The sequence below is a fragment of the Pseudomonas sp. XP2 genome (genome assembly GCF_053557975.1).
The window spans coordinates 478,854-532,520 of sequence record NZ_JBNRIK010000001.1 but is presented as its reverse complement, the minus strand read 5'-3'; the positions used below and the strand labels follow the sequence as shown (position 1 = coordinate 532,520).

Annotated in this window: 62 protein-coding genes (2 of these 62 running past the window's edge); 31 read left to right on the top strand and 31 right to left on the bottom strand. The window is 59.0% G+C overall.

The window, feature by feature from the left end; all coding sequences use genetic code 11:
- The 14 genes from ACK1VC_RS02425 to ACK1VC_RS02360 form a co-directional block, all read right to left on the bottom strand.
- Nucleotides 1-63: the 5' end (the start) of an antiterminator Q family protein gene (locus ACK1VC_RS02425; protein WP_064314520.1), read on the bottom strand. It extends 327 nt beyond the left edge of the window; only the first 63 of its 390 coding nucleotides appear in the window; it begins with the start codon at nt 61-63; the stop codon falls past the left edge of the window.
- Complete coding sequence (locus ACK1VC_RS02420) at nt 60-347, bottom strand: hypothetical protein (protein ID WP_110678119.1); 288 nt, start codon at nt 345-347, stop codon at nt 60-62. Before ACK1VC_RS02420 ends, ACK1VC_RS02425 begins: the two co-directional genes overlap by 4 nt.
- Nucleotides 344-856 (bottom strand): hypothetical protein, encoded by a 513-nt coding sequence (locus tag ACK1VC_RS02415; RefSeq protein ID WP_182408840.1) that lies wholly within the window; start codon nt 854-856, stop codon nt 344-346. Before ACK1VC_RS02415 ends, ACK1VC_RS02420 begins: the two co-directional genes overlap by 4 nt.
- Complete coding sequence (locus ACK1VC_RS02410) at nt 843-2,252, bottom strand: replicative DNA helicase (RefSeq protein WP_306579610.1); 1,410 nt, start codon at nt 2,250-2,252, stop codon at nt 843-845. Before ACK1VC_RS02410 ends, ACK1VC_RS02415 begins: the two co-directional genes overlap by 14 nt.
- Nucleotides 2,249-3,022: an ATP-binding protein gene (locus tag ACK1VC_RS02405; RefSeq protein ID WP_306579609.1), complete on the bottom strand. Its 774-nt coding sequence runs from the start codon at nt 3,020-3,022 to the stop codon at nt 2,249-2,251. Before ACK1VC_RS02405 ends, ACK1VC_RS02410 begins: the two co-directional genes overlap by 4 nt.
- Nucleotides 3,019-3,813: a YdaU family protein gene (locus tag ACK1VC_RS02400; RefSeq protein ID WP_182369810.1), complete on the bottom strand. Its 795-nt coding sequence runs from the start codon at nt 3,811-3,813 to the stop codon at nt 3,019-3,021. The genes ACK1VC_RS02405 and ACK1VC_RS02400 overlap by 4 nt, the downstream gene beginning before the upstream one ends.
- Nucleotides 3,814-3,816: 3 nt before the next feature.
- Nucleotides 3,817-4,047, bottom strand: coding sequence for a hypothetical protein (locus ACK1VC_RS02395; RefSeq protein ID WP_182369809.1), 231 nt, complete (start codon nt 4,045-4,047; stop codon nt 3,817-3,819).
- Nucleotides 4,044-4,418, bottom strand: coding sequence for a hypothetical protein (locus tag ACK1VC_RS02390; protein ID WP_182369808.1), 375 nt, complete (start codon nt 4,416-4,418; stop codon nt 4,044-4,046). Before ACK1VC_RS02390 ends, ACK1VC_RS02395 begins: the two co-directional genes overlap by 4 nt.
- Nucleotides 4,415-5,161 (bottom strand): phage antirepressor, encoded by a 747-nt coding sequence (locus ACK1VC_RS02385; protein WP_232877353.1) that lies wholly within the window; start codon nt 5,159-5,161, stop codon nt 4,415-4,417. The genes ACK1VC_RS02390 and ACK1VC_RS02385 overlap by 4 nt, the downstream gene beginning before the upstream one ends.
- Complete coding sequence (locus tag ACK1VC_RS02380; protein ID WP_232877354.1) at nt 5,158-5,448, bottom strand: hypothetical protein; 291 nt, start codon at nt 5,446-5,448, stop codon at nt 5,158-5,160. Before ACK1VC_RS02380 ends, ACK1VC_RS02385 begins: the two co-directional genes overlap by 4 nt.
- Nucleotides 5,445-5,714, bottom strand: coding sequence for a hypothetical protein (locus ACK1VC_RS02375; RefSeq protein ID WP_232877355.1), 270 nt, complete (start codon nt 5,712-5,714; stop codon nt 5,445-5,447). Before ACK1VC_RS02375 ends, ACK1VC_RS02380 begins: the two co-directional genes overlap by 4 nt.
- Nucleotides 5,707-6,042: a hypothetical protein gene (locus ACK1VC_RS02370; RefSeq protein WP_232877356.1), complete on the bottom strand. Its 336-nt coding sequence runs from the start codon at nt 6,040-6,042 to the stop codon at nt 5,707-5,709. Before ACK1VC_RS02370 ends, ACK1VC_RS02375 begins: the two co-directional genes overlap by 8 nt.
- 206 nt (nt 6,043-6,248) lie before the next feature.
- Nucleotides 6,249-6,863, bottom strand: coding sequence for a KilA-N domain-containing protein (locus ACK1VC_RS02365; RefSeq protein WP_182408848.1), 615 nt, complete (start codon nt 6,861-6,863; stop codon nt 6,249-6,251).
- Nucleotides 6,860-7,156 carry a Cro/CI family transcriptional regulator gene (locus ACK1VC_RS02360; RefSeq protein ID WP_306579607.1) on the bottom strand — a complete coding sequence of 99 codons (297 nt, stop codon included), beginning with the start codon at nt 7,154-7,156 and terminating at the stop codon, nt 6,860-6,862. Before ACK1VC_RS02360 ends, ACK1VC_RS02365 begins: the two co-directional genes overlap by 4 nt.
- Nucleotides 7,157-7,261: 105 nt before the next feature.
- Between ACK1VC_RS02360 and ACK1VC_RS02355 the strand changes: the two genes are divergently transcribed.
- The 12 genes from ACK1VC_RS02355 (at nt 7,262) to ACK1VC_RS02300 (ending at nt 15,641) form a co-directional block, all read left to right on the top strand.
- Nucleotides 7,262-8,008: a LexA family transcriptional regulator gene (locus ACK1VC_RS02355; protein ID WP_232877370.1), complete on the top strand. Its 747-nt coding sequence runs from the start codon at nt 7,262-7,264 to the stop codon at nt 8,006-8,008.
- Nucleotides 8,009-8,148: 140 nt separating this feature from the next.
- Complete coding sequence (locus ACK1VC_RS02350; RefSeq protein WP_232861949.1) at nt 8,149-8,538, top strand: response regulator transcription factor; 390 nt, start codon at nt 8,149-8,151, stop codon at nt 8,536-8,538.
- An 824-nt stretch (nt 8,539-9,362) separates the two neighbouring features.
- Entirely contained in the window at nt 9,363-9,929 is a 567-nt protein-coding gene (locus ACK1VC_RS02345; RefSeq protein WP_232861951.1) for a hypothetical protein, read from the top strand.
- Nucleotides 9,929-10,408: a hypothetical protein gene (locus ACK1VC_RS02340; protein ID WP_306579606.1), complete on the top strand. Its 480-nt coding sequence runs from the start codon at nt 9,929-9,931 to the stop codon at nt 10,406-10,408. The genes ACK1VC_RS02345 and ACK1VC_RS02340 overlap by 1 nt, the downstream gene beginning before the upstream one ends.
- Nucleotides 10,409-10,493: 85 nt before the next feature.
- Nucleotides 10,494-10,889: a carbon storage regulator gene (locus ACK1VC_RS02335; protein WP_449117823.1), complete on the top strand. Its 396-nt coding sequence runs from the start codon at nt 10,494-10,496 to the stop codon at nt 10,887-10,889.
- Nucleotides 10,886-11,089 carry a hypothetical protein gene (locus ACK1VC_RS02330; RefSeq protein ID WP_151325803.1) on the top strand — a complete coding sequence of 68 codons (204 nt, stop codon included), beginning with the start codon at nt 10,886-10,888 and terminating at the stop codon, nt 11,087-11,089. The genes ACK1VC_RS02335 and ACK1VC_RS02330 overlap by 4 nt, the downstream gene beginning before the upstream one ends.
- Complete coding sequence (locus ACK1VC_RS02325; protein WP_449117822.1) at nt 11,079-11,867, top strand: hypothetical protein; 789 nt, start codon at nt 11,079-11,081, stop codon at nt 11,865-11,867. The genes ACK1VC_RS02330 and ACK1VC_RS02325 overlap by 11 nt, the downstream gene beginning before the upstream one ends.
- On the top strand, nt 11,864-12,640 hold the full coding sequence (locus ACK1VC_RS02320; RefSeq protein ID WP_449117821.1) for a hypothetical protein: 777 nt from the start codon (nt 11,864-11,866) through the stop codon (nt 12,638-12,640). Before ACK1VC_RS02325 ends, ACK1VC_RS02320 begins: the two co-directional genes overlap by 4 nt.
- A 159-nt stretch (nt 12,641-12,799) precedes the next feature.
- Nucleotides 12,800-13,993 carry a tyrosine-type recombinase/integrase gene (locus ACK1VC_RS02315; protein WP_449117820.1) on the top strand — a complete coding sequence of 398 codons (1,194 nt, stop codon included), beginning with the start codon at nt 12,800-12,802 and terminating at the stop codon, nt 13,991-13,993.
- Nucleotides 13,968-14,609, top strand: coding sequence for a hypothetical protein (locus tag ACK1VC_RS02310; protein ID WP_441212021.1), 642 nt, complete (start codon nt 13,968-13,970; stop codon nt 14,607-14,609). The genes ACK1VC_RS02315 and ACK1VC_RS02310 overlap by 26 nt, the downstream gene beginning before the upstream one ends.
- Before the next feature lie 437 nt (nt 14,610-15,046).
- On the top strand, nt 15,047-15,289 hold the full coding sequence (locus ACK1VC_RS02305; RefSeq protein WP_191086995.1) for a hypothetical protein: 243 nt from the start codon (nt 15,047-15,049) through the stop codon (nt 15,287-15,289).
- An 88-nt stretch (nt 15,290-15,377) separates the two neighbouring features.
- Nucleotides 15,378-15,641 carry a DUF3077 domain-containing protein gene (locus tag ACK1VC_RS02300; protein WP_016489250.1) on the top strand — a complete coding sequence of 88 codons (264 nt, stop codon included), beginning with the start codon at nt 15,378-15,380 and terminating at the stop codon, nt 15,639-15,641.
- A 38-nt stretch (nt 15,642-15,679) separates the two neighbouring features.
- Here ACK1VC_RS02300 and ACK1VC_RS02295 read toward each other — a convergent pair whose 3' ends face one another.
- The gene (locus tag ACK1VC_RS02295) at nt 15,680-16,777 is read right to left on the bottom strand and encodes an endonuclease NucS domain-containing protein (protein ID WP_191086996.1); all 1,098 of its coding nucleotides are present in this window, start codon (nt 16,775-16,777) and stop codon (nt 15,680-15,682) included.
- 137 nt (nt 16,778-16,914) lie between these two features.
- On the opposite strand from ACK1VC_RS02295, the gene ACK1VC_RS02290 reads away from it, so the two are divergent.
- From ACK1VC_RS02290 to ACK1VC_RS02275, 4 genes are all read left to right on the top strand, one after another.
- On the top strand, nt 16,915-17,172 hold the full coding sequence (locus tag ACK1VC_RS02290; RefSeq protein ID WP_191086997.1) for a hypothetical protein: 258 nt from the start codon (nt 16,915-16,917) through the stop codon (nt 17,170-17,172).
- 283 nt (nt 17,173-17,455) lie between these two features.
- Complete coding sequence (locus ACK1VC_RS02285) at nt 17,456-18,436, top strand: integrase domain-containing protein (RefSeq protein ID WP_191087906.1); 981 nt, start codon at nt 17,456-17,458, stop codon at nt 18,434-18,436.
- Nucleotides 18,433-18,711, top strand: a complete 279-nt coding sequence (locus ACK1VC_RS02280; RefSeq protein WP_191086998.1) for a hypothetical protein — start codon at nt 18,433-18,435, stop codon at nt 18,709-18,711. The genes ACK1VC_RS02285 and ACK1VC_RS02280 overlap by 4 nt, the downstream gene beginning before the upstream one ends.
- A gap of 251 nt (nt 18,712-18,962) precedes the next feature.
- The gene (locus ACK1VC_RS02275) at nt 18,963-20,930 is read left to right on the top strand and encodes an ATP-binding protein (RefSeq protein WP_191086999.1); all 1,968 of its coding nucleotides are present in this window, start codon (nt 18,963-18,965) and stop codon (nt 20,928-20,930) included.
- 153 nt (nt 20,931-21,083) lie between these two features.
- Here ACK1VC_RS02275 and ACK1VC_RS02270 read toward each other — a convergent pair whose 3' ends face one another.
- The 4 genes from ACK1VC_RS02270 to ACK1VC_RS02255 are packed head-to-tail and all read right to left on the bottom strand — an operon-like array spanning nt 21,084 to nt 28,033.
- The gene (locus ACK1VC_RS02270) at nt 21,084-22,037 is read right to left on the bottom strand and encodes a PD-(D/E)XK motif protein (RefSeq protein ID WP_191087000.1); all 954 of its coding nucleotides are present in this window, start codon (nt 22,035-22,037) and stop codon (nt 21,084-21,086) included.
- On the bottom strand, nt 22,030-24,354 hold the full coding sequence (locus ACK1VC_RS02265; protein WP_191087001.1) for a Z1 domain-containing protein: 2,325 nt from the start codon (nt 24,352-24,354) through the stop codon (nt 22,030-22,032). The genes ACK1VC_RS02270 and ACK1VC_RS02265 overlap by 8 nt, the downstream gene beginning before the upstream one ends.
- Nucleotides 24,354-26,372 carry an ATP-binding protein gene (locus tag ACK1VC_RS02260; protein ID WP_224372383.1) on the bottom strand — a complete coding sequence of 673 codons (2,019 nt, stop codon included), beginning with the start codon at nt 26,370-26,372 and terminating at the stop codon, nt 24,354-24,356. The genes ACK1VC_RS02265 and ACK1VC_RS02260 overlap by 1 nt, the downstream gene beginning before the upstream one ends.
- On the bottom strand, nt 26,369-28,033 hold the full coding sequence (locus tag ACK1VC_RS02255; RefSeq protein ID WP_191087002.1) for a DNA cytosine methyltransferase: 1,665 nt from the start codon (nt 28,031-28,033) through the stop codon (nt 26,369-26,371). The genes ACK1VC_RS02260 and ACK1VC_RS02255 overlap by 4 nt, the downstream gene beginning before the upstream one ends.
- A gap of 430 nt (nt 28,034-28,463) precedes the next feature.
- On the opposite strand from ACK1VC_RS02255, the gene ACK1VC_RS02250 reads away from it, so the two are divergent.
- Complete coding sequence (locus ACK1VC_RS02250; RefSeq protein ID WP_191087003.1) at nt 28,464-28,943, top strand: very short patch repair endonuclease; 480 nt, start codon at nt 28,464-28,466, stop codon at nt 28,941-28,943.
- 339 nt (nt 28,944-29,282) lie between these two features.
- Here ACK1VC_RS02250 and ACK1VC_RS02245 read toward each other — a convergent pair whose 3' ends face one another.
- From ACK1VC_RS02245 to ACK1VC_RS02215, 7 genes are all read right to left on the bottom strand, one after another.
- The gene (locus tag ACK1VC_RS02245; RefSeq protein ID WP_224372385.1) at nt 29,283-30,356 is read right to left on the bottom strand and encodes an Ldh family oxidoreductase; all 1,074 of its coding nucleotides are present in this window, start codon (nt 30,354-30,356) and stop codon (nt 29,283-29,285) included.
- A 91-nt stretch (nt 30,357-30,447) separates the two neighbouring features.
- Nucleotides 30,448-31,281 (bottom strand): substrate-binding periplasmic protein, encoded by an 834-nt coding sequence (locus ACK1VC_RS02240; protein ID WP_016489254.1) that lies wholly within the window; start codon nt 31,279-31,281, stop codon nt 30,448-30,450.
- A gap of 58 nt (nt 31,282-31,339) precedes the next feature.
- Nucleotides 31,340-31,999 carry an amino acid ABC transporter permease gene (locus ACK1VC_RS02235; protein ID WP_191087004.1) on the bottom strand — a complete coding sequence of 220 codons (660 nt, stop codon included), beginning with the start codon at nt 31,997-31,999 and terminating at the stop codon, nt 31,340-31,342.
- Nucleotides 31,996-32,637, bottom strand: a complete 642-nt coding sequence (locus tag ACK1VC_RS02230) for an amino acid ABC transporter permease (protein ID WP_016489256.1) — start codon at nt 32,635-32,637, stop codon at nt 31,996-31,998. Before ACK1VC_RS02230 ends, ACK1VC_RS02235 begins: the two co-directional genes overlap by 4 nt.
- A complete protein-coding gene (locus ACK1VC_RS02225) occupies nt 32,637-33,446 on the bottom strand; it encodes an amino acid ABC transporter ATP-binding protein (protein ID WP_016489257.1) in 810 nt (269 codons plus the stop codon). The genes ACK1VC_RS02230 and ACK1VC_RS02225 overlap by 1 nt, the downstream gene beginning before the upstream one ends.
- A gap of 13 nt (nt 33,447-33,459) precedes the next feature.
- Complete coding sequence (locus ACK1VC_RS02220) at nt 33,460-34,767, bottom strand: M24 family metallopeptidase (RefSeq protein ID WP_138737610.1); 1,308 nt, start codon at nt 34,765-34,767, stop codon at nt 33,460-33,462.
- Nucleotides 34,768-34,867: 100 nt separating this feature from the next.
- Nucleotides 34,868-36,904 (bottom strand): NADH:flavin oxidoreductase, encoded by a 2,037-nt coding sequence (locus ACK1VC_RS02215; RefSeq protein ID WP_191087005.1) that lies wholly within the window; start codon nt 36,902-36,904, stop codon nt 34,868-34,870.
- A 122-nt stretch (nt 36,905-37,026) separates the two neighbouring features.
- Here ACK1VC_RS02215 and ACK1VC_RS02210 point away from each other — a divergent pair, with 122 nt between their 5' ends.
- Nucleotides 37,027-37,674 carry a TetR/AcrR family transcriptional regulator gene (locus ACK1VC_RS02210; RefSeq protein ID WP_016489260.1) on the top strand — a complete coding sequence of 216 codons (648 nt, stop codon included), beginning with the start codon at nt 37,027-37,029 and terminating at the stop codon, nt 37,672-37,674.
- A 96-nt stretch (nt 37,675-37,770) separates the two neighbouring features.
- Here the strand turns inward: ACK1VC_RS02210 and ACK1VC_RS02205 are convergent, their stop codons facing one another.
- On the bottom strand, nt 37,771-40,164 hold the full coding sequence (locus ACK1VC_RS02205) for a TonB-dependent siderophore receptor (protein ID WP_060518503.1): 2,394 nt from the start codon (nt 40,162-40,164) through the stop codon (nt 37,771-37,773).
- 174 nt (nt 40,165-40,338) lie between these two features.
- On the opposite strand from ACK1VC_RS02205, the gene ACK1VC_RS02200 reads away from it, so the two are divergent.
- The 10 genes from ACK1VC_RS02200 to ACK1VC_RS02155 all read left to right on the top strand — a co-directional run bounded on the left by ACK1VC_RS02200 (nt 40,339) and on the right by ACK1VC_RS02155 (nt 49,313).
- Nucleotides 40,339-41,109: a nuclease-related domain-containing protein gene (locus tag ACK1VC_RS02200; RefSeq protein ID WP_060518504.1), complete on the top strand. Its 771-nt coding sequence runs from the start codon at nt 40,339-40,341 to the stop codon at nt 41,107-41,109.
- A gap of 260 nt (nt 41,110-41,369) precedes the next feature.
- Nucleotides 41,370-41,888: a type IVB secretion system protein IcmW gene (locus ACK1VC_RS02195; protein ID WP_060518507.1), complete on the top strand. Its 519-nt coding sequence runs from the start codon at nt 41,370-41,372 to the stop codon at nt 41,886-41,888.
- A complete protein-coding gene (locus ACK1VC_RS02190; protein ID WP_016489264.1) occupies nt 41,881-42,726 on the top strand; it encodes a hypothetical protein in 846 nt (281 codons plus the stop codon). Before ACK1VC_RS02195 ends, ACK1VC_RS02190 begins: the two co-directional genes overlap by 8 nt.
- A 12-nt stretch (nt 42,727-42,738) precedes the next feature.
- Nucleotides 42,739-43,494, top strand: coding sequence for a hypothetical protein (locus ACK1VC_RS02185; RefSeq protein ID WP_016489265.1), 756 nt, complete (start codon nt 42,739-42,741; stop codon nt 43,492-43,494).
- A 1-nt stretch (nt 43,495) separates the two neighbouring features.
- Complete coding sequence (locus ACK1VC_RS02180) at nt 43,496-44,632, top strand: hypothetical protein (protein ID WP_016489266.1); 1,137 nt, start codon at nt 43,496-43,498, stop codon at nt 44,630-44,632.
- 7 nt (nt 44,633-44,639) lie between these two features.
- Nucleotides 44,640-45,815 (top strand): hypothetical protein, encoded by a 1,176-nt coding sequence (locus tag ACK1VC_RS02175; RefSeq protein WP_016489267.1) that lies wholly within the window; start codon nt 44,640-44,642, stop codon nt 45,813-45,815.
- Nucleotides 45,816-45,828: 13 nt separating this feature from the next.
- The gene (locus tag ACK1VC_RS02170) at nt 45,829-46,962 is read left to right on the top strand and encodes a M23 family metallopeptidase (RefSeq protein ID WP_023047580.1); all 1,134 of its coding nucleotides are present in this window, start codon (nt 45,829-45,831) and stop codon (nt 46,960-46,962) included.
- Between the two features lie 27 nt (nt 46,963-46,989).
- A complete protein-coding gene (locus tag ACK1VC_RS02165; RefSeq protein WP_016489269.1) occupies nt 46,990-48,339 on the top strand; it encodes a hypothetical protein in 1,350 nt (449 codons plus the stop codon).
- An 88-nt stretch (nt 48,340-48,427) separates the two neighbouring features.
- Nucleotides 48,428-48,853 carry a hypothetical protein gene (locus ACK1VC_RS02160; protein ID WP_016489270.1) on the top strand — a complete coding sequence of 142 codons (426 nt, stop codon included), beginning with the start codon at nt 48,428-48,430 and terminating at the stop codon, nt 48,851-48,853.
- 28 nt (nt 48,854-48,881) lie between these two features.
- The gene (locus ACK1VC_RS02155; RefSeq protein WP_224372387.1) at nt 48,882-49,313 is read left to right on the top strand and encodes a hypothetical protein; all 432 of its coding nucleotides are present in this window, start codon (nt 48,882-48,884) and stop codon (nt 49,311-49,313) included.
- 44 nt (nt 49,314-49,357) lie between these two features.
- Here the strand turns inward: ACK1VC_RS02155 and ACK1VC_RS02150 are convergent, their stop codons facing one another.
- Together ACK1VC_RS02150 and ACK1VC_RS02145 are read right to left on the bottom strand one after the other, a co-directional pair.
- The gene (locus tag ACK1VC_RS02150) at nt 49,358-50,140 is read right to left on the bottom strand and encodes a hypothetical protein (RefSeq protein ID WP_191087006.1); all 783 of its coding nucleotides are present in this window, start codon (nt 50,138-50,140) and stop codon (nt 49,358-49,360) included.
- Nucleotides 50,141-50,242: 102 nt separating this feature from the next.
- Nucleotides 50,243-50,854: a hypothetical protein gene (locus ACK1VC_RS02145; protein ID WP_016489273.1), complete on the bottom strand. Its 612-nt coding sequence runs from the start codon at nt 50,852-50,854 to the stop codon at nt 50,243-50,245.
- Between the two features lie 113 nt (nt 50,855-50,967).
- On the opposite strand from ACK1VC_RS02145, the gene ACK1VC_RS02140 reads away from it, so the two are divergent.
- Entirely contained in the window at nt 50,968-51,315 is a 348-nt protein-coding gene (locus ACK1VC_RS02140) for a hypothetical protein (protein ID WP_016489274.1), read from the top strand.
- A 22-nt stretch (nt 51,316-51,337) separates the two neighbouring features.
- Here ACK1VC_RS02140 and ACK1VC_RS02135 read toward each other — a convergent pair whose 3' ends face one another.
- Nucleotides 51,338-51,991: an OmpA family protein gene (locus ACK1VC_RS02135; protein ID WP_016489275.1), complete on the bottom strand. Its 654-nt coding sequence runs from the start codon at nt 51,989-51,991 to the stop codon at nt 51,338-51,340.
- Nucleotides 51,988-52,479: a hypothetical protein gene (locus ACK1VC_RS02130; RefSeq protein ID WP_016489276.1), complete on the bottom strand. Its 492-nt coding sequence runs from the start codon at nt 52,477-52,479 to the stop codon at nt 51,988-51,990. The genes ACK1VC_RS02135 and ACK1VC_RS02130 overlap by 4 nt, the downstream gene beginning before the upstream one ends.
- Nucleotides 52,480-52,785: 306 nt before the next feature.
- Between ACK1VC_RS02130 and ACK1VC_RS02125 the strand changes: the two genes are divergently transcribed.
- Together ACK1VC_RS02125 and ACK1VC_RS02120 are read left to right on the top strand one after the other, a co-directional pair.
- Nucleotides 52,786-53,319, top strand: a complete 534-nt coding sequence (locus ACK1VC_RS02125) for a hypothetical protein (protein WP_016489277.1) — start codon at nt 52,786-52,788, stop codon at nt 53,317-53,319.
- 34 nt (nt 53,320-53,353) lie between these two features.
- Nucleotides 53,354-53,667 carry the 5' end (the start) of a DUF6685 family protein gene (locus tag ACK1VC_RS02120; RefSeq protein WP_191087007.1) on the top strand. 940 nt of this gene lie beyond the right edge of the window, so only the first 314 of its 1,254 coding nucleotides appear in the window; its start codon is at nt 53,354-53,356; the stop codon falls past the right edge of the window.

Here is a 53,667-nt window from a genome sequence, read left to right as displayed (position 1 = left end):
CCACTGCTCGAGCATGTACTCGGTATCGCCCAGCGCCTTGTCCGCGTAGGTTCGTTTCTTCATGCAGCCCTCCGGGGCGTTGGGTCGGTATCCAGGCCGAACAGCTCGCACAGGAGCTTGTGGGCGTGTTTGTTCTTGGCGTTGCCCTCGATGATCCAGTCCTTCGCGAACTCTTCGAACCCCTTGTTGGCTCGGGCAGCGTGCCAGTCAGTCACGATATCCATCAAGGCTGCCGAGGCCAGGCGGCCGTTGGGTAGGTCCAGCAGCATGCGGTTTCCGACTGAGAGGAACTTGCGCTCAACGGCGGTCAGGCTTTTGCGCGGCAGCGCCGCAGTTACGTTGCTCATCGAGCGACTCCTTGGGCCACACGGGCCTCGGCAATTCGCACATAGCCCAAGAACTGGTCGGCGGGCAGCGACTCCTTGATCACATCGAGGATGACCCGGTCCATGTTCTGCTGGGCGTGCGCCTTGGCCTCCTTGCGCAACTGGCCGCATCGGTACAGCAGGCGGGTGCGGTCATGGTTGATGTGCTTGAGCGCAGCCTTTGCTCGGTTGTACCAGCTGCGGTCGTATGGACGCCCCTGAACAGCGCCCTCTTGCGCCTGGCTCAGCGCCAGCTCCAGCCGAATTGCGTCACTCACCAGCTGCTCGTGCAGGGCTTCGCAGGCCTCAAGGGTTTCCGGCAGCTCGCGGGGCCCCACAAGCCGTGGATGCGCTTCTGCGAGTTTCGGGGCATTGCCAGTGGCAACAGGCTGGTCGGCGCCGGCTCGCTTGGTCACAGTCACCGAGACAACCGGGTTTGCAGGATTGCGGGCTGGCGGCTTGTGGCCTGGCCACAGATCAGAAAGTTTCATGGTGCTTGCTCCCCTTACGGTGTTTGGAGAAATTCACGACGCGGCCCATCTCGACCTCGTCGTCAGGCGGGAGGCGGTTGCCGGCGAAGTTGACGAAGCGGGCGTACTGCCCTTGGCGCTGGACTAGGCACGAGCCCTGCGGGGCCTGGCGCCCCTTGTCGAGGATCAGCTCGGTGACACCCTGCTCACCCGCTTCCGACTCTGGGTCGTGGTGGACCAGGATCACGGCGTCGGCGTCCTGTTCGATCTGGCCGGAGTCGCGCAGGTCGCTGGCTTGTGGCTTCTTGCCGGGGCGGCTCGCCGGGTTTCGGTTGAGCTGCGCCAGCACCAGCACCGGAACGCTCAGTTCCTTGGCCAAGTTCTTCAGGGCAATGGATATCTTGGCCACAGCGTCGGTACGGCTCTGGTTCTTGCCTTCGGTGCCCACCAGGCCCAGGTAGTCGATCATCAGGATGTCGAGGCCCTGCTCGCGTTGAAGCCGCCTGGCATCTGACCGGATAGCGCTCATGGTCAAGCCGGGCGTGTCGTTCAGGTACAGCTGAGCAGACTCGATCTTGCTGCCGGCCGTCCCAATGCGCTGCCATTCGTCCTCATCCAGGCTCTTGACCTCCTCCATCCGGCGCAGGTCGATCCCGCCCTGGGAAGCGATGGTGCGGACGGTCAACTCCTTCTCGTCCATCTCCAGGCTGAAGATCAGACCCACGCCAGCGCCACGGATAGCGATGTGGTTGACGATCTGCAGGCCGAGCATGGTCTTGCCGCTGCCTGGGCGGCCGGCGATCACCACCATGCTCTTGGGGCGAAGGAAGCCGATCAGCTTGTCCAGGTCGACCAGGCCGGTCGAGAGCTTCGGTGGAGCGCGGTCATCCAGCACTTCCTGCATCCCATCGAACACCTTGGGCAACACCTCGGCCATGCGCTTGTACCCGGCCTTGCCCGAGCCCTGCAGGTCACGCAAGTCAGCGATGGACTGCTGGGCCTGCGCGATGATCTCGTCCGGCACCAGGCCGCTTGCTACGGCAGCCTTCGCGGAATGGCCGATATCGACCACCTGGCGAATCACCGCCCACTGCTTGACCTGCTTTGCGTAGGCCATCGCGTTGGCCACCGAGGGCACGTTGCGGCAGAGGTCCACTGCGAATGCCAGGGTGCCCTGCCCGCTCGGCAGAGTGCGCTGCACATCACCGACCGTCACCGCATCAACCGGCAGCCCACGCTCCAGACAATCACGAATCACGTCGAACAGGGCCGCGTGGTCGTCGTAGAGGAAATCGGCACTGGTCATCTGGCTCACGATGTCATCCACAAGCGCGGCGTTGCCATCGAGAGACGCTAGCATGATCGCCCCCAGCACACCGTGCTCGGCCTCGGGGTAGCCCATTACCAGTTCGCTCATGCTTCACCTCGCGCCGAAGCCCAGGTGAACAGGACAGCAGGCCCGCCAGCATCAGTCAGTCGGTCGACAGCACGGTCTCCCAGGCACTTGCGCAGGCCAGCTAGGCCCAGGTTGGAGATCACGATGGTCGGCATCAGCTGCCGGTACCGTGAGTCGACCACCTCGAACAGCACCTGCCGCTCGAAGTCGCTGCCGTGCTGAACGCCGACCTCGTCGATCACCAGCAGGTCCGGCGCCAGCAAGGAGGAATACACATCGCGCTCGGTCTGCTCGGACTTTTTGTCGAAGGTCATCTTGATGTCGCGGATGATCTCGATGGCCATGGTGTAGCGTGCTGACGCTCCGTAGCTGCGGATCACCTGCTGGGCAATTGCGCAGCACAGGTGTGTCTTCCCGGTGCCCACGCTTCCCAGCAGCAGCATCGAGCGACCCAGCTCCCAGTTGCGCTCGAAGCCATTCACGTACTCGGTGCACTCGTTCAGGGCCACGGCCTGCCCTTCGGTTTCGGCGCGGTAGGTGTCCAGGGTGGCACCGCGGAAGCGCAGTGGGATTTCAGCGGCCATCAGGCTGACATTCATCGTCCAGTCGCGCCGCAAAGCTTGCGCCGGCTTGCGGACTGCTTCGTCGGCAGAATGCAGCGCGTCGAACTGGCAGCGAGTACATCCCTGCCAGAAGTGGTCACCGGAAAACGACTCGATCAGTTCGTCAGTGAAGTCGCCGTGCACACGGCACTGGCCAGGTTTGAACTCGAGAGTTTTTGGAGTGGTCATGATCTTGCTACCCGGTAAGTCCCGTTTGGCTGGCGAACCAGGCCTTCGGTGTGGTCAATCTTGTCGAGGTCGGTGTGGTGCGATTGGCCCTGCGCAGGGCTGGCGCGCGGATTAACACTGACCCGTTGGTTGCGCACCCAGTTACGCCAGGTCGCATCCCAGTTGAGCTTTGTGGCGTCCTTACCGGTCTTGGAGATCCAGAAGTCTTTGAACGAGTCGGCCATCGCCTTGACCATTCGGTCATCAAGCTCCGGCCTTTCCGCTTTCGCCCATGCAGCCAGTTCTGGAGATAGAACCCAGTCATCAGGCAGGCGAGTACCGCGCTTTCGGCCATCCTGCTTTGGCTCAACCTGGCCAGGCGGCGCGCCAGCGGCGCACTGCTCTTGATCTTCTGGTTCTTGGTTAATGGTTAGTGGTTCTTGGTTAAGGTTATGGTCGGGTTCGTCTTGGGAACCACTTGGGTTTTCAACGGGTTTCTTTGGCCTCCCGCCACGGCTCCCGTTCTCACGATTTGCAGTCGCTTTCGCGTGGTACTTCGCGATCTCTTCGTCACACCGATGATGGTGATACCCGTCAGATTCCAACGTGAAAAACTCCCCCAAAATCACCCCGACCGATTCTTCGTGGCCCGCTAATCGCAACCGACGAATAACCGACTTGGTTTCTTGTGGGATCGGCTTTTCGCTCTCGTAGTAGTGGTCGAGAAGGCGCCGGTAGACGCCCTCCTCTTCCACGGAGAGGTGCGCGGTATCCCGCGTCCAATCCTTGATGTTGAACTTGTAGTAATGCATGGCTCAGAGGTCCAACTCAGTACAGACACGACGGACAAACTGGTCGTAGCTCTCGGCCATCTGGAATCCCTGAAGCTCCAGCGCCTCGCGATACGCCTTCGCGCTGCCGTACAGCACCCAGCGCTCGCGCTCTGGTAGATTTCGGAATGCGGCATAGCTTGGCCAAGGGCCGCTGATGATCGCTGCGCCCACGCTTTGTGGGAGCGCCTGGGCGGGGTTCGGGGTCGTGGTCATTGCAGGGTCTCCCCGCTCAGCGTGGCGCGCTTCACAACTGCCGGGGCCGGACGCTTCAGTTGGTCGCCGGTGTTGTCCATCAGGTTTCGCACAGCCGTGTCGAGACGCCGCTTGACGTTGTACCGATGCTGCTTGGCCTGGCTCATACGCTCATAGCTTTGGGCGGTCGCGCGGATGACGCCGTCGTAGGCAGGATCGGAATAGTCGATGCCGTGACGGTTCGGGTACGGCTCGCCATGAACCCGGAAGTAGCGAAACACCTCGCCCTTGTAGTCTTCTCGCAGGCAGGTGACCGCGTAATGGGCGTGGCGGTGCTCAACAGCCAGCTCGGCAATGCGCTCGATTAGTTGCTGCTTAGTTGGTTTCTTCATGGCTGCTGCCTCGGATGAATCTTGAACCGTCCCTGGGGGATTTCGGGGTGGGTAGCGCGCTCCGCGGTCTCGTAGGCGCACTCGGTCACGAACCGGTCGAACCTCTGGGTGACGGCTGGCCTGGGCCAGATAGCGAAGGGCTGCCCGCCTTCATCAGCGTGGCGACTGCGGACAAAGGCGTACGGCAGCGGAGCACAGGAAACCTCCCGCATCACAGCATTCACCACCCAGGCCGGCAGGCCGTGACGGCGATTGATGCGGTCGCGGATCGTGGTGATGGTCTCGAAGCCACTGGGCACCGAATCGAGGTAGCGGATTTGCTCAAGCCTGGCGGTGCGATCCTCGACACGCTCCAGCGCCAGCTGCTGCTCGGCCTGCTGGCGCTCGATTGCCACAAGCTGGTTCGCGCTAGCTGCGATCAACTCGGCCTGGGTCATAGGTCGGCGGGCCTGGCCTTCCAGTTCGTTCAGTCGAGCCAGGACGCGCCGACGCACCCCCTTCGACTCACGCATAGCAACCAACTTGCATTGGTCGGCGGTGAGGCGAAGTTCTTCGGACTGGGTATTGTTCAAATTTTGCACTACAAAAGTTTTGTAGTGCTCGCCTTCAAGCTCATCCTTACAGCGCTCGACAAAAACGTTTCGCCTTACAGTGGGCTCACCGAACTCGGCTCGAGCGTCATTGACCAGCGCCAGCAGTTCGATGGTGTCCATGGCGTCGGAGGCGGTGGTGACCAGGTTCATGCCGCACCTCCCGCGCCACGTTTTGCAGGGGCAGGTTTTTGTGGCGCGGAGCATGCCGAATCGATGCGCTCCTCCAGGGTCTCCCGCTGGCCATCCAAGGCGTTGTGCCAGTCATCGGCGTTGTAAATTGCCAGGTTCGCCATGTTGGCGCCGTGCTTATCACCTGCGGTCTTGAGGCGATCCTCAAGCAAATGTAAAACGCTGCGCAGCCAGTCGATCTGGCACACGGCGCACTGAACCTGGAAGGTAGCGTCCTGGGCGATGGTTTCAAGTTCGTCCATGCTCATGCGGCACCTCTCTGCTCCGGAGCGACACCGGCATGGGCGGCATAACAAAGCGCGAGCGCTGCGTCGGCGGCGAAGTAAATCAAGGTGGCTTGGTTGGAAACGGTCGGTTCAGTCATTAGGTCGCGCAGACCAGCAAGAACCGCTTCCAGGCGATCAGTGGCAGCATCCAAGGACTCGTGAAGTGGAACGCCCGCCACCGCCTCAAAGACCTCGCTGGCGCCACTGGAAGCGAAAGGATGTGCAATCGTTGTGGGCTGATTAGTCATTGCTCACCCCGCCGGCAGCTGCGTGGGCAACGCTCTTCTCTACCGACCAGATCAGCGCGTGGACTGTCTCGCCCAGAAACGCGAGAGTCGCCGCGCCATCGCAATACGCCGACTCGCCCAAGTTCAGGCTGTCGTGCAGGTGGTGGCAAAGCTGGCTCAAACCCGAGGAAAGCGTGCGAGCTGCCCGCAGTGCGTCTTCGGCGTTCGTACCAGGCGCAACGGCGAGCAGTTGAATGCCCCGATTATCAATCGGTGTATCGAGGAAGCCCGTCTCGGCGGTAAGGATGGGTTGCGCCGGTGATGGCGCGGTGGTATTTTTTGGGTGCATGAAGTCGTCCTCCACAGACGAAGATTCAAAAGGTCCCTGCCAGGGGACTGGTTAAGAAGCCCGGCCAACGAAGCCGGGTTTTCTGCTTTTTGGGCTAGGCCAAATGCAGAAATTGGTGGGGCCGCGCGGTTAAGGCGGCTTTGCGGTGTCTGTGCTAATCATTCAAATTCCCCCTGCCTTCAAAGCTCTCACAGAAAAAGTCGGAATCAAGGCCTGGAGGCCGATCTGGCTTGAAAAGAATTTTGCCCTTGCCTTCCAAGCTCATGTATTTCTTGCCCATGACAGCTTTCTCGGGGGTGGTGACCAGGGTCATCAAAGCCGAAGGTCATTTGCAGGAGCTGGCGCCCACGCTCTACCTCGGCCAGCAGCGTTGGCTTTTCGCGGCGCCAACTGTTGAGTTCGCGACCGGCCGCGCTCGCGCTAGACTCGCGCACGTCAAACCGTTTGCAGGCGCGGTTGAAGTTATCGATCGCCAATGGGGCGCCGTGCAGAAGCTCTTCGATACGCGTGTCGCACCAAACCGCAAACTTTGCGCTCAGCCACCGGGCGAATGCGACCGCCAGTTTCGGGTGAATCCACGTTCCGCCACCGTTACCACGGCGAGTTTTCAAATACCCGGAATTCCGGGTATCTGAAATATTCGATTCGGCCCCTGTCAGGAACTCGTCCAGTGCCTGGACGTATTCCAACGTCTCTGCGTTGTCGAGCCAGTGATCGATGCGCTTGCCGAAGCGCTCGGCAATCTTGGTTGCATGAAGCCAGCCATCCGTCGTGAAGCGCACCGGCTGCCCTTGATAGGTGAAGGGAATCACGTTGTTCACTGCGCACCTCCGGTACTGGATGGATTCACAGAGGGTTTGCCCGACTCAACGGCAGCAGCCAGCTGGCGTATCGTTTGATCCAAGGTAGGGGCACAGCCAGCCTCCCGATCATGCCGGGCAGGAAACGACCGCACCTCTACGGCAGCGAAAGAGCCGTCGGTCTGTTGTGAAACGAAGACCATACGCCCAATGCGAATGGCTTTACTCAACGCACCCTGGGTCATGCCCAGCAGTGACGCGGCATGCGGCTGCCCATATCCTTTAGCAAAATCTTTCAAGGGGACCATGATCATGGTCTGCCTCCAGCTAGTACTTTGCAGTGATAGTACCTTTGGCATTTATTGCTTGCAATACCTTTGGCATTTGATGGGCATTACTAACGGGAATATTATGTGACCATGAAAAAGCCATTACCTGCTGATCGCGCTGAAGAATGCCAAAGACTCAAGGCGATCTTCGACGGCAAAAAAAAAGAGCTGAAGCTCACTCAAGAGAAGCTTGCGCACCGCTTGGGTATCAACCAGAGCTCTGTTAGCCATTATTTGAACGGCGTGAACCCACTGAACGCCCCAGTAGCCGCAGCCTTCGCCAAAAGTCTTGGGGTACCTGTTAGGGATTTCAGCCCCCGCCTTGCGGACGTGATTGAGTCCTTTGCGGATGACTTCAAGGAAACCTGGTCTCGCAGCGCCAAGGTATTGGATGCCGTACCTCACGAACAGTACGTGCTCATTCCTCAGCTTTTGGACGATAACTCATTTGTTCCTGGGGTAAACGATGAGCACGTAGGGCTTACTGAGGGAATGTTGTTCCGCCGCGGCTGGCTTAGAGACATGGGCCTTCATTACCCTCACCTCAGAATCTTGTACGTTACAGACGACAGCATGGCTCCACATATCGCTCGCGAGGACGTGGTCATGATCGACACATTCAAGAAGATACTTGAGGATGGAAAGATTTTTTTAATCAGGCGTCCTGATGGGAAGACCAGCATCCGCAGGGTCTTCCAAATGATTGCCGGCGGCTGGGCACTGAGGTGTGACAACCTGGATAAACAGAGGTATCCAGATGAGACGCTTAGCAGTGAGGCTGCCGATAGGCTTCCTGTCGTAGGCCAGATAGCCTGGCGCGGAGGAAGCTCCAGATGACTATGCCAATAGGGCCACACTGAAACCGCTTTCGAGCGGTTTTTTTTCGCGCCACCAAATAAATATTACCAAAAGCATTTACACAATAAATTGCCTTTGGTAATTTTATCTCCATCGACTCGTCGCATGGAGCACCTCGCATGACCACTCAGACCATCACCGTCAGCGGCTGGACCGGTTTTCTCGGCATGGGGCTTGCTCCGCGTGAGCTTGAGGCGACGCTGCATGCAGCCAGCGACCTGACCCAGAAAGAGATTGCACGCCTGATGGGGATCAGCCCCAAGACCGTTGAAAAGCGCATCGAGGACGCCCGATTCAAGCTCGGTGCCAAAACCATGCGTGGTCTGGTCCTTGAGGCGTTCAAGCGCCAAATAATTACCCCATCGGTCATGGCCCTGATAGCGCTGCTGACCACTCATGCAGTGATCGGTGAAGACCACATGCTTCGCGTCCGGCGCAGCGGTAACGGCGGTGAGCGCCGGGTCGAGCTTCGTGTTGCGGCGCGGCGGGTCGAGCAGCAGGTGGCGTAGCAGCGGCGAGGGTTTTCCGATTTCAGATCGGAGAACCCTGTCCGGTGCAAGAGCACTGTATGGCCGGGTTAGGCGTGGCGCGGCCCGGCGAGGCAAGGATAGGCCAGGCGAGGGCTGTAATCAGCGGCGAGTCCGTTCACAGAGCGGGCTTTCCGGTGGCTTCAGTCACCAAGAGGCACGGCATTGCGGGGCAGGCATGGGTGTGGTTTGGCTGGGTATGGCGTGGCAGGGGCTGACAACAGCGTAATGCCGATTGGCAACAGTCGGTATTGCGGTGTGAAAACACCACACGGCCAGGTTTGGCGAGGCACGTCCTGGCAAGGCACGCCGAGGCGAGGCAAGGGCTACAACGTAGCGGCCAGCATCTTCGCAGAGGGTGCTTTCCGGTACCGAGTACCACGAGGCAGTGCGAGGCGAGGCTTGGCGCGGTCGGGCAGAGCGCGGTGCGGCAAGGGCTGATTCAGCGTTCAGCCACTTCTTGGAGGTGGTTGAGCGGTGCGGAAGCGCCACATGGCCAGGCGATGCCAGGTACGGCGTGGTGAGGCGAGGCTGGGTCGGGCAAGGGCTGCTTGTCAGCGTAATGGCCTTTCATTGAGAGGTCATTGCGGTGCGAAAGCGCTATCCGGTAAGGCACTGCTCGGTGCGGCTGGGCACGGCAGGTTAGGGCGGGGTCGGGCAAGGGCGGTAATCCGCACGGGGTCACCAGCGTATCTGGTGACAACTTGAAAGCATCTTCAATAAGGATGTTTTCAAGTTCATCAACGCAAGCAAAGTGCATCGCACAGGGCGAACTCGCACACGCAGCGAAACTAAGAGGAACCACCATGCAAGTTTTGAAAGTTAAAATCATTGGCACCCGTCCGCTTTTGGTCCATAGCGACGTGTTTGCTGACCCGTTGAATAAGTTGACCAAAGCGCACAAGCAATTGACCGCGAAGCGCAAAAAGTCTGACGAAGACCATGAGCTTATTGCTCGAAGCGAATGGCGCGGTGGACTTTATTTTGATGAATCCATCGGCCCCTTCTTGCCCGGTATCAATATTGAGTCCGCACTTGTGGCGGGCGGCAAACTTTCGAAAATGGGAACCCAGCTCAAGCGCTCCGTCGAGATCATGGATACCCGCTGCCCGATCATCTACGAAGGCCCACGCACTGTCGAGGGCCTGTGGGATGAGCAGTTCTACGATGCTCGCTCGGTCAAGGTCGGCACCGCCCGAATCACCCGGTACCGCCCCCTCTTCCGCTCCTGGGCCGTGGTCTGCGAGATCGCCTACGACCAGGAATCCATCGACCGTGACCAGGTGCTGAAATGCCTGGAGGACGCCGGCCAGTACTGTGGTGTCGGTGACTACCGCCCGAAATTCGGCCGCTTCGCCGTGGAGGTGCTGTGATGCCTGTCGTCCCGCTTAAGCCGAACAGCTGGAGCCTGGACAAGGCCGTCGCGCAGTTCCTTGCTGACAAGTTCGAGGATGGCCAGCTCATCAGCCACGCCTGGCTTGAGTGGGCGTTGAACTTGCCGAAGCCCAGTACCGCGAAAGAAATGGTGAACTGCCAATTCGTAATACTGGATCGTGTCGAGCAGTTCAAAGAAGCCCTGCTGACTCAGCATCAAATCTACATCGTTAGCGTGCGCGGCAAAGGCTACCGGATCGTCCCGCCAAGCGATCAAGCATTCATCGCTGTCGACAACGCCATGCAAGGAGTTCGTCGGGAGTTCAGCAAGTGCGAGAAGGTCATGAAGAATACTCGACTTGGCGAACTTGATGCCGACCAGATTAAGCGTCATACCGATGCGCAGCTGAAAGTATCTGCGATCGCCGGAATGGTCGGAAAAGGAAAGCGCGAAGTATTCAGCCTGTTCAAGGTGTAACTTCCGCTCTGTAACATCCGAAACTTTATTCGAACGCCAAGTTACTCGGCGGGTACTCTCTCGCCTGAAATAAGGAGATTCACCAATGCTCATGCTAAGTCGCAACATCGGCAAAGCCGTCATCATCGGCGGCAACATCCGGGTCAGCGTGGCCCAGGTTAACGGTTGCCAGGTCCGCCTGGGGATTGAGGCGCCGCGTGGCGTGATCGTTGACCGCGAGGAGATCCACCAGCGCCGGGTTGCCGAAGGCACCGCCAAGGATGCGCCGGGGTTCAACATCGACGACCACGTCAAGCTGGTGGCCGATGCTCGCCGATACCGCTGGTTGCGTGACCGAGAGCGAATCGAAGATCCCGACGAAGACCTGCTGGTGGTGCGCGGCGATAACTGGTTCTCTGCCGAAGAACTGGATCAGGAGATCGACACCGCCCTGCGCCTGGAGGCCATGCAGCAGCAGGTGGTGCAGGAGGATCAGCCATGACCCACATGATGACCCAGGGCACCCGCCTGCACCTGCAAGACGACCTTGGCCAACTAGGCGAACGCCTGATCCGCTTTGGCGAGGCCCTACAGGACCCGAACACCACTGTTGGCAAGCTGGCCGACCTGGCCAAGTCGTGCGGCATCAAGCTGCACATGCGTGCCGTTGCTGAATCTGGAGAGGCACCCAATGCTCACTAATAACCTGGCGCATCGCGCCCTCTTCACCCTGCCCCCGATCCGGCCAAGCGTAGAGACGACGCCAGCAGTTCAGGTGCTGCCCGAGCAGAAGGTCATCACTGGCGACAAGGAGGTGGATGCAGTTCTGTGGCTGCGCGAGGTGATCAAGACCGGCCAAGCCGGGCCGATCGCAACTGCCCTGGACGCTGCCAAGAAGATCAAGACACCGCTCAAGGAGATCGAGCAGCGGTATGTCGACTATGTGAATCGCAACAGTGGGGGCAATCCATTCGCGGTGATGTTCTCGTTCGGATTTGCCGACCTTGAGGGACTGGCCAAGGGTTCGCTGGAGAAGGCTGCTCTGGTATCTGAGGCCCGGGCCCGCTTCGAAGGTGAGACGATCTTTGAAGATACGCCCGCCGAGCAGTTCTGCGAGAAGGCCTTGAAGCGCTGCAAGGGCTTCAAGAGCTACTTCGACAACGACAAGGCTCAGGTGGCCAAGCGATTCCGCAAACACGCAGAGCTGATGCCCCACACGCTCGACGACTGCCTGCATGAGATTGCGTACTGGGGCCGGCTGTATGTCCTGCGTCACGCTGCCGGCGAATGGGGTGATGGGATGCATGAGGCTATCGCGCGCGAATGGTTTGTCCAGGGGCTGCTGTCGGAGATCAAGCCACGCGACAAGGCCGAGGCTCTGCGCGTCCTGGATTACGCCGCACAGGCCGAGAGCATTGAGCATGACGGCATGGTGGCCATTGCACGAAACCTCATCGCCTCGGGAGGACTGCCGGCATGACCAAGCGCCGCTCAATCAACCCTGCCGCCCTCCCCACCGTGGGCCAGCCCCTGGCAGGCGGCTTCTTCGCAGGCCGGATCTTCTTCGACGGCGCCGAACATGCGGTCATCGATGCGGGCCGGGACTTTGAAATCGCCGCCCACTGGTGGCAGGAAGAGGGGCCGCGCCCGCGCATCCGTGGCGCCACGTCGCGCTTCGACGGCATGGCCAACACCCAAGCCATGGCCGCCGAGGGCAGCGTTATCGCTCGCAAGGTGCTGGGCATGAATATCCGTGGGACCTGGGGCTGGCACATCCCTTCCATCGAGGAGCTGCAGGTACTGCGCTGCAATCTCTTGCAGCTTCCAGAATGGGGTCACGACGGGTCGTACACAGTCAGGGGCGCGCCCCAGGCGTTCAGTCTGAGCGAGTACTGGACCAGCAGTCAGAAATCGAACGCCGCGACCGCCTGGTGCTTGCACATGCTGCCCTGGGGCGTGCCCGACACGAACTGGGTGAGCAAGTGCAAGGGCATCAGGCCGGTGCGAACGCTGCTGATCAGCCAAGAGACGTACGTGCACGCACCATCAGCCGATACGCCGACCACCGAGGCAGGTCTGCGCGGGCTGGCCAGCCAGCATGCCGTGGCCACTGTAATCGAGCGCTTCGTGAACGAGGACACCGGCAAGTTCTACGGGCGCACGGACGCATTGGTAGCTGAGCTGGCGGCGCTGGCAACGGCTGTTGTGACAGGTCAGCGTGACAACCAAAACCTGGCGCGTCAGGTGGAGTAGATCAATGCGCTACATGACCGTCAGAAAGTTCGCCAGCGAGTCTGGCTACACCGAGGACGCGATCCGCTCAAAGATCCGCGACGGGATCTGGCGGCTGGGTGAGATTTGGCTAAAAGCGCCGGATGGCCGGACGCTGATTGACATGGAAGGATATGAATCATGGGTAGAGGCGGGAGCGGTGTCAGGGCAGTCTCAGACTCGAGCATCGAGATCACGTTCATGTACCGGGGTGTTAGGTGCCGCGAGCGCGTCGCGCTCAAGCCCACCGCCACTAATTTGAAGAAGGCCCAGCAGCACAAGGCGGCGATCGAGCACGCCATCGCCCAGGGGACGTTTGACTATTCTGTCACGTTCCCAGGCTCCCCCCGGGCCGCAAAGTTTGCACCAGAGACCAGCCAGGAAACCGTGGGTGGGTTTCTCACCAGGTGGCTGGCCGCCAAGCAGAAGCACATATCGAGCAGCACCTTCGAGGGCTACCGGAAGATTGTCGAGCTTCGACTGGTGCCCGCGCTCGGTCATCACCTGGTGGTGGACTTTAAACGAAAGCTGGTGCGCGACTGGCTGGATGGCCTGCAGGTTGGCAACAAGACACTGAGCAACATCCAGAGCTGCCTCCGGTCTGCACTCAATGATGCCGTCGATGAAGAATTGCTGGACATCAACCCTCTGGCCGGCTGGACCTACGCCAGGAAGGAAGCGCCGCCGAAGGATGACGACGTGGACCCGTTCACGCCCGAAGAGCAGCAGGCGATTCTCGCTGCACTGAATGGCCAGGCAAGAAACATGGTGCAGTTCGCGCTATGGACCGGGCTTCGGACAAGCGAGCTAGTCGCCCTGGATTGGGGTGACGTGGACTGGGTACGGGGGGAAGTGATGATCAGCCGTGCAATGACCCAGGCTGCAGGTGGAGAGGCCGAGGTGACCAAGACGGCTGCCGGCCGGCGGTCAGTGAAGTTGCTGCGCCCTGCTCTCGAAGCGCTGACGGCGCAGAAGGCCCACACGTTCCTGGCTGATGGAGAGGTATTCCAGAACCCACGCACACTTGAGCGCTGGGCAGGGGATCAACCCATCCGTAAGACCATGTGGATGCCTGCGATGAAGAAGGCCGGCGTGCGGTACCGGCGTCCGTACCAGACTAGGCACACCTACGCTTCGATGATGCTTTCGGCAGGAGAACACCCGATGTGGGTGGCGAAGCAAATGGGGCATACTGATTGGACCATGATTGCCCGCGTCTATGGTCGATGGATGCCATCGGCAGATGTGGATGCAGGTTTCAAAGCCGAGAAATTTTGGTCATCAGTTAAAGCGAACGAAGGGATTAAGCATGTTGGAGCAAAGCCTGGAGACTAAGGATATTTTCTATGCCATCTCCAATTTTTATCCGGAACTAAACGTATCCATTAGGTTTATTAGTAAACAATCATTCAGTAAGACACCAGAAGAAAACTTGCTAGAAGCTGGAATCGAATTTGATTCGATACTGCGCTTCAAAGACCAATCTATCCAGTCCCTGGAGGACAACGGATATACAATGGTCAATGCCGGAGGGTTTGCCACCAACTATGCGAGGAACGGCACAGTAGGAACCGCCGTCTTTCTCGGCCAAGAACCAGCTGGTGTTACAGAAGCTGAAGCTCCTAATATTTACTGGGCTTTGCAAACTATTCTGCTTCATCACGAGCTGATGCATGCCAAAGACCTGTATTTACAAAAAAACTTTGACAGCTCAGATATGAGCGTAAACTTAGTTAAAGCTGAAATCTACGCAGATGTGGCGACTTTGCGATTTTTTGAAAAGCATAAGAAATCCGGCGGAGACACCTACAGAAACCTATATGCAGCAGGGATCGTGGGGCGAGAAGGCACTGGAATCTATAAGCAGATTTTCAAAGGAATCACCAAGAGCTTTCCCGAGGCTCAGTTGCGAGCCTGGGCGTCCATGAGCGTGATACCGCCCATCAAATGACAGCTTTATGGCAGCCTTAACGCTGAGGCATGCGTAAATACTAGGATAGACGGGGGTTCAAATCCCCCCGGCTCCACCAAATCCAAAGAAGAAGACGCCCTCGGGCGTCTTTTTTTGTGTCTGAATTTTGGGATTTGCGGGCGAAAAATCGGATTTCCCCCCTTTCTTGTAGGGCGTTTCCCAAAGATACTCCCAGCGCCTGTTTTCCGTTGCGGTCATTTTTTCAGGGTTTTAGTCTCGGTGGGTCGTTGCTCATCAACGACCGGCTTTGACAGGCCGCAACGATACACAGCGCGCATAACCGTTCATGGCGGTTGTGCATGGGGCACGCTCGCGTGCGCCGGTTTCTGTGTTCGCCGGTCTGTCAACCCATGCACAGCTGCCACCATTCCGTTTGACAGCGGGTTGGCGGTGGCCCCTATCGAGAACACAGCACAATGTTAAAGATTGTTCCTGACCCACCTCACCACCTCCACTCCCTGGAAGACACGATCATGATGGCCTCGGACTACGCACTCTGTGCAGAAGCCGTAGCCCAGCAGGCGATGCTGATGCAGCCCAGGTCGCCCGCATCGGTTTTGATCATGGCGGCGATGCACGAGCTCGATACCCTGCGCCGATTACTCGAATCAGCGCTGGTGCAAATACAGCAGCCAGCGAACCCGCAACCCATGCACTGATTCGCAGACCGAGCGAAAAACTTGTGGGAGCCCGGCTTGCCGGCGATAGGGCCAGCCCAGGCAACCACCAGACCAGGGAGATTGATCAATGACCACCGAAGACACGAACTGCACAGTCGGCAAAACCATCTTCTTTCAAGGCGAAAACCAGACCCACCCACTGTTCCGCATCGAACCCGGCATCCCGTGCCAGAACGCCCGCGAACAGGCCTCGGAACTGATGGGCTACGCACGGGACCTGACCATTGATGGCCTGATGGAAGACAAGCCCAAACTGATCTGGGCAGCGCACTACCTCTGTGCGTTGGGCAAAGCGCTGTTGGATGATGCCGAACTCGGCATGATGCGCTAAGGCCTGCGCCTCCATCTACGCGGCCGCCACCACACGACCTAGGTAGCGGCCATATCATCGAAATGCGGGAAGCGCTCCTTCAAACGCTCAATCGTGGATCTCCATTTAGGTGTTTTTGGCCGGCACACCGTATTCTGATTGCCGAACATCCCAATTTCTCGGACTGCCTGACTGATCGGTACGGTTTGCAACCATTGCACCGGAACGAAATACTCGCACTGCTCTGGGTCGTCGATGAATGCTGCGTGGTAGCTAGCACGGGTTGCGACCTCCAGAACTGGCCGCTCCTGGCCGTCTTTCATCACTGTAAATTCATTTGCAGGTGATGCACCACCGAGAACTCGGCCAACCCCCACATACCCCTGCTGCGGAATATTTATCCACACACGGTCCCCAGCAGCCAGCTGCTGGAGAGTCTTGCTATACCAAGAGCCCCCGCCACCGGAGATAAAGCCGAACTCCACAGCGTCCGCCCATGAGCGAGAGATAGAGTCACCGAATGAGCAGTAAAACTCACCATTCCAAGGCTCGCTCTGCCCCTCACTGGTCGAGGCGGCATTAACTTGGGTTTTAACAGGATCGAGCAGCCACGATCGACTCAGCAACTGTTGCCCACCAGACTGAAAAACCTGAAAGCAGAGCACGTTGATCGGAATACCTCGCTTGCTCAGGTATTGCACGATTCGCTCGCTACTCGCATCCAGTTCGGTAGCGACAATGATTAACTGATGGCTAGCATTCAGCTCATCATCATCCAGAACGCGACCAAAGCGCGTTTGGAAGTCCACATAAAGACTGCGCCCTGGACAGAACCGCTGATAAATCCCGGCAATCTCATTTTCCGTGAGGTTGTCCACCCAGGCTGCGTAATCAAGTGTTTGAGCAACCACCTCACGAGGCGTCCGGTCTCGTTTGAGCTCGATCAGCACAAGGCTGCCGTCAGGGGCAATGGCCAATAGGTCGATTCGCCCGCCCATGCCGGTGGCCTCTTGCCGTCCTATCAGCATCCATTCCTCAGAAAGGATGCTTGGGGAATTGACGATCATGTCTTCTAGAAGCTGCTCACTTGGTAACTTGCTTTGATACAGCTTGCTTGGTGTTGAACCAACGGTCCAAACGTCGGTTTTGATGGGCACGGGCTATTCCTTTGGCGTTTCAGATCTGCGGCAGTGAAGCATGAATTGGTTGGGGTGTGATAGCCGTATGCATGTTGCCCGTGCGGGATGGGCCACCTCAGAACTTGTGTGCCTACCGATCACGACAATTCGAACCCGTGGCCCAAACTACCAAGGCCAAAGTTGCGGTGATTTTCGGCCAGGTTTTATTCACAGGCGAAGAACTGCCCGCGCAAGCGCCGTCGCTGACAGCATCCCAGGTGACGGGAACCTTCACTTCTAAGACTGCTGCAGCCCTGATCGCACACGGCTTTGCGGCGTTCCCCCTCGTGACAATCGGCGTGACAAACGCCGATGTCACCAGCAACAGCCATGCAGATGATGGTGCTGCAGACCAAGGAATGGGCTGCACCTGACTGACAGTCAGGCATGCCCCGGTCATCGCATTGCTGCGTGGACCAGGCTCAGGATCTTCAGGTGCTGTTATAGTCAGCCAGCACTGCCTCCACCCGCCCACCAGTAACGGTGCTCAGGAGGCCAGATCATGAGATGCCCTTGCTCCCGGACGTAAGGAGCCGCCAGTCCTGCGTAGTGGACGCTCCCCACAGGTCGCAGGGGCCTTGATCCCTGATAACACTCAACATTCTTAGCGGGATGACGTGGGGCGAGGATCGGAGAACGGCAGATGAAGTGATCGACATGGCACTGGTGGGTAGACGCGATGGCCGCAATTTCGGTTACGGCAGGCAATTGAGCTACGCAGGGGCACAAGCGCTGAAAGATATGTTCGGCGGAGGCCACTACGGCACGGTCAAGGCACACTGTGATCGGTGGCGGGCATTCGTCAGATGGTGCCGCTCCGAACAAGGGCCCGGTATCAATGATGCGCGGCAGATTGATCGGAAGGTATTGGTGGACTATGCGGCGTACCTGCGCGATGCGGTTGAGTGCGGTAGCCTCGCGATCAGCACCGCACAAAACCGCCTATCCAGCGTTAACAGGACAATGGCGGCGCTGCGCGGTGATCAGTGTGTGAAATTGCCCAGCCCTAGCAAGGCGTTGGGTATGCAACGCACTGGGGTTCGACATTCGGTACCGCAGGGCCAAGACCGCGAACAGGTTAACCAGATCGTCACTGCGCTGTGCAGCCAACATCAGCTACGAGCCGCTGCAATCCTTCTGTTGGCGCGAGCCACCGGCATGCGCTTGCGTGAGTCGATCCTAGCCGACTTGCCACGGCTGAGCCGTGAAGCTAACGGCCTAGGCAGGATCAACATCCAGGATGGCACCAAAGGCGGCCGCGCCGGTGCATCTGCCCCCCGTTGGATTACGGTGGATGAGCATATACGTGACGCACTCAGGTTTGCACAGAAGGTGTCATCTCCGGGTAGCCGCAACCTAATTGCGCCACACGAAAGCTATCTGAATGTTCTGCAAGAAGTCATTCGCCCTGCGCGGACCGTCCTGCATGCACACAATCTCAAAGGCTTCCATGAGCTAAGAGCGGGGTACGCATGTGAGCGCTATGAGCAAATCACCCAGCTCTGCGCACCTATCAACGGCGGCCAATGTTTCCAGGTAGATAGGCACCTAGATCGTGAGGCCCGAAGGCAAATCAGCTATGAGCTGGGGCACGGTCGGATCGATGTGGTCGGGGCCTACATTGGAGGGCGCGTATGAGCAAGCCATTCGATATGGAGGTGTTCTTGGTTGCGATGTTGACGGGGTCGCATGCAACGCGCCAACGTCATTTGAAGCAAGCGAATATCATCCAGGCTGACATCGCAAAGCGCTGGCAGCGAGAAACACCTTGGGCTTGGCAAAGAAAACATTTGGCTTGGTTCCTCGAAAATCGCATGTCCCAACGCAGCGATGCTACGCGAAACTACTACTACTTGCTGACCGTCCGGCTACTCGCTCGTCGTCTAGACAAGTCATGGGTTTTCAACCCCTGACTGAAACTGTCTGCTGTCGCCACCTGGGCTGCCGTTCATGGAGGACATCATGCGACCATAGATAGGTGAGGACGCACCTAAGAAACCAGCTGCATCTCACAATTAGTTCTATAGACGGAGCGAATCCTGATTAATTTTTTTAATAATTGAAGGTCAAGCCCGCTGGTAACGTCCTGCTAATGAAACTTTCAGGGCTCTCAAGCTGGGCTAAGAGACAGAATCCAATCATTTGCTGACCTAAAGGGACTGCTATGAAGCTAGAATCATGGGATCCGCTGACCAGCGGTCAAGATGTGGATGCAGAGATCCTATTTGCTGCGAAGAAGCGTGAAATCAAGAATATTTTAAAGTCCTACGTTGGTATGTATGACTCTTTCTCCGAGCTTATTCAAAATGCGATGGATGCCGTGGACCGCCGCGCAACTGAGCTTGAGGAGCCAGGCTACATCCCCAAGCTTTGGCTGACCATAAATCTTGAGGAAAATTCTTTTTCCATAACTGACAACGGCATTGGATTCAACGAAAAAGAATTTAAATCATTCCTTGCTCCAAATATTTCATTTAAAAATGGCGGGCAAACAAGGGGCAATAAAGGAGTTGGAGCTACCTACATAGGCTATGGCTTCGACTACCTACAGTTTGGCACAAAAGTTTCCGGCCATACATTCCATGGAGAGCTTTTGAAGGGTCGGGACTGGGTAGAAGACTTTCACGGCACGGTTACGCGTCCAATGGTTACATCCGCGGAGATTACTGACCCAGCGTTCGCAGAGGTAACAAGGGGATCTACGTTCAAAATAAAATTTGGAGGATCCAGCACTCGGCCGAAAGATCTATCCTGGTACTCAGCCACTACTGCCGAACAATGGTTGTACCTACTGCTTATTAAGACCCCACTCGGCGCAATAACATTTGCATCAGAAAGCTCAAAGATTAAATTCCAGCTCACAGTCAAAAACAAGCAGGGCGAAGTCTCAGCTCTATCCGAGCAAAGCTGCAGTTATATATATCCACATACAAAATTAAGCGCCAGCGTCAACCTAAAAGATGTACTGGAAGTTCAGAAAAAACTTCAAGCCCAGGGAAAAGACTCATCCAACCTTCCTATGAAATATCTGAAGGCGAATGGAATTTATGAATTCTTTAGCCCTGACAATTTGCTTTCCCTGTTATCACCCAGCGATAAGTTTAACTCTCTAATCGATCAATATCAGATTTCAGCATACGGCTACTTTGCTTATTCTACGTCTATATGGGATCAATTCAATGACGAGCTTGCAAAGCTAAGAAAACAGTACAGAGTCTTAAAAGGTGGCCTACAGCTTGCTAACAATCAGATGATACAGGGTGAATTGATCACAATCCCACTGACCTCTAACATTGGCCACCAGAACCAGTGCCATGTCATTGTTCACTTTGTAGATGCAGATCCAGATTTAGGACGGAAAGGTTTTCAACCTGAACTGAAAGAGGCTGCAGAACATATTTCAGTTGAGATAGTGAAACGTTTCCAGAAATGGCGTCGCCTCCTAAGAATAGATACAGGTGCCAAGAACGATATAACCAGGGAAGGGTCACTTCATGACTGGGTACGGGCGCAAGAAGCCCATGAAATAGAACGACCATTGAGCCTCACAAACAAGAATTTCTTTGCACCCACAAATGAAATCGCAATAACATCCGAGCCTGTATCAGAGCAAGACGTGATTGTACTATTCAATCAGCTAGTTGCTGGCGGAGTTATTCGAGGGATAAAATTATTGGCCACCAGCCAGACCCAGCAGTACGATGGAGTTTTTAAGTTTATTATTAGAGACCCTTTATCCAACCATGAGTATGACAAAGAAAACAACCCACTGGGAGTTCAACAGCTTCAGTACAACAAAGAGTACACGAGCCCTCCAAAAATCCTTGAGTACAAATTCAATATTGATGCGCTAATTCGCGAATTTGAGTCCGAATACAAAAGCGAAAAAGAAATCCATCTGGCCATCGCCTGGGAGTTAGGCTCGGAATGTCACCGCAATTATGATGTCGTTTCGTTATTAGACCTGGACAACTTGCACCTGCGAGACTACCATGGAATTACTCACATTTTAAACTCCTCAACAACTAAATTCTATGTCATCGCTCTAAAAGAGCTAATAGACTATCTGAACTCGGTAGACGGAGTTCAGGAATATCACCGTAAGACTTACAGCGGCGAGCTGTTCGACTAATCTGCCACCTTGAATAGCTTGGGATCGCTGCCAGAATACTAGCTCCGCATGGCTGTCAGCATCCCAAGCTGAAACAAGGATTAGGTTCCATTCATTCCCCACCACATGCTTGGTTGCGGCAAGGGTGACAGTTGCCTGCTGCCCTCGCGCCCATCAGGCGGTTAGAAGAACCTCCTGAACTTCCAATACGTCGAGGGACGGCAGGCTGCCGACGTTGATGCTGTACTTAATGCCGGTCACACCGAGTGGCGGCACGTAGTCATCGGGGAGCCTGGGGAAGTTTCCGGCAACTTCAAAGACATGGACATCGCGGAATGTGAACCGGAGAAGAGCACCTGTCTGTCGTAAGCCCTCGTGCCAGCCGAGTTGTGCCAAGCGTGAGTCGAATACATCTAGAGCATGCCCATCGGACACCAGCTTCTTCCGAATTTCATCGACGCGGTCTGCAAGCGTTTCATCGCCACCCAGACTACGCTCCAGCATAACGCTGACAAACAGGAGGCGCTTGCTGGTGGGCGCTTTCAGCTGATCGAGACGGGATATTTCGTGCTTCGGTTCTGATCGCGTGGTGGTTTTTACTTCAACGTGAACTCCCTGGCCGATGAAATCATGGCGTTCGCCTTCAGGCCCGCTCCAAAGGTGACTGACGCGCGGCCCGATGGTCGGGAGCAGCACATTGGACAGCACCCAGAGCTCGCCGAAAAGGCCGATCTGCTCTGCCGCACTCAGGTCAAGTGCAAGCGGGCGCAAAGCCGCACGCATATCGTCGATGATACGTTCAACCGAAATAGCAGGATCGCGGCCTTCAATGCAAATAGCGTGGATGACCTTATTGGCTACCAGCGTAAGTAGCTCTTCGTGGTGGCTGCGTGCGGACACGTCCAACCAAATCTGTCCGCCCTCCAGGATGCGGACCTGAAGGCTCTGCAGATCCGGCGGTAGTTTTTGCGGGGCGATCTCGATGGCCAGCATCAGGTGCAGACGTCCGTCGTCTGACACTCCTATCAGGGCTGCGTCCAGGTCTTTAGCGGCCTGCTCGTAAATATTCTCGTGTGGAAGGCGCTGCTCTCGCAGACTTGCCCAGCGGTCCTGCGTGATCTCAAACATTGCGTACCCCGCGGTTCACAACAAACCGTTGTTCACCGTCCGTAGTGCGTGGCAGCGACAGTGCTAGGCCCAGCACCGTCTGCGTTGGCGCGCGGAGCGGTTCGGGATCGAGGGGGTAGAGCAGGAGCAGGCCCTGCTGTACGGGTCGGTCCTCGCGCATTGCTCGTGCATTGAAGCCTGAACCAACGCGGTAGTTCTCCGGTCCGCCATACAGGTCGGCACCTTCATGGCGTGGATCGATAAGGATGCCGATCGACTCGTTGGCCTGCAACGAACGCCGAACAAGGCCGAAAGGCCTTCCACCCAAGAGCACCTGTCGTTCTCGATCCGGGTTGGCTACGAACACGGTCCAGTTCGTGAGCTCTCCCTTTTCAGCTCGCTCCAGGATCCAGTCGGCAATCTCCGCGCCCTGAAATGCAATGCTGTTCGGGTGCCCTTCATAACGCCTCAGGAACAGTGCGATATGCTCGGCCGGTACATCGTGTGCTATGGCGCCGCCGTGTGCATCCTGTGTCGGGGGATGCTGTCGCAGCAGGGCGGACGCTAGGTCCACGTTCCGCTCCAGCAGTTCCCGATCCTGCATGGGAAACAGGATCGTCTGCGGGTTCTCGCCAGACCATGATCGCGCATCGTCCATCTGCATCCTGCTCTTGTTCTTACTCGTGAGCAGGAGCTTTGAATGGGCGCGCATCCGGATTGCCATTTGGTCCGGTCTGCGGCCAGCCTTGTTGAGTGCTGTAATGGAGTCCCGCAGGGACTCCTCGACCAGCGCCAGCTCCACGAACCACTGAGCGATGCCTTCGGTGGTCCAGATACGGATCAGATCTTCATAGCCGGCTCTGAAACCATACCAGCGGGCCATCTGCAGCAAAGCATCTGCCAGCGTTGTAGTACGCAGGAAGTATGCAATTGTCAGTCCCTCAAGCGTCAATCCGCGCGACAGCCTATTGCCACCTACCGCAACGAGCTGCCGTCCAGGCTTGGCTTCGTAATCAAGTTCGTCGCCCGTCGTGCTATTGAGCACAACGACCACTAACCGGGCCAAGTTCGTCACTGCCTCTTCCAGTAGAACTTCTACGCTGCAAGGCAGATCTACCTGCCCCAGCCCTGCGAGCGTTGATCGAAACATCTGTTTGAGCACACCGGGCTCGGCGTTCTCATGCCGGAACCAGTTACGAATCTGTTCCTCGATCGCCTCCCCAACGCTCAACTGGTCCTGCTGGAGCCGTGATACGTGCACCAGCATAGTATTCGGCTTACCCATCTGGCCGCGCTGCAGTCTGATGGCGCCAGCAAGCGCGAAGGTCAGGAGGGCATCGGCAAGCGACTGTGGAAGATCGAGCGGTCCGCGAGCAACAATTGCTTCGCTCCTTTTGCGTTGCTTGGGCTTCAAAGCTTTCACATCCGCAGCGTCTACAGGGCGCATTACATCGCGCCCCTGCGAGCTGACGCCGAAGAGCTCTTCCGTTCCCGTGTAGCCGTCCGGCCTCGGAAGCTGCACGACGAAGTCCTTGGGGAACAGGTCTTCGCCGACTTGGCTATCACTAGCGTCTGGGTCCATGAGGATGTTGGCGAACGGTGTAGCCGTGTAGGCGATATATGTGGCCCGCGGAATCTTTCTGAGAATATCGCGAATCAGGGCGTTGGTCAGTGACGGGGCCGTGTTGTCATCAGGTTCGGTGTCGGTGTCGGTGTCGATACTGGGGTCGCGCCGATTTCCGCGTGTATTGATGGAGGCCTGATCGGCTTCGTCATCGATAAGAAGAACCGGTACATCAGCGAGCCGGCCTTCGAGTTTCCCGAACCATTGGTTGAGCCGTTTAAGGATGGGCGTGATCTTCTTCGCAACGATCAGAACGGTACCGGTCGATGCGAATCCGTCGGCCACCTCCGGCTCACGAAAGTCTGATGCCTCATCGGTCAGCGAGATCCAATCTACACCGGTTCCGGTCAGCTCCAGATCCAGGCGTTTCTGCGTCTGGTTTCGCAGTGAATCGTGAATGCCTGAAAGAACGATGATCAGGCGGTAGCCGACATCGGCTGCGCGCGCTGCGACGGCCGTGAAGTTGGCGGTCTTGCCGGACTGAACGTAGCCGACGACCAGACCGCGGCACTGAAACTCTGGACGATCTACCGGTGTGGTCTTCGAGATGATCCGCAGTGACTCTTCTGCGACCGACGCAATCTGGTGCGGCTTCCATTTGGGCTGGGCGCGCAGATAGGCTTCATGCCGAGACCAATTGGTCCAGGTGATTGCATCGGTCCACAAGGCCAGCCTGGGCTTCAGTGTAAGGGGAAGCGGAAGCCGGACTTTCATCAGACCTTGTCCGTCAACTGGTCCGGAACCCCGGCCGATTCTAATGCGCGAAGGAATTCAGACAGAGCCGTCTTGACCTCGGCATCCTTGTCGATGAGCTGCACGAGCGCCACCAGCGTCGGCATCAGCGGGGTGACCTCAACTTCCTCCCCCTTGAACCCGGTCTTGCGTTGCCATGGCTTGTCGCCGCTGCTGACAAGGCGGATTGAAGCTCTGTCCTTCTTTGTAGTCGGGGCCGGAGCAGGTGCGGCCACGGGAGTGCCTCCCGCTGTTGTCGTTGGAGGCAAGAAGCCGCCTGGCGCTGGTGTGCCGGCCGGCAACACAGTCTTGCCGCCACCTTTCGGAGTCGGCGCAGTTTTTTCCTTCTTGTTGTAACGGGAGCGGGCTGCTGAACGAGGGGCCTTCAGCAGGTCTCCAAGGGGCTTGGTGATCGCAAAAGGCAGGCGAATAAGCTGCTTGCTGATATCTACCTGCAGCTGCTCATCTGCCAGCCTGTCGAAGTCGACTGCGACACGAATCAGTTTGGTGTGCTCATCCTTGGCGAATAGATCTTCCCAGCCGCCCCATTTGATGAGGCGGTCAAGTCGATAGAAGTAAAGGCCCTGAGCATCGTTTGCGCGGCCATTCAGAGAGTGGCGCTCTCGTTCGACGCGCTGTTCCAGCGGAGACAGATCCTTGATGTATTCCTCAAACTCTGCCTCATTTGGAGCGACGTACGCACGAACATAGAGGACAGGCGTCTTGTTCGGAGAAGCGCTGGGAAGCTCGATGCGATGCTGGTCGTACTCTCTCGTCAGCGGGTGCCCCATAGGGTTGTTGCCAAGCAGAACGTCATCGTTCAGACGAATGACTACCTTCTCGCGCCCGCGCGCTTTGCCTTCAAGATACCGGTGGAAGACCAACTCGAGGTGCGACTTGATGGCAGCGAGCTCTTGCGCGTAGGGAGAGTCGACTCTACCTCTCGCAGGCTCCATCGAGGGGCGCATCTGCGTAAGCAGCACGGCCGTGCCCGAGTCGCCGATGTCCACTGCCGGAGCGTGCTCGGGAGCTACCGGGTCGCTCAGAAGCTCCCAGCGGCGTGTCTTGGCAAGATGGTCCTTGTCCCAGGTGAGTGTCGTGCTGTCGCTTCCGATAGCTTTCGATACGACCGTCAGTCGATCGGCTTGGGACCAGGCCGCCCCCTTCAGCCCATAGCCGAACTTGCCCAGATCGCCGTCGTCATACTCACGCTGGTGCCCGATCTTCATGGCGTCGCGCAGACCCGATGGAGTCATGCCCGTGCCGTCGTCGCGAATGCACATCCACCGGCCGCCCGTATTGGGATTCGGGAAGGTGATGTCGATTTCCCGAGCGCCATGCGACAGGCTATTGTCCACCAGATCGGCCACGGCGCTGGGCAGGCTGTGACCGGCACGTGCCAGGATTTTGAAGAGACCGAGCGGGTCAGGTGCGGCGTCATCATCGTTGCGGATGTTGTCGTTTTCATTTTGTGACGTCTCGGACACTGTTTCTGCCTCCTTGAATAGCTCCGGGAAGTGATCCGAGAGCACTGCCTGGCAGTGCTGGCCTTCCTCGCCGTACAACGCAATCATTGCGGATTTGCCAAGCTGGGCGCTCTCTCCATGGCTCAGGATAGAAGAGCAGGCTGGGTGGTCTGCCGGGATGACAACCCAGGATGCATTGGCTGGGGTGCTCGAGGCATCAACTACCATCGCGAACAGGACGCCTGGGTCAACGAAACTGTAGAAGGCGCTTTTCGGGCAATCGCCTTCGAATCTCCAATTTTTGTGCTGCCTCTTGAGCCATGAATCGATCTCAACCACGGTGCCTTCGTCATCAAGACGTCGGCAGGTGATTGGAATGATGTCCGGGCTCTCTGCTGAAGGAAAAACCTTGCCTACGACGTCCCAGTCGAAATTTATGGAACGCTGTTTGGCGCGTTCCTTCCCCTGGCGGCGGTACTCATGAAACATGCCGAGTTCAGAATGAGTAAGCAGTCGGAGAATGGTGAACTTCACTTCCTACCCTCTGTCGTCTTGATCTGTGATTGCTCCAAATCGAACAATGCCACGCGCATATCCTGTGTCTCCGGTGCCCCCAGGCACTCCCTCATTCCACGAGCGATTGCATAGGCAAACAGTGGTGGTACGGCGTTGCCAATCTGCTTGAATGCCGGGTTCATCGAACCTTTGAAAACAAAGCCGTCCGGGAATGACTGGAGCCGCGCAGCCTCACGGACGGTGATGGTGCGTGCCTGTTCCGAGTCGAAGTGGATGTGGGAATAAGAGTCCTTGCCGAGGTGCGCCATCAGCGTACGTACCGGGGCATCGGCGCGTAGCTTCCACCACTTGTTCGGAAACTTTCCCGGGTCATACGGGATGCGCCAGGACATGATGTATGCGCTGACGTCTGCGTTTCTAGGATCGGTGGGCAGACCGAGTCTCCTGCGGTCAGCAAGCCAGTCTGCAATTTTCTGCTCTACATAGGCATGCACCTGCGGGTACTCCCAGCCAGGCTGAATCTCGGCGAAGATCTTGTAGTCGCGCGGCAGATACCGGAAAACATGGCCAGTCGTAGACTTGGTCGTAAATCCGTGCCACTCCCGCATCAGGCGCGAATAGGCAGTCGACGGATTTTTCGCTGTGTACTCGACAGGTTCTGATGGGTCTTTCGCCCCGCGACGAATGGCACCCGAGCGAAGCATTTCTTCGGCGTACAGGTGCGGCAGATCTGCCAGCGCATCAGAAGCCGATGTGGCCGCGGGAGAGTCGGGAGCTGGATCGGGAATCCAGCGATGGTGCGCCGAGCCTTCGGCTTTGATAACCCGCCTCGCAGCATTCTTGGAGCTGGTGTAGCCGGATGGAAGAACCACATGGTGCGTTGGCACCGGGAATCTTGGCTTGATGCCGGTCGAACGATGGAAGCCGACCAGAATCATGCGTTCCCGCATCTGCGGAACGCCGTACCAGACGGAATTCAGCAGTGTGTAGGCTACGTCGTAGCCTTCTTCGGCAAGGCTTTTGGAAACGAGCTCGGCAACATTGGTGCCGCCATGATTGAGAATGTCTGGCACGTTCTCCATCAGAAGCGCAACAGGCTTTGTCGCCCGGATGAATGCGACGTAGCGCTCCCACAGGCTGACCCGTCCATCGACCAGGAAGGCTTGGTCTGCGGTCACCTCTTCGCGCAAGCGGGCCTGCTCGCGGAGCTTAGCCCGGCCTACACGGGCGAACGCCTGACAGGGTGGCCCGCCGACGAGGACATCGATCTGACGGTCCGTGGCGCCCTGCAGCCCGAGCTCGCCGAAGACGGTGTCTGCGGTTTCGGTTACCGCGTCGCGCGGGACGTGGTGCGCTTCCTTGTCACCCCCGACCGAGCGCGAGCCGAAGTTGGCTCCGTGCGACTTCGCAGCCCACGGGTCCATTTCGATCGATGCGACCGGTGTAAATCCGGCGGTCAGGAAGCCAAGGGATATGCCGCCACAGCCTGCGAACATGTCCATGTAGCGGATTTCGCCGCCTTCCTGAATACGCTGCAGCTTGCTGCGGATCAACTCGTCGTCCGGGGTCGAGGCGCGGGAATTCTCGCCAGTCGAGGGGGACAGGTCTGCAGCCGGGGTAATGGGCTTTTCGTAGGTATTGCTGGGCTGCGATCTGAGCAGCTCGGTTTGGATGGACATCCGGTATCTCTCATAGGGAACATGCGCCAAGACCAGCTGCACGTAGCGCAGAAGGGCGGCGGCTAAGGCCTGCTCATACCACGCGGCGCAGCCCGGCTTTACGAATCGTCAACCGGGCGCCAAATGTTACATTGTGTCAGAGTGTAATGAAAATACCGCGAGGTGTCGCCTGCGCAGACTGCGTGAACCTTCATATTTAGCCAGCCTCAGCCAGCGAAAGAATGCCCATAACCTCAAGATTTCACGGGCAACGGGGTCTATCTCGACCTAAACGATGATATCCAGTCGCTTGCCATTGCCTGATGGGGCAAAGCCTTCGCCGAGCCCTTCGGACTTGCGAAGAATCCACGATTCGAATTGGCTCACGAAGCAGAAATGTTTTTCCAAGGAGATATCCTGTGACAGGGGCAAGCTCATCTGGGGGTGGTTCATGGACATAGTCAGCAGAGAAGTCAGGTCTCGAATGATGGCGGGCATTCGCGGTAGCGATACATTGCCAGAGATGAAGGTCAGAAAGCTGCTTCATCATCAAGGCTTCAGGTATCGCTTACATCAGCGAAATCTTCCAGGTAAACCCGATATCGTGCTCCCTCGTCATCGTGTCTGCATCTTCGTTCATGGTTGCTTCTGGCACAGACATCCGGGCTGCAGATACGCCACCATCCCAAAGACCCGCGAGGACTTTTGGCAGACGAAATTCGATCAGAACGTGAAACGTGATATCAGGAACCGAGATGAACTGCTCAGGTCAGGCTGGCGAGTGATCGAGCTCTGGGAGTGCGGAATACGCGGACCGGAAGCGGGGATGAACTGGCTTCTGGAAACGATCCCGGACTGTACCCAAAAATACGTCTCTTGGCCCAATTACTCCGACCTGCTCGTCCCCAGTTATCCGCCTACAGTAAACTGAGCTTATCGGCTTCCGGCACTCAATTCCAAGAATTCAAAAAGATTTTTCGATCCAGTCTGGCTCGGGTGGCGCGCAACGATCAAGAGCAACTCTTCACCAGCCATGTCTAGCTTTCTCACAACCATTTGCTTGATAGGTTCAATGCCGACGGTGTAAGGGGCAGAGCTCGAATTACACCGTCCATCGGAATCCAAATCGCGCAGCGTTCCAACTGGTATTCCAAACCAGGGTGCTCATTAATTATTAACCAACAAAAACAGTTAGATACCCCTTTGTTTCAAATTACCCCGGCCCACAAACTGCAACTCACCTACTGCCCAAGCCCCCAGATCCGCTAGGTCAAAGACTTCCCCAAAGTGACCGCTGCTCTTGAGCGCTCTCTACCGCAGCCGGCAGTGGCGAAGGGTGTGACTTACCCCCCCTAAACGCATCGTACACCGCTAACGGCAAGCTGATCCCCTCACGAACCGCACGAGCATAAGCTTGCTCTTTACCCTTCCCCGGCAAGTAAACGCCCAAGGCTTCAAGCCGAGCCATCTGCTCGCCCAACCTTAAAGCAAAGCCCTCGTCCAGCAACCTTGGAGCAATCCCAATCACCAGCATCCCAGCCCCCGGCGATTCGCCACCAGCCCGAAAATCGCCTGCATCCAACGACCAATTAGCCCCCGTCACCCCCGCCGCAAGCACCTCAACCATCAACGCAATGTTAGCCCCCCGCCCCCCCCCAAACGCCAGCAACGTCCCACGCAATGCCTCCCGCGCACTACACGTTTCATTGCCTTGCGCATCAACCGCCCAGCCTGCCGGTATCGCCTCCCCCGCTTCAGCAGCCCGCAACAGGTTCACGTAGGCCGTGGCGCTGCTAGCTTGGTCAATCGCCAATAACCGCCCCGCTGCACTGGCGGCGGCAAATGCGACGGGGTTGGTGGAATACAGCGGCCGACTCTGGCCCGCCACGGTGAGCAGCGGTGAGCCATTGGTAAACGCCAACGCGACCAGCCCCTCGCGCGCCACGCGGCGGGTGTAATAACCCAACTCGCCACAGGTAAAAGCGTTGAACTGCGCAAACAGGGCGATACCCAGTTGGTGCGCATTGCTGCACAGCTGTGGGAAAGCGCGATCGAACCCCAGTTGCGCGATCCCTCGGGCCGCGTCGCAGCGGATCATGGCCGGCGCGACCTGGGTCACGATGGGCTCGGCCGCCGGGGCGATTCGGCCGGTGGCAAAGCCGCTGAGGTAGTCCGGCAAATGGCCGAAACCGAGTTCGTGTTGGCCGTGGGCCTGGGCTGACACCGTGGCATCGGCAAGCGCCGAGGCTACCGCGTGGCTGGCGCCGTGGGCCAGGCAGAGCTGGTGGGCAAAGGCGGTGGCATCGGCCAGAGACAGGCGCTTTTCGGGTTTGTGGTTGTCCATGATGGCTTCGGTGTTCTCGGATTGAAGGTGTGCCGCAGCCTGAGAACCTGCAGGGGGCGGCGTTAGCCGCTCCTGCAGGATTTGATTGCCTTTACTGAATCATCCTTGGCTCACCCACTTTTGCAGCCTCGCGGTCCAGGCCAAACGTGGCGAGGATTTCTGCGATTTCGCCCGAGGCGTGCAAGGCCTGGATGTTCTTGCCCAGCGCCTCGCCCAAGGCTGCGTTGGCCTTGGTGTACGGGAAGGCGCTCTGCCCGGGCTCAAGCGTGGCCTTGACCCGTTGATCGGGCTCGGACACCTTGATGCTCTTGCCGGGGTAGCCGCCCTTCTGCTGCGAAGAAACGGCCACCGCGAAGCTGTCCGCGCCCACCTGGATGCGCCTGGACGCCAAGTCCTGGGCCATGGCCACCGGGTTTGGGTAAAGCACCAGGTTATCGCCAAAGGCCTTCTTCAAATCGTCCACCCACAGGTAGCCCTGCACGGTGCCGATACGCTTGCCATCCAGTTCGGAGATCTTGGTGTAACCCTCATCCGAAATAATGCCCATCACGTCCAGGTACAACGGTGCCGACAAGCCCAATGCCTTGCTGCGCTCTGCCGTGCGATACCAGTCGCCGATACCGACGTCGGCTCGCTTTGCCACCACCGCCTGCACGACGGCGGCAGTGTCCACCACCATTGTTTTGACTTTAAGGCACTCGCGCTCAGCGATGCGCTTGATGATCTCGCCATCCACGCCGCTCAACTGGTTGTTGGGCCCCGGTATCGAGTAGGGCGGGAACACATACGCCGCCACGGTGAGTACACCTGGGGTGATGGTTTCAAACTGGTTCGCGGGGGTGCATTCGGCCAGGGCGTACGGGGCGCCGGCCAAGGTGGAGCACAAGAACATCCAACGGGTAAAACGTTTGAATGAGCGAGTCATGACGTCACCTTTGCATTAAGAGAGCAGCAGCCGAAATCGGCGCGAGTGGCATTTGTTGTTATGGCTGGCTGGGGGCCAGTCTTTTTTCCAGCGCTGCCACGCCCAGGGTCGCCGGGGCACAGACAGCGGCATACATCAAACCGGCCAGTATCAGCACTGGCATGTACTCGAACGTGGAGGAACCAATGGACGATGCCCGGCTGACAATTTCTGGCAGGGCGATGGTGAAACACAGCGACGAGGCCTGGAACATCATGATGGAGAACCCCAGCAGTGATGGCAGCGCCACCCGCAAGGCCTGAGGCAGGACCACAAAGCGCAGTGCGTCGAAGCGGTTGAGGCCGATCACTTCGGCGGCCTCGGTTTGCCCTGCGGCCACCGACTCGATGCCACCGCGGATGATTTCACTGGTGTAGGCCGCCGTGCAGTACGCCATGGCCAGCGCAGCGGCCCAGAACGAGGTAAGGGTCAGGTTGACGCTGGGCAGGCCGAAGTAGAAATACTGCAGCAGGATCAATGCCGGTGCACCACGCCCCAGCTCTACCACTACCAGGGAGGGGTAACGCAACCAGCGGTTCGGCGCCGAAACGCCCAGGGCCAGCAGCAGGCCCAGCACAACGCCCAGGCCCAGGCTCACCGCTGTCACCTGCATCGACAGCACAAAGCCCTTCCACAATTCTGGCAACCATTGCGCCCACATCGTCAGCAGTTCGCTCATCGGGCAATCCTCTGTTTCAACGTGGCCGACAGCCAACGTGAGCACAGGGCCACTGGCACGCTGAGCACCAGGTACACCACCGCCGCCGCGCTGTAGACGCTCAGGCCCTGAAAGGTTTGCTGTGAAACCTGATAAGCCTGAAAGCTGATATCACCCACGCCAATGGTCGAGGCCACGGCCGAATCCTTCAGCAGGCCAATGGCGTAGGTGGCTGAGGTGGGAATGGCGATGCGCACCAACTGCGGCAACACCACATCGAAAAACCGTTGTGGCGCCGACAGGTTAAGCGCGTAGGCGGCTTCGAACTGGCCGGCAGGAATCGCCGCGAACGCACCGCGGTATACCTCGGACATGTGCGCCGCCGTAATCAGCCCCAGGCCAACCACCGCTGCGGTAAACGGCGACAGGCTGACATAGCCGCCACCGATGCCGAAGAAGATGAAAAACAGCCAGACAATCGGGGGGATCGATCGCAGGGTCAGTACCAGCATGGCAGCCAGCACACTCAGTACCTTGACCCTGGACATGCGCAGGGCACAGATCGGAAACCCCAGCACTACGCCCACACAGAATGCCAGCACGGTAACGGCAATGGTCCAGGGTACGCCGTTCAACAGCATCATCAGGATGTCTTGCATCAGCGATTCCTCACGGCCTGGAGAAACTGCACCACCCGTTCATGCTGGGGCTCGCGCATCACCTGCTGGCTTGGCCCGTGCTCGATGATGCGCCCGTCAGCCATCACCACCACCCGGTCAGACACGGTTTCGGCGAAGTGCATCTCGTGGGTTACCACAATCATCGACATGCCTTCGCCGGCCAGCTCTTTCATCACCGCCAGCACCTCCAGGCCCAGCTCGGGGTCCAGCGCCGAGGTCGGCTCATCGAACAGCATCAGCTCAGGGTCCAATGCCAGGGCGCGGGCGATGGCGATGCGTTGCTGCTGGCCACCGGAACAGCGCGCCGGATAATGCTGGGCTTTGTCGGCCAGCCCGACGCGTTCGAGCAGTTGCAAGGAGCGGACGTCGGCGTCTTTGGGGGTGCGGCCCAGGGTGCGGATTTGCGCCAGGCTGACGTTGCGCAGCACTGTCAGGTGCGGGAACAGATTGAACGACTGGAACACCATGCCAATGCGCCGGCGCAACTTGAGCAGCTCGGTACGGGGCAACGCCTTGCCCGCTTCGATGTGCACGCCATCCATGCTGACCCGCCCCTTGGTCGGCGGCTCCAGTTGGTTGATGCAGCGCAGCAAGGTACTTTTGCCCGACCCGCTGGGGCCGATAATGGCCACCACCTCGCCCTTGTTCATTTCAAAACACACGTCGTGCAACACGGGGTAAGGGCCAAACTGTTTATGAATGCCCTCCAGGCGCAAGAACGGTTCGGCGCTGGCCACCGGCCGCGGCGCCAAGGTGGGTGCGGTTTCAATCACGGTCATGCTGCTCATGGTTTTGCTCCAGCTATCGATCGCCGTCGACTAAGGGCGTGCGCGAGAGTTTGATCGGCCCGTTGGCGCTGATCAGCACCTGTTCTTCGAGCTTCACCCCTTCCCCACCGCCTTGCTCACCAATGTAACTTTCCACCGACACCACCATATTTTCCTGGAACAGGCCGTCGTAGCCCCACTCGGCGAAATCCACGGCGTAGGCGACGCTGGGGTACTCGTCCACCAGGCCGACGCCGTGCAGCATCATCATGTAGCGGTTGTGCTCAAAGCGCTTGGGCACCGGCCAGCAGTGTTCGGCAAACTCGCGAAAGGACAGGCCCGGGCGCAGCAGTTCGACGTTGTGGTTGATCTGCTGCGAGGCGATGTCGAGCAAGTCGCGTTGGGCCATGGTTGGCGCCTTGCCGGGGCAGATGAAGCTGCGCGAGATGTCTGAAAGGTAACCGCCGGGTCCGACCATGTCGGTGTCGAAGCAGACCATTTCACCTGCCTTGATGACCTTGTCGGTGGCGTCCTGAAACCACGGATTGGTGCGCGGCCCGGAACTGAGCAAGCGGCTTTCGGCCCACTCGCCGCCGTGCGCGACGTTGGTGCCGTGCATGATGCTCCACAGCTGGTTTTCGGTAACCCCTGGCACCAGGCTTGTGCGCATGCGGGCAATGGCCAGGTCGCACACGCCCATGGACACCCGGTGGCTGGCCACTTCTTCCGCCGACTTGATCAAGCGTGCCTGCTCCATCAAGGGCTGCGCGTCGAACAGCTCAATACCCTGTTGCGTCAGGCGCTGCGCGCCCCAAGGGTCGCAGCGGTCCACCGCCAAGCGGCGGTTGCCGCCACCGTGGCGGGCCATCAGGTCTGCCACCTCCTGTGCCCAGCGCTCGGCTTTTTCCTGCACGCGGGGGCCGGCAAGAAAATACAGCCAGGGAATCGCCGGGCGAATTTCATCGATGGTTTCAACGTGCTCGCTGTTGTGCCGGCTGCTGGTGAACTCGAACAGCACCACCGGGCCGTCGGTGGCCACGAACACATAGCGGCTGGGCGAGTGCATCACCCACAAACCAAGGTTATTGGTGTCGGTGGCATAGCGAATATTGATCGGGTCGGCCAGCAGAATGCCGGCGTAATCCTGGGCGCGCAGTTGCTCGCGAATGCGCTCCAGGCGGTAATGGCGCAAGGCTTTGCGGTCGATGGCGGCATACGCATCGAGTAACGCCGTGTCGACCGGCGCGATGGCATGTTCAGTGACTTTGGCATCGCTGCGAAAGCGCAGGTCGCGTTCGGTTAACGCCGTGAGCAGCTCAATGGAATCAGAACCCGTTTGCATGCAACAACCTCCGCTGAGTCAGACCAACTTTCGGGGCAGTAACTTAAGGTTTCTAAATCGGGTGACGGCTGTCTTTATTGTTGTGGGCAACACACAGTAGCTACAGGTCCTTGACCAGCCGCAGGGCATCGTAGATGGCCGCATGGGTATTGCGCGACGCCACTGCATCACCAATGCGGAACAATTGGAAGCGCCCTTCGGGGTTGCTGACAACGGTTTGCGGCTTGCCGACAATCAGGTCCATGTACTCCACGGCGCCTTCGTTGCTGGCCAGGGGTTTGAGTTCGAAATACAGCTCGTCCAGCGGCCGGGTGCCGTGGTTGACCACCACCTGGTCCACCAGGCGCGTTTTAGTCAGGTCGCTGTAATCGGTGCCGATCGTGGCCAGCAATTGGTCGCCTTGTTTCTCCACCGCCTTGAGCCGGTAGGTGACGGTAAAGGTGGTGTCCAGGTGCTGTAACGCGCGCATGTAGGGCACCAGGTTCATGCCCATGACTTCTGGCGCGAACGAACGGTCGGGGGTCATGATTTCAGTCTTGGCGCCACTGCGGGCTATGAACTCGGCGGCTTGCAGGCCGGCATGGTCGCCCGCATCGTCGTACACCAGCACATTGCGCCCAGGCTTCACATCGCCAGAAATGATGTCCCAGCTTGAAACCAGGTACTGATTGCCGTGTGCCAGCACTTCGGTGTGCGGCATGCCCCCGGTCGCCACGATCACCACGTCGGCATTTTCATCGAGCACAACCGCGGTGTCTGCCCAGGTGTTGAAGTGGAACGTCACGCCAAGGCGCTCGCATTGCGCCATACGCCAATCGATGATGCTGATCATTTCTTTGCGCCGCTCGGACTGCGCGGTCAGGCGAATCTGCCCGCCGGGTTTGTCCGCCAGCTCGTACACCACCACCTCGTGGCCGCGCTCTGCTGCCACACGTGCCGCCTCCAGGCCACCAGGGCCGGCGCCCACAATCACCACTTTGCGCTTGTGCACCGCCTTGGGTATTTCATGGGGCATGGTGGTTTCACGCCCGGTCGCGGCGTTGTGGATGCAGTACGCAGCACCAGCGTTGTAGATGCGGTCCAGGCAATAGTTGGCGCCCACGCATGGGCGGATATCGTCTTCACGGCCTTCGATGATCTTGCGCACGATGTGCGGGTCGGTCATGTGCGCGCGGGTCATGCCGACCATGTCCACCAACCCCGAGGCAATGGCATGACGCGCTGTGGCCACGTCGGGGATCTTCGCTGCATGGAAGGTCGGGAAGCCGGTCAGCGCCCTGATTTCACCGGCAAAGTCCAGGTGCGGCGCATTGCGCATGCCCTGGATCGGGATGATGTCGGTCAGCCCGGCGTCGGTGGCGATATTGCCGCGGATCACATTGAGGAAGTCGATCATGCCACTGTCTTTCAACAGTTGAGAGATCTGCAAGCCCTCCTCTTTTTGCAGCCCACCGGCAAGCACTTCGTCCCCGGTGTAGCGGATGCCGACAATAAAGTCCGGGCCCACGCGTTTGCGAATGGCCGTGAGCACATCGAAGGTGAAGCGCAGGCGGTTTTGCAGCGAGCCGCCGTAAGGCCCTTCCAGTTCATTGGTCAGGGGCGACCAGAACTGGTCCATCAAGTGGCCGTAGGCTTGCAACTCGATGCCGTCCAGGCCGGCGGCCTTCATGCGTTCGGCGGCATCGGCATAGTCGCCAATGATGCGGTCGATGTCCCAATGTTCCAGCTGCTTGGGGAAGGCGCGGTGTGCGGGTTCCTGATTGTGGGAGGGCGACACCACCGGTAGCCAGTCGCCTTTGTCCCAGCGGGTACGCCGGCCCAGGTGAGTAAGCTGGATCATCACCGCCGCGCCATGTTCGTGGCACTCGTCAGTCAGGTCTTTCATCCAGCCGACCACTTCATCCTTGTAGGCCAGAATGTTGTTGAACACGGGCGGGCTGTCACGGGAGATCGCGGCGGAGCCTGCGGTCATGGTCATGGCTACACCGGCTTTGGCACGCTCGACGTGGTAGGCCCGATAGAGCTTTTTCGGCATCCCGTCTTCCGGGTAAGCCGGTTCGTGGGACGTGGTGATGATGCGGTTGCGCAGGGTCAGATGCTTGAGGCGATAAGGCTGAAGTAGCGGATCGTTTTTCATATCGGTCTCGCAAACAGGTCATCAGGCAAGCCGACAATATGCCCCTCTGTACACAGGTGTCAATACTCTTGACGATGGTGTACAGTTGCCACAAACAGCAGATTGAAAAGGGAGAAATGCCCATGAAAGGCGCCACCTCAAAGGCGGAACCCGCAGGCCGAGGCTCACTGGAAAGCTGGCTTAATGCGGCCTATGAAAGCCTGACTGAGTCAGGTGTCGATGCCGTGCGCGTGATGCCGCTGGCAAAAAAACTGAATTTGTCGCGCACCAGCTTCTACTGGTTTTTCGAAGACCGCGATGCCCTGCTCGTAGCCTTGATCGAGCAGTGGAAAAACAAGAACACCTTCAACCTGGTGACCCAGTCCCAGGCCTATGCCGAGTCCATCACCGAGGCGATTCTCAACGTCTTCGACTGCTGGCTGAACAGCGAACTGTTCGACTCGCAATTCGAGTTCGCCATGCGCAGCTGGGCGCTGCAGTCACCAGAAGTGGCGCAGGAAATCGGCCAGGCAGATGCGCAGCGCGTCGAGGCGTTACGGCAGATGTTCGACCGTTTCGGCTTTGAAAACGATGCTGCGATTACCCGCGCCCGGTCGATCTACCTTACGCAAATCGGCTACATCAGCATGAAAACCCGGGAGCCGTTGGCTCAGCGCATGCGCTACATCCCCGAGTACCTGAAGATTTTTACCGGCAGGGAGCCGGAAGCCCGTGAGCTGGAGCGCTTTTATCAGCGCAACGGTTTTAGTAGTGCCGATTTGAGCGCCTGACAAACACCGGGGCCTTTGCAAGCTTCAGGATTTGCGCCCCTGTGGCCACGGGTTTGCCCGTGAACAGGGCGCAACCCGTGCCATCCGCTAGCCGTATTACCAGCTGTAACTCACCTTCGCCGTCACCTCACGCCCCGGGTTGTAATAGTTCGCCGTCCCCGAGCCCACCACATGCTGCTCGTCAAACAGGTTGCTGACATTCAGGGCAAGGTCTGTCCCCTTGGCAATCTTGTAGTTCAAGGCCGCGTCAAACAGCGTGGTGCCGTCGCTTTTCTTGGTGTTGGCAGCATCCATGTAATAACCACCAACGTACCTGGCACCCAGACCAACGCTCACATCAGTGTTGGCAATGTCGTAGTAGCTCCACAGCGAAGCCGTATGCTTCGGCGCCACAGTGAATTCCTTGCCCTTGAGCGAACTGCCGTCATACAGCGCACCGCGCAGCACCTCGGTTTCCATGTAGGAATAGGCACCGATCAGGCTGAGGTTTTGCGTGACTTGCGCCTTGGCTTCCAGGTCCAGGCCACGGGCACGTGACTCGCCCACCGTCTGCTGCTCGATGATGCCACTCGGCAGCACCACGGCGATGGTGACGTTTTCCTGGGTCAGGTCATAAACGGCGGCAGAGAACAACGCATCCATGCCCAGTGGCGAGTACTTCACACCCACTTCGTACTGCCTGCCGGTCTGCGGCGTTACGCCCACCTGCGGCGGCGAAACCGATTCCACCATGCTCACATAAGTGGAGACTTCATCGTTGACGATGTAAGTCAGCGCGCCACGGTAGGACGTTTCAGAGAAGTTGTCGCTTTGCTTGCTCACCCCGCCGACGTACTCCGTGCTGGACAGGTCCATGGAGTCATTACGCACACCCGCTGTAGCGATCAAGCGGTCATGGAAGGACAGGTTCTGCTGCAGGAACACGGCCTTGGTGGTGGCGTCGTTCTTCTTGCGGGTATAGGGCGTGATGCCGCCCGGCACGCCGGTGAACACTGGGTTGGCGATATCGATGGAGGGCGCCAGGCTGTATACGGAGCTCTGCTTGGTGGTGGAGTCGAGGTATTCCACACCCACCAGGGTGCTGCTGTCGATGTGCTCGAACTGGGCATCGTATTGCAGCATCAGGTTACCGTTGAGCTGATCGGCATCGCTGTCAGTTCCGAATACATAGCGCGGCAGGGTGGTACCCACCCGCGAAGCGCTGTCGCTCAGATAGACATAGCCAAAGTCATCGCTCAACTCGCTGTAGCGCAGGTTGCCGCGCAGCGTGAAGCCGTTATCGAAGTCGTGGGTGATGTTGCCGCTCAGGCTGGTGCGCTCGACATCGTGGAAGTTGTAGCCGGGCTCGCCGTAGAAATCGCTGCGGTCGTATTCCTTGTCCAGTGGGTAGCCACCGCTGTTTGGCGAGCTGTTGGTCTTCAGGTAGTCGAGGATCACCGTGGCCGAAGTGAAGTCGGTAGGCGCCCAGGTCAGGCCGCCCATCACGAAGCGGTTGTCGTCCTGCGAATGGTCGTACTCACGGTCGCTGTTCTGCATCTTGGCAGTGAAGCGGCCGGCCAGCGTCTGTTCGTCGTTCAGGGCGTCGCCTACATCGATACCGGTTTCGGCATGGTCATAGGAGCCGTAGGTCACGTAGCCCTGGCCAAATTTTTCGAAGCGCGGCTGTTTGGTCACGAAGTTGACCGAGCCGCCTGGGTCTGCCGGGCCGAACAGGGTGGAGTTGGCGCCGCGCAGAATTTCGATGCGCTCGTAGGCGAACGGGTCTTCGCGCACACCGCGCATCGAGCTCAAGGTCAGGCCGTCACGGTAGGTGGTGGCCTGGAAGCCGCGGATCTGGAAGTAGTCGTTGCGGTCGTCCGAGCCGTAGAAGTCGCTGACCACACCTGGGGTGTATTGCAGCGCCTCTTCAGTAGTGCTGACGCTGCGCTGCTGCATTTCCTTGTTGGTCACCACCGACACGGAGGCTGGCGTGTTGAGGATGCTGGTCGCCACCTTGCCGCCCACCCACAGTTCCTTGGCAACCACCGAGTGGGTGTCATCGTCGGCACTGGCCTTGACCTTGGCATTGATGATGACGGGCGCCAGGCGGTAGTCCTCAGTCGCGCCCAGCTCCAGCGGGCCGGCAGGCTGGGGTTGCGGTACCACCAGGTAGGCAGCCTGGCTTTGCTGCTCGGGCTGCAGGTCGGTCCCCTGCAACAGCCGCGCTAATGCCGACGGGGTATCCAGCGCACCCTGCACCCCTTGGGTATTGCGGTTGGCCACGCTCTGCGCATCGAACGACAGGCTGATACCCGCTTCACGTGCAAAGCGGTCCAGTGCGGGCGCCAGCGGGCCGGCAGGAATGTTCCACTGCTTGAGCGGGGTGTCGTGATCAGCGCTCAAAGGCTGCGCCAGCGACGGCAGTGCGTAGCTGCTGACCATCAAACCGAACAGTGCCGCGTGCAAGGCACGGCTCAGTGGATGGCGCTGTGGAACCGGGGTAGAACTCATTCTCTCGCTCCGTGTAAGAGGGTCGGCGGGGTGGCCTGTAATCCGGCCTTCTCTACAGGCCGGACGAGAATGAGAAATCACCTCATTTATTTTTCAATTCGGGACAAGGCCGTCGTGGCACCTCGCCTGATTCGGTAAAATCCACAAGGTCAAGCATCTATGGAGCGTCAAGAAATGGATTTCACTGCAATCATTAGCCAGCACTGGACAACCCTGAGTTGGTTCATCCCGCTCGTCGTTCTGCTGCTAATCCTCAAAAGGCCAGAAACCAAGGGGTACCTTGGTGAACTGCTGGTGCGCTATTTCGCATGGCTGAAGCTGGACGAAAACACTTACCGCCGCCTGCACAACATCACACTGGATACACCTGACGGCACGACGCAGATCGACCATGTCTTTGTCTCGATCTACGGTATCTTCGTGCTGGAAACCAAAAACATGAGCGGCTGGATCTTTGGTGGCGAGAAGCAGGCCCAGTGGACACAGAAGCTCTACAAACGCACCTTCAAATTCCAGAACCCGCTGCGACAGAACTACAAGCACCTGAAGGCATTGGAAGCGACACTGAACGTCAGCCCCGAGCACCTGCACTCAGTGATCACCTTTGTTGGCGACAGCACCTTCAAGACCGAGATGCCAGCCAACGTCACTCAAGGCAGCACGTTCATTCGCTACATGAAATCATTCGAGCAACCGGTGTTCAGCGAGGCCGATGTAGACGCCATGCTGCAAGCCCTGCAAACCGGACGCCGGGCACCAACCCTGGCAACTCATCGCGAGCATGTGCAGAACCTCAAACGCCGTAGCGACCCGAGCGCAGAACGGCAGTGCCCAAAGTGTGGCAATGCGCTGCTGATCAGAACCTTCAAGTCAGGCGCAAAGGTGGGGCAGCAGTTCTGGGGCTGCTCGGCATTCCCCAAATGCAGAACCATGCAGAGTCTCTAGCTGCTAACTCCTCGCTAAGGTCTGCCCTTTTCAGCTCTTGGTAGTGCTGCGCTAACCGCCCACCCATCACCCCATAACGCGCCAGCTGCCCTGCTGGCGCCACATGAAATCCTCGCAACTACCCGGAAATAATGGCCAATTGCCAAAATTTTTCCCGGGCCTCGCCATGTCAAAAAGTTGATACGCCAGCATTTTTTATACAGAATTAGAAACAGGATGCATTTTAGCGTATTTCAGTATGCTTTAAGCGAGTGCAGGGAATGGACGAATACACAACCTCCGAAGCGGGCACACCGCCGATCGATCAGCTGGACCTCACGGCACACGGCGTTCTGGGGCATTTTGCCAAGTCGTCGCGCAACGCCCAGCTGGTGGGTTTCCTGATGAGCATGGATCGGCTTGACCGCTGGGCAGTGGATTTCGATGAGGATGCCCCTGCGCAGCAGTTCGAAATCCAGTTGCTGATGCAAGAAATCCAGGCCTTCGTCGAAGCCTACGCACTCGTCCTGCACCAGGTTCCACAACCCTTCACCGAGCTGCTGGCCCACCTCACCTCTTCGCGCTGCATGTACCTGGTGCGGTATGTGGCACAGCGCAACATCGCATTCACCGGCGCGCTGGCCCCCCTGCTGGCTGGCGACTTGTCGCAGCCCGCAGAGCTCACGGCATTTCGCCGCCGGCTGGATGCGTTCAGCAAGGCTCACCTGCTCAGCGAGATTTTCTCCGGGGAGCGGCTGCGCGAGATATCACAGATCATGGAGAGTTACGCAGATGTATGACGGACGACTGAACCCTGTCGCTGTGGCAGTGGGCAAATCTGTGGGCAAACGCGCAGTCATGGGCGGCGTGCTGGGGGCCTGGCTGTTGCTGGCCGGGCCGGCTGTTGCGGCAACCAGTAGCCTGGGCGCCACCTCCAGCAACTTGATTTCACAACAAGACTCGGTGGTGGCCGAAGCCATCAAGGCCGACGCCGAAGCCTGCGCCGAAGGCACCAAGGAAGGCACCATTGGCGCCTCCATCAGTGACGCACTGAAAATCCATACCGAGCTGGCGTCGGCAACGCCAAATGTCGAGTCGCTGTTCAGTGCCACGGCAGACTGCTTCGGCGGTTTGAGCAGCCTGTTCGACCTGTCCGGCTCGATCCCGAGCCTGGGCAGCATCCTGGCCTCGGCCCAGGCTGCCGTGCTGCAGTACGCACAGAAAAAGGTCTGCACCGCGATCCAGCAGGTTGCCTCGATGGTGACCAGCCCGATCAACCAGGCCATCGGCAAGGTCAGCAGTGGTACTTCTCTGGGCGACCTGAATGGCCTTACCAATGGCCTGGTCAGCAAGGGCATGAGCACGCTCGACCCACAACTGGGCAGCGGCTACCACAACGCCGCCGCCGGGTACGAGGCCACCTACACGGTGGATGTAAACCCGTTCAACTACGTACAGACCGACTTTGGTGGTGGCGCCAGCACCGGCAGCGGCACCACGACCGGCAGCGCGGCGGCAACCCGAGCCGTGGCACCGGCGCCCAGCCCCGCACCTGACACCTCTTCGAGCAGCACCGGCAGCTCCTCTTCCAGTAGCAGCAGCGGGTCATCCAGCTCGGCTGCCGGCCTGTTCAACTAAAGGGGGCCGGCAATGAAAAAAGTCGCGGCAGTTCTGGCCGTGGGCCTTGGGCTGGGGGCAACTGCGCTGCCGGCCCAGGCGCTGTCCTGGGCCTCGGTGCTGACCTTCATCAGCACCATGCAGACAGAAATGAGTGCCTGGTCGGTGACGGTCAAGCAGACCGCGCTGTCGGCCAACGTTGTCTCGCAAATGGACAGCGATTCGAAGAAGCAGCTTGCCAACGCGGTAGGGGCCATCGACATGTCCGACCGGGTGATGAAAGCCGCGACCTCGTTCGACTCCGCAGTCGGGCAGCCGGTGACCATCAAGTGCACCGCCCAGGAGCAGGGCAAGCTTTTCGTCGAGGCGGTATCACAGCGTGACAAGGATGCAGCGCGGCTGATGGCCACCTATGCCTCACAGCGGGTCGGCTCCAGGGCGGGTGCCGACCAGGCCACCCTGGCCATGCACCGGGATACCTATTGCACGGTGTCCGAAGCCAGGCAGGGTATGTGCGCGCTCAATGCCAACGGCATGCAGGGCTGGGACGTGGACTACGCAGGGCCGTTCAGCGAAAAGACCCTCGCCCCTGAAGGCGAGGCGGCAGCCTACGCCTATACCGCGATGATCACCGACCAACGTGCCGAAGCGCACATCGACTGCACCTCGGTGGCCTGCAATGACGCCCAGTCGCAACAGCTCGCTGCCTCGGCGATGAGCGCGATGGCTGCCAATTCTCTTGTTGGGCAGGTGACGGACCGTCGCGTGCCAATGCTCACAGGGCAGTGATATGAATTTTCGGCTCAAACTGGCCAGCATCGTCGCAGGCTCGACGATGCTCTCGAGTGTTTCGTATGGCGCGTTGTATGGCTTCGGCCCGGCAGAAGCCTGGACCGCAGCCCAGATAGCTGCGCTTACAACAAGCGTGTCCACCAACATAGCGGCCTTTGGCACGAGCTTCGGTACCCAGATGTCGTACAAGTTCGAGCAGATCATTTCGGCGGTGGCCATTGCCACCAAGCAGGAAGCGCTGTCTGCCAACGTGGTAGCAGACAACAACCGGCAGACATCCGAGCAACTGGTCAACGCCATCCGCGCCCAGCAGCAGAACACGGCCGTTGCCAAAGCCTACCTCGACTTCAACGCAGCGACCGGCCAGGGCTTTGACCCTTGCGGCACGGTGGCCAAGAACAAGTCGATGGACATCGCCTTCAGCACCATGGCGGCCAAGGCCAAAGCTTCGGTTGGTGAACTGGACGCATCGCCAGGGCGCCTGGTTGCCTCGACGGGCCAGGCCATGCAGCAACGACTCAAGCAGCATCGCGACAAGTTCTGTACCGAAGCTGAAGCCAACGCCGGCCTGTGCACGCTCAGCACCTTGCCAGGCGGCGATACGAACGCAGCGTTGCTGTTCGAGCCTGCGGACGAAAACTCGCTGACCACCGAGGCACGCACGGCCTATATCCAGCATGTAATGGGCCCGCCAGATCAGGCGCTGAGCAAAGAGGCCGGTGCGACGCCTGCCGGTGAAACCTACATGGTGCAGAAAAATCGCAAGGACTCGCTGCTCTCGGTACCGGCCTACAGCCTGTCGATGATCAACGCAGCCAACACCCGCAGCGCGGGCTTCGGCAACAAGTCACCCAATGAAGTGCTCAAGCTGCGCGTAAACCAGTACTTCGGTGGAAAGGAAGCGGAACAATGGTCAGGCAACCTGGCACGCCAGACCCAGCGCGGGTTGCTGGTAGAGGCGGCCAAGATGGGTGGGCTTGAGGTATGGATTCATCAGCAGCAGTACGAGCAGAACCAACGCCTGCTCGCCAACCTGGCAACGCTGGTGGTCGCCTCCTCCGACAGCCTCGACGCCACGCTGGAAGCGCGGTACCAGAAGGTATTGTCTGAAACCGCTGCACGGTCGGTAAAGTGAGGTAGCCATGAAAAAGGATTTCGACGAAACACGCGATGCGCGCAGATGGAAGGTTTCATTCGGCGTATCGCTGGCCCTGACCTCCACACTGGCCTGGGCCTATTGCCCTCCGCAATACCAGGAAACTACCGTAGCCCCCGCATTCACGACGGCTACCCAGACGCTCAACGCGGCCGTTTCTGCTGTCGATGCGTCCCTCTCTGCCTTGCTTGAAACCGAAAGCCAACGCCTGACGTCGGCCATTGCGGTAATGACCAAGCAGAAAGCCCTTGCAGCCAACACGGTTGCCGAGGCCGGGCGCAATGCAGCGCAGCAGACAGCGACGGCACTCAACGTACTGGCCCAGACACAGCGGGTAAAACAGGCGCGCTTCGACTACGGCGGCGAGTTCGGGCAAGGCTATTCGCCCTGCAAGATTTTCTCGACCCGTACGCTGATCAGCAACCGGGATGCCGACATGGGCACCGAGGTTCGCCAGCGGGTCAAGGCCGAGATCGTGGCCGCACCGGGCACCTACGCCGAACCTATCAGCGCCCAGACGGCACTGATAGAAGCACGCAAGCCGTTCTGCACCCAGGACCAGGCAGACTCTGGCCTGTGCAAATCGGTGGGCACGATGCCGGGCGCCGACCTCACCGTCGCCACCTTGTTCGAACCCGCCATGGAAAACGAAACCCTGTACAAGGCAAAGGTCGGGTTCGTGAACAACGTTGCCGGCCTGCCAGACGGCCCGGTCCCGTCGTCGGCGGGCAAATCGTCTGCCGCCGAGGATTACTCCCTTTCCAAAGCCCGCAAGGACGCACTGGTTTCACCTGCGCTGTCCAGCCTCAAGGCGATCCAGCTCGACTACTCAGGCGTTGAAGGCAAGGAAACAGGTACCGACCTGCCGTTGGCAGTGCATTTCCGTAACGAAGTGAAGCGCTATTCGGGCAACACGGCGGAGTACGACAGCTGGGCGCGGGTCATGGCGGCACAGAACGAGCGCGGTGCATTGGTCGAGTTGCTGAAGATCAAGGCGCTGGACCTGGCCATCCAGGAAAAGCAGTACCGGCAGTACGAAAACATGGAAGCTCAGTTGGCGTCGCTGGTATCGATGAACGTCAGCACAGCTGGCGGCCAGACCCTGACCAGCAAAGCGGCAACGGATGCTGCCAGGCAGAACATGCAGCAGAGCGTGAAGTGACGGAGCGCAAGGGATGAAAAAAACGATCTTGCGCGGCGTTGCGACATTGGGCGTGCTGGCCTGCGCCCACAGTGCCGTTGCAGACACCTGCATGGTATCGCCAACCGACAAGGAAGTTGTTTCTGGTCGTTTCGGCAAATTCCGTGGTGGTGGCTCGGGCAACTTTGGCTCGGCCAACCAGAAAGCGCACATGCACGATGGCCTGGACTTTTCCACCAGTGGCGCGTCGCAACCGGTCTATGCCACCACCGAGGGCGAAATCACCTTCGCCGGGGCGCTAGGGTCTGCGGGTAACGCCGTGCTGATCAAACGGGCCAACGGCGACATCGTCGCCTACTACCACCTTAGCGGCTTTGCCAACGGCGTAAAGCGCAAGGCCCAGGTCAAACCCGGGCAACAGCTGGGCCTTTCGGGCAATACCCCCAGCAGCTCGATGACCAAGCATTTGCACTTCACCTACGGCACCTCCACCAAAGACGCCGCCAGGGCCAAGGCATTCACCGAAAACGCACAGCGCGGGCCATTCAACCCCGCGCAGCTGCCACCGGTGTTCAAGCGTCAGGACGGCATTGGCTGGAAGACTGACCCGGCACCCTATTTCTGCCAAACTTACCCCATTCAGGATGGTCACCCGGAGCATCAGCGCATCCTGGGCAAGGATACCAAGGCACAGCACGAGATCCTGTTCGGCAATGTACCTTCAGGCGGTGTTGCGCCAGACTCCACAGCCGAGCCCGTGCAAGTGGCAGCGGCCAATGCCGATGCGGCGCTGGCAGAGGCTGACGGCAAGACGCCACCGATGTACTTGTCCGACGCCGATGGCTATGGTGCCTTGCCGACGCCACCCATCGGTGGTTACGACACCATGTCGGTTTCGGAAATGATGATGACCGAAGCCTCCCGACGGTTCAGCGATGCCGAGTGGAACAACAGCATCACCCATGTTTCCAGCCGCGCGCTATGGGTTGACTACAACCGGGCGATAGGTGTCAGCAACTACTTGTCGGAAGCGATTTATCGCAAAAAGGAAAAAGTTGAAGCATTGCTTGCCGTTTACGCGTCGCAGAAATTGGCAGGTCAAAGGGCACAGACCGAATGGGCGCACCAGCGTGCTCAGAAAGGAGCTGTGTCCAGATCCATTGAATAATGCGGCGCCCACGAAAGGTAAACACAGATGGAACCCAAAGAACTCGACAAGCCTGATCAAGCCGTCGCTGATTCTGCGGCCGGGCAACCCGCCCAGCCAGGGCGGAGTTATGCAGGCATCTTGGTCCATCATGGCGCAGCGCCCTACAAACATGACCCTACAAACCAGAGCAGTTACTACGTCACCCTGGAAACACCCGACGGCAGCCAGACGCTGTGGGGGGCAGGGCTTGAACAGGCCATGCACGACACAACGGCGCAGCGCGGCGAACCTGTATTGATGGACTACCAGGGCGACGCCTGGGTAGCGCGCTCGATCGATGCAACTGCACTGCCGGCTTACAAGGTCGAAGCCGGTGGGATGAGCGCTGGCCAACCCCCACACGCCAGCCAGGCACAAGGCAGCCCAGACTTCGACGCAAGCGTGTTTGACGCCATCATGAAGGTTGCCGGCGAATTGAAGCCCGAAGGCGCTTCGCTCGACCCGGAAGAAGTGCGACGCATCAACGCCACCCTCCACGAGTCGGATACCGCCAATGCTGCAGACGCGCCCAACCCGCAGGCGCGAGAGCGCAACGCTGCCGAAACGCTGCTGCATGGCAGTGCCGAGCTCGTGGGTGGCGTGGCTTCGCTGACGGGTGCAGCCATGCAAGGCCTGGGCAAGGGTGCCAGCGCGCTGGCCAGTACCTTGCGTGCAGGCACGAGCAAGCAGCCTGAAGAGGCCGCTGCGGCGCAGCCGGCAACGCAGGAACAACCTGCCGCTGCGGGTGAGTCTGCGTTTGCTGAAGAGCTGGCTGGCCGGGTGCAGGTATTGCCCCGCCTGTCCGAATACCGGGTGGATCAGGTCGAGAAAGCCGCCAGCAATTACGAGAAGGCTCATCAGGCTTTCTGGAACGCGGGCGAACTGCCCCAGGTTCGTGAACAGATCGAAGCACGCGCCGTACAAACCGGCCTTACCGTGCCCGAAGTGGTCGAGAAGATGAAACCCGACGGTGAATTCACCGACTTGCACGAGGCATTCGTCGAAGCCGTAGGGCAGTCACCGGACGCACAGGCCAGCAAGAAGGCCATGGACAAGGCACTCACCGGCTGGGCCAGGCAGTACGGCCGCGCCCAGGAAGAGCTGCTGAACCCCGAGACCGAAGGCAGCCCGCATTACGACAAGCTCAAGAACCGGCTGGAAAACTCCAGCGAGAGCATGCACCACAATGCAGGCAACACCCCCGCATTCGCAGGCGAATCGCAATCGCACCTGGAGCGTTTGCAAGACGCCATGCAGCGCATTTTCGAGCGCCTGAAGGAAATGGTGCAGGGCATCGTCAGCCTGGTCCGCGGCAAGCCTTCAGGCTCATCGCAAGACAACGGTTTCACTCCCTGAGGCCAGACACGCGTACACGCTCACCCCCCAGCCAATGCCGAACGGGAGCCATGAGGGCGCAGGCATTCATCCAAGCAAGGAGAACGGAATGAAAGAGTACAGCAACTGGAAAGAAGTCACCGCCACGCCAGAGGCCCATCTGGACTTCTTGCGGGTGGTTGACGCCAGCCTGGAAGAGGGCCTGGGTGGCAAAAACCTGTACGAGAAGCTGGCGAAGGAAATCACGGTGAATGGCAAGGCTTTCAGCCAAGCCTTCCACTTGAACAACCTGGAAAACAACTCGGGCAACTGGGACACCGACGAAACCCCGGACCCGGTGAAACTGGAAATCGTCCAGTTGACCTCGAAGATCAAGCAGGCCGACCCTGGCTACGACCTGGCCCACTTCACGATCGGCTATGAATACATGATCAGCGAGATGAAAGAGCGCGGCGTGGAAGTGGACGCAGGCCTGGACCACAGCGAACCTGCGCCCAGAAACCGCAGTGGTTCGGATTATGAACCCGGCATGTGACGGCTGGAGGGGCTCGGTGAAAGCAAGCATGACGATAGTGCTGGCGCTCGGCGCGCTGGCCATGGCGAATGCCACCCTGGCGCAGGACGCCCCCGCGCCCCGTGAGGAGCAGTGGCAGGAGCTACCGCGCAACACCACCATCTACGTGCCTGTGCCGAAGCAGGTCACGCCGGTGGCCGCTTACCGTTCGTGCGCCAATCGCTACGAAGGCGAAAGCTGTGACTTCTCCACCCCTCGCCAGGGCGTGATCGAAGGCACCTGCCAGGCCCCGGAAATGCGACAGCCGCCGGCATACGGCTACGAAGTGCAGCAATACCCTGCGCAGGTACGCACGGCGTTGGTATGCGTACCCATCGACAGCCAGGGCACGCCGGGTGATGCCCCCGCCAACCCAGGCCACGAGTCGCCCTACGCGCCTCAGCCTGCGCCGCCACCCGCAATCGACCAGCCTGCTCAATAGCCCCTCGGTACCCCTTGCGACAGGCAGCTGCCCTGGCCCGGCGCCTACGGCATTGGGTCAGGTTCACCCGCTTCTGGCCGGGGTGCAACCGATTGCAGCATGTCGATGATGAACCGATGCGTTTCGGGCAGCTGTTTCTGAAACGCCTCATCGAGCTCCGGGGCTATCTGGATATCGCCTTCACGCAGGCTATGCGCAACTTCTTGCCGGTAGTGCTCCACGAATCGCTCACGTACCAGCTGAGCCTCAGGTGTGCCATCGGCAACCAGCTCAGCCACAAGCGCCTGCGCCGCATGCGCGAACACCAGGGTTCGATTGTATTGCTGCGTCTTCAGGCCGGACTGCGCAAACGTGGACTGGAACTGCGTTTCCATCGAATCGATGGTTGCATGCAATAGCCGATTGGCTTTCTTGAGCGCGGCAACCTCTTCGGCCAGCCCTGCTTCCGGTCCGCCCTCCTGCGCCCCGGCGCGCCTGGCCTGTGCAAACTGCAGCATCTGCCCGTGCATCAGCTTGATCAGTTCACGCTGGCGCTCTACTTCGGCCCGCAGTTGCACGGCTTCGTCGAAGTATTGGCGAACATAGTCACGCAGCGGCTCCAGTTTTTCGTTGGCACGCGCCGCCCCGGCATACCAGCCTTGCGAGTACCCCTCTTCAAAGCCCTCCTTGTGGCCCTCCTCAAGGCCTTGCTTGTGGCCCTCCTCAAGGCCTTGCTTGCGGCCTTGGCTGCGGCCGACATGAAGGTTGGAGATTGCATGATCAAGCGACCCGGTATACCCGCCATCCAGGCCGCCACTGCGCCGCCCTGCCCCCCAGTTATGGTCCATTGCTGCCTCCAGGCATCTGCATATCGCCGGCACACGCGCTGCCGACATCAGCTTCAGGGTGAATCGGTCAGCCCATTGCCCGCGAAAGGGGGCGGATCAGGGCTACTTTGTCGTGTGTACTTCAGCCCCGGCGGCCTGCTGGGCATCCGCCTGAGGCAAAGAAAAATCAGTCAGCCGGTGCAAGGCAACCGCTACCCAGTCACCCCCGAAACGCTCGTCCTCCAGCACAGACTTGAGCGCGAGAATCGGCACACAATGCCTTGCATCGCCTTGGACATAAAATACGGCCATCCATTCCGGCAGCAAGTGTTCCGTGCCTTCATGGGTTTCAACGCTGAACATCAACGCAAGCGTCCCGGGCATCGCCTTCACCTCCTGGCTGGGCAACGCATCGGCCAGCCAGAAGGCCACTTGCGCCAATTGGTTGGCCTGAATCGGCAGCAGTGCGATCACCTTGCGCCCGTCGTCATCAACCACGATGCCCGGCTCAAGGTCGAGCATTTTTGCGCCATAGCCGATTGCCGCGTGCCGAACGGGCAGTGATTTCAGGTAATGCTCCAGCAGCGTGTACATCTCGAAAGCCGCGGGAATGTCCTTCTGGATGGCAGGCGAGCTTTTGGCCATAACGCTGACGAAGCCACCCCCTGCCTGCGCAAAGATATCGCCACTGATGGCCTGCGCCACAAAAGCCTCGAGTTCATACAGCGTATACATGGTCCAACTCCCTCGCACCGGCTCGGCTAGACTGAACTTCAACCTGCTGAAAGGTCCAACCGGCAGTCGTTCGTGTTTTGTATGTTTGCAGCCCAAACTTCAAGGATGTAGCAATGACCCATCAGTTTCACTGTGCATTTCAACCCGCGCCCGGCAATGTCGGCGGCGTGCTGAACATTGGCCCTGCCTCGGTCAGCATCGACCTTGAAAACCTGCGGCTGTTCGCCGATGTGGTCGGGCAGATCGAAAAGCGCCGGGCGGCTGGCGCAGCAAGGTCGGAAATTCTGGGTGAATGGGCTGGCAGTGAAAGCATTGACTGGGCCCATATCGGCTTTCACTCCTGCCGCGAAAGCTACAGCTTGCGCTACAACGGGGTAGCCTGGGAGGCGCCAGCCGACGCCACCATCGCCGCGGCCGCCGAGGCGCGGTTGTTCCTGGACAACCAGCGCCTGCAGGCCTGACTTATCGGCATGGCCCTGGCCGTTAACGATTGACGGGCGTGCTTGCCTGATACTGGCCGAAAAACTCGAATTCAACCCGGCGGTTGGCGGCGCGGCCATCTGCAGTGTCGTTCGGGGCAATGTAATCGCCCACTTGCCCTTCGGCACTGATCTTCGACGCTGCCACCCCCCGGCGAACCAGGTACATCTTCGCAGCCTGGGCCCTGAGCAAGGCCACACGGCGGTTCGCCTCTACCGTGCCAACACCGTCGGTGAAACCCACGATCTTCACCTGCAGTGCGTCTTGCGCGGAGCGCACCAGGACGTCGCCATCATCGGCACTGGGGCTGAACCGTGAGTGGCCGAAGGCGAAATTCAGGGTCATGTGGTTGATCGAGGACTGGATGTGGTCCTGCCGCGCACGAATTGCCAGCAGCTCCTGGCGGCTAGCATTGGCATCGGCCTCTGCAGCCGCCAGACGAACCCGCAGGCTCTGGATCTCGACATTCAAGGCGTTGATGGTCTGCTGCATGTGCGCCGTGTCCTGCCCCTGGGCAGAAGGTGCGGCATAAGGGACCGGCGCCGCGGGGCTTTCTACCAGTTCGAACCCTGCGAAAGCCCTGGGCACCATTACCGCCGACATGACGGCCAGAACAAGCGGCAGCACGCTGCGTGGGGTGGCAAGCACGGTGTTCATACATCTCTCCAGTACCGCAGGATCACGAAAACGATGACGGACCAGGCATAGCCCAGCAACAGGGTGAGCATGCCTGCGAGCAAATAGGTTCGCAGCGGGTCGATAGCATCCTGGCCAAGCGGCTGCAGCCCAGGAACCAGCGTGGCCGGGAACCATGCGAACAACACCGCTACCAGCGGCGCGAGCCACAGGCCCAGGCGCAGACGATGATGGTCACCTTCGCGCGTCCACCATGCGTACCAGCCCAGACTCAACAGGTACGCAGGCAGCAGCATCACGCTTAGCAGCAAGGTCGAAAAGGACAGCGCGGCGGCGTAGAAACGTGGTGATCCTTGCGCCATTTCACCCATCAGGGTTGCAATGACCGCGATGGCAAAAGCGACAAGCGCCGCCAGCAAAGGCACCGACAACAGCCACAAGGCTGCGCGGCGATCGCCCACCACCCTCAGGCCCGACTCCACGGCAAGTGGAGGTAATGGGTAGGACATGCCAGGAAACTCCTTGTAAGGGCCAGCTGAACGGTAAGGCCCAGCGCAAACGCCGCAACAACTGACAGCGAAGTGCGTCAGCCACTGCTCGACGTCCTGTCAATTATCAAAATGGCCTGTTAGAAAAATGTTGATATGGATAGCGAGTATGAATTTGAGGCCTTGCCCCGTCAAGGTTTGAATCCTGCTCATGAACAGCTGATCGCTTGACCCTGGGCAAGGCGTAGCGCACACTCGCCCTATGCAAAAAACATTTTTCTGACAACTAAAATTGATAGCATTTTGTCATCCAGAAGGATCTGACGCATGAACCCCCTGCAACTCGCCCTGCCGCTTTTGGTTTCGCTCGCCTGCACCTCGGCCTACGCAGAAAAAATCGACCCGTCAGAAGCCAGTGCCCGCCTGACCCAGGCGCTCACTTGCAAACGCAATGTATCGCCCGAGCAGTTCGAAGCCTTGATCAAGGCCGCGAACGGTAAAGCCATCGTCCAGGCATCGGACCTGTCCGACGGTGAATTCACCGTTCCAAACCCGCTGGACGTGTACGGCCGTCCCGTCACCCGGCTGTCGCTGCACCCTGGTTCCAATGGCGAAGGCGACTTCAACGCCTACGGCGGCGCATTCAGCGGCGAAAGCATCCAGACGGTCGCCAAGCTGGCCGACATTCCCAAGGACGAGGTTGGCGACTACAAGAAAGAAGTCGGCAACCATGACCTGTGGCTTTATGCAGACGGCAGCGATACCTACATCAGCTGTTCGTACGATGTACGCACGGTGGTGAAAACCCTCAAACGCAAAGCGCGCGAGGCAGCGGACGCAGTGCAGCGCGTCACCCAGTAAGTGCCAATCACCCTGCGTTGAATGGAGTCACGCCATGAGCTTCAGAACACTGGCTGCCAAGTTTCTGGAAACGGTCAAGGACGACCTGGGCATCCCCGCCCGGCTGCGCCGGGTCATCGCGCAGGCGCCGAACATTCGAATGCGAGTGGATGACACCGCCGCCGTCATCGCCTCCTCGAGCGTGGTGCGTTGGCATGAGTGGTCGAACCATATCGGCTTCAGCCAAGGCAGCGAAAAGAACGGTGAGGTCAGGGGCTGGCGCGCCAGCGACGGCCACTACCAGAGCGAACACCGGCATATCCCGGCACTCGCCCGACTGGGCAGCAGCGAAACCACGGCCCACTTCAC

Coding starts and splice junctions, on each gene's coding strand:
- ACK1VC_RS02420 (WP_110678119.1), bottom strand. CDS start 347: ATGAGCAACGTAACTGCGGCGCTGCCGCGCAAAAGCCTGACCGCCGTT.
- ACK1VC_RS02415 (WP_182408840.1), bottom strand. CDS start 856: ATGAAACTTTCTGATCTGTGGCCAGGCCACAAGCCGCCAGCCCGCAAT.
- ACK1VC_RS02410 (WP_306579610.1), bottom strand. CDS start 2,252: ATGAGCGAACTGGTAATGGGCTACCCCGAGGCCGAGCACGGTGTGCTG.
- ACK1VC_RS02405 (WP_306579609.1), bottom strand. CDS start 3,022: ATGACCACTCCAAAAACTCTCGAGTTCAAACCTGGCCAGTGCCGTGTG.
- ACK1VC_RS02400 (WP_182369810.1), bottom strand. CDS start 3,813: ATGCATTACTACAAGTTCAACATCAAGGATTGGACGCGGGATACCGCG.
- ACK1VC_RS02395 (WP_182369809.1), bottom strand. CDS start 4,047: ATGACCACGACCCCGAACCCCGCCCAGGCGCTCCCACAAAGCGTGGGC.
- ACK1VC_RS02390 (WP_182369808.1), bottom strand. CDS start 4,418: ATGAAGAAACCAACTAAGCAGCAACTAATCGAGCGCATTGCCGAGCTG.
- ACK1VC_RS02385 (WP_232877353.1), bottom strand. CDS start 5,161: ATGAACCTGGTCACCACCGCCTCCGACGCCATGGACACCATCGAACTG.
- ACK1VC_RS02380 (WP_232877354.1), bottom strand. CDS start 5,448: ATGAGCATGGACGAACTTGAAACCATCGCCCAGGACGCTACCTTCCAG.
- ACK1VC_RS02375 (WP_232877355.1), bottom strand. CDS start 5,714: ATGACTAATCAGCCCACAACGATTGCACATCCTTTCGCTTCCAGTGGC.
- ACK1VC_RS02370 (WP_232877356.1), bottom strand. CDS start 6,042: ATGCACCCAAAAAATACCACCGCGCCATCACCGGCGCAACCCATCCTT.
- ACK1VC_RS02360 (WP_306579607.1), bottom strand. CDS start 7,156: ATGATCATGGTCCCCTTGAAAGATTTTGCTAAAGGATATGGGCAGCCG.
- ACK1VC_RS02355 (WP_232877370.1), top strand. CDS start 7,262: ATGAAAAAGCCATTACCTGCTGATCGCGCTGAAGAATGCCAAAGACTC.
- ACK1VC_RS02350 (WP_232861949.1), top strand. CDS start 8,149: ATGACCACTCAGACCATCACCGTCAGCGGCTGGACCGGTTTTCTCGGC.
- ACK1VC_RS02345 (WP_232861951.1), top strand. CDS start 9,363: ATGCAAGTTTTGAAAGTTAAAATCATTGGCACCCGTCCGCTTTTGGTC.
- ACK1VC_RS02340 (WP_306579606.1), top strand. CDS start 9,929: ATGCCTGTCGTCCCGCTTAAGCCGAACAGCTGGAGCCTGGACAAGGCC.
- ACK1VC_RS02335 (WP_449117823.1), top strand. CDS start 10,494: ATGCTCATGCTAAGTCGCAACATCGGCAAAGCCGTCATCATCGGCGGC.
- ACK1VC_RS02330 (WP_151325803.1), top strand. CDS start 10,886: ATGACCCACATGATGACCCAGGGCACCCGCCTGCACCTGCAAGACGAC.
- ACK1VC_RS02325 (WP_449117822.1), top strand. CDS start 11,079: ATGCTCACTAATAACCTGGCGCATCGCGCCCTCTTCACCCTGCCCCCG.
- ACK1VC_RS02320 (WP_449117821.1), top strand. CDS start 11,864: ATGACCAAGCGCCGCTCAATCAACCCTGCCGCCCTCCCCACCGTGGGC.
- ACK1VC_RS02315 (WP_449117820.1), top strand. CDS start 12,800: ATGGGTAGAGGCGGGAGCGGTGTCAGGGCAGTCTCAGACTCGAGCATC.
- ACK1VC_RS02310 (WP_441212021.1), top strand. CDS start 13,968: ATGTTGGAGCAAAGCCTGGAGACTAAGGATATTTTCTATGCCATCTCC.
- ACK1VC_RS02305 (WP_191086995.1), top strand. CDS start 15,047: ATGTTAAAGATTGTTCCTGACCCACCTCACCACCTCCACTCCCTGGAA.
- ACK1VC_RS02300 (WP_016489250.1), top strand. CDS start 15,378: ATGACCACCGAAGACACGAACTGCACAGTCGGCAAAACCATCTTCTTT.
- ACK1VC_RS02285 (WP_191087906.1), top strand. CDS start 17,456: ATGGCACTGGTGGGTAGACGCGATGGCCGCAATTTCGGTTACGGCAGG.
- ACK1VC_RS02280 (WP_191086998.1), top strand. CDS start 18,433: ATGAGCAAGCCATTCGATATGGAGGTGTTCTTGGTTGCGATGTTGACG.
- ACK1VC_RS02275 (WP_191086999.1), top strand. CDS start 18,963: ATGAAGCTAGAATCATGGGATCCGCTGACCAGCGGTCAAGATGTGGAT.
- ACK1VC_RS02270 (WP_191087000.1), bottom strand. CDS start 22,037: ATGTTTGAGATCACGCAGGACCGCTGGGCAAGTCTGCGAGAGCAGCGC.
- ACK1VC_RS02265 (WP_191087001.1), bottom strand. CDS start 24,354: ATGAAAGTCCGGCTTCCGCTTCCCCTTACACTGAAGCCCAGGCTGGCC.
- ACK1VC_RS02255 (WP_191087002.1), bottom strand. CDS start 28,033: ATGTCCATCCAAACCGAGCTGCTCAGATCGCAGCCCAGCAATACCTAC.
- ACK1VC_RS02250 (WP_191087003.1), top strand. CDS start 28,464: ATGGACATAGTCAGCAGAGAAGTCAGGTCTCGAATGATGGCGGGCATT.
- ACK1VC_RS02245 (WP_224372385.1), bottom strand. CDS start 30,356: ATGGACAACCACAAACCCGAAAAGCGCCTGTCTCTGGCCGATGCCACC.
- ACK1VC_RS02240 (WP_016489254.1), bottom strand. CDS start 31,281: ATGACTCGCTCATTCAAACGTTTTACCCGTTGGATGTTCTTGTGCTCC.
- ACK1VC_RS02235 (WP_191087004.1), bottom strand. CDS start 31,999: ATGAGCGAACTGCTGACGATGTGGGCGCAATGGTTGCCAGAATTGTGG.
- ACK1VC_RS02230 (WP_016489256.1), bottom strand. CDS start 32,637: ATGCAAGACATCCTGATGATGCTGTTGAACGGCGTACCCTGGACCATT.
- ACK1VC_RS02225 (WP_016489257.1), bottom strand. CDS start 33,446: ATGAGCAGCATGACCGTGATTGAAACCGCACCCACCTTGGCGCCGCGG.
- ACK1VC_RS02220 (WP_138737610.1), bottom strand. CDS start 34,767: ATGCAAACGGGTTCTGATTCCATTGAGCTGCTCACGGCGTTAACCGAA.
- ACK1VC_RS02215 (WP_191087005.1), bottom strand. CDS start 36,904: ATGAAAAACGATCCGCTACTTCAGCCTTATCGCCTCAAGCATCTGACC.
- ACK1VC_RS02210 (WP_016489260.1), top strand. CDS start 37,027: ATGAAAGGCGCCACCTCAAAGGCGGAACCCGCAGGCCGAGGCTCACTG.
- ACK1VC_RS02205 (WP_060518503.1), bottom strand. CDS start 40,164: ATGAGTTCTACCCCGGTTCCACAGCGCCATCCACTGAGCCGTGCCTTG.
- ACK1VC_RS02200 (WP_060518504.1), top strand. CDS start 40,339: ATGGATTTCACTGCAATCATTAGCCAGCACTGGACAACCCTGAGTTGG.
- ACK1VC_RS02195 (WP_060518507.1), top strand. CDS start 41,370: ATGGACGAATACACAACCTCCGAAGCGGGCACACCGCCGATCGATCAG.
- ACK1VC_RS02190 (WP_016489264.1), top strand. CDS start 41,881: ATGTATGACGGACGACTGAACCCTGTCGCTGTGGCAGTGGGCAAATCT.
- ACK1VC_RS02185 (WP_016489265.1), top strand. CDS start 42,739: ATGAAAAAAGTCGCGGCAGTTCTGGCCGTGGGCCTTGGGCTGGGGGCA.
- ACK1VC_RS02180 (WP_016489266.1), top strand. CDS start 43,496: ATGAATTTTCGGCTCAAACTGGCCAGCATCGTCGCAGGCTCGACGATG.
- ACK1VC_RS02175 (WP_016489267.1), top strand. CDS start 44,640: ATGAAAAAGGATTTCGACGAAACACGCGATGCGCGCAGATGGAAGGTT.
- ACK1VC_RS02170 (WP_023047580.1), top strand. CDS start 45,829: ATGAAAAAAACGATCTTGCGCGGCGTTGCGACATTGGGCGTGCTGGCC.
- ACK1VC_RS02165 (WP_016489269.1), top strand. CDS start 46,990: ATGGAACCCAAAGAACTCGACAAGCCTGATCAAGCCGTCGCTGATTCT.
- ACK1VC_RS02160 (WP_016489270.1), top strand. CDS start 48,428: ATGAAAGAGTACAGCAACTGGAAAGAAGTCACCGCCACGCCAGAGGCC.
- ACK1VC_RS02155 (WP_224372387.1), top strand. CDS start 48,882: ATGACGATAGTGCTGGCGCTCGGCGCGCTGGCCATGGCGAATGCCACC.
- ACK1VC_RS02150 (WP_191087006.1), bottom strand. CDS start 50,140: ATGGACCATAACTGGGGGGCAGGGCGGCGCAGTGGCGGCCTGGATGGC.
- ACK1VC_RS02145 (WP_016489273.1), bottom strand. CDS start 50,854: ATGTATACGCTGTATGAACTCGAGGCTTTTGTGGCGCAGGCCATCAGT.
- ACK1VC_RS02140 (WP_016489274.1), top strand. CDS start 50,968: ATGACCCATCAGTTTCACTGTGCATTTCAACCCGCGCCCGGCAATGTC.
- ACK1VC_RS02135 (WP_016489275.1), bottom strand. CDS start 51,991: ATGAACACCGTGCTTGCCACCCCACGCAGCGTGCTGCCGCTTGTTCTG.
- ACK1VC_RS02130 (WP_016489276.1), bottom strand. CDS start 52,479: ATGTCCTACCCATTACCTCCACTTGCCGTGGAGTCGGGCCTGAGGGTG.
- ACK1VC_RS02125 (WP_016489277.1), top strand. CDS start 52,786: ATGAACCCCCTGCAACTCGCCCTGCCGCTTTTGGTTTCGCTCGCCTGC.